Source organism: Streptomyces sp. NPDC127097, assembly GCF_042724075.1.
Lineage (GTDB): Bacteria > Actinomycetota > Actinomycetes > Streptomycetales > Streptomycetaceae > Streptomyces.
In genome coordinates, this window is sequence record NZ_JBHXFI010000003.1 from 10,957 (window position 1) to 52,638 (window position 41,682).

At 69.8% G+C, this 41,682-nt stretch carries 30 protein-coding genes and 8 pseudogenes; 23 read left to right on the top strand and 15 right to left on the bottom strand.

The window, feature by feature from the left end; genetic code table 11:
- Positions 1-122: 122 nt before the first annotated feature.
- A pseudogene (locus ACFWJW_RS03785) lies at positions 123-299 on the bottom strand (LysR family transcriptional regulator); the annotation flags it as partial.
- A gap of 67 nt (positions 300-366) precedes the next feature.
- Between ACFWJW_RS03785 and ACFWJW_RS03790 the strand changes: the two are divergent.
- Together ACFWJW_RS03790 and ACFWJW_RS03795 are read left to right on the top strand one after the other, a co-directional pair.
- Positions 367-1,263, top strand: a complete 897-nt coding sequence (locus ACFWJW_RS03790) for an NAD(P)H-binding protein (protein WP_387234436.1) — start codon at positions 367-369, stop codon at positions 1,261-1,263.
- Positions 1,260-1,951 (top strand): annotated as a pseudogene (locus tag ACFWJW_RS03795) (SDR family oxidoreductase). Before ACFWJW_RS03790 ends, ACFWJW_RS03795 begins: the two are co-directional and overlap by 4 nt.
- Positions 1,952-2,067: 116 nt before the next feature.
- Here the strand turns inward: ACFWJW_RS03795 and ACFWJW_RS03800 are convergent.
- A complete protein-coding gene (locus tag ACFWJW_RS03800; protein ID WP_387234439.1) occupies positions 2,068-4,464 on the bottom strand; it encodes an Orn/Lys/Arg decarboxylase N-terminal domain-containing protein in 2,397 nt (798 codons plus the stop codon).
- Positions 4,465-5,092: 628 nt separating this feature from the next.
- Between ACFWJW_RS03800 and ACFWJW_RS03805 the strand changes: the two are divergent.
- Positions 5,093-5,909 (top strand): annotated as a pseudogene (locus tag ACFWJW_RS03805) (IS5 family transposase).
- A gap of 64 nt (positions 5,910-5,973) precedes the next feature.
- Here ACFWJW_RS03805 and ACFWJW_RS03810 read toward each other — a convergent pair.
- The gene (locus ACFWJW_RS03810) at positions 5,974-6,318 is read right to left on the bottom strand and encodes a hypothetical protein (protein ID WP_387234442.1); all 345 of its coding nucleotides are present in this window, start codon (positions 6,316-6,318) and stop codon (positions 5,974-5,976) included.
- 821 nt (positions 6,319-7,139) lie between these two features.
- The gene (locus tag ACFWJW_RS03815; RefSeq protein ID WP_387234445.1) at positions 7,140-8,405 is read right to left on the bottom strand and encodes a trans-sulfuration enzyme family protein; all 1,266 of its coding nucleotides are present in this window, start codon (positions 8,403-8,405) and stop codon (positions 7,140-7,142) included.
- Between the two features lie 60 nt (positions 8,406-8,465).
- On the opposite strand from ACFWJW_RS03815, the gene ACFWJW_RS03820 reads away from it, so the two are divergent.
- From ACFWJW_RS03820 to ACFWJW_RS03850, 7 genes are all read left to right on the top strand, one after another.
- Positions 8,466-9,002: an Lrp/AsnC family transcriptional regulator gene (locus ACFWJW_RS03820; RefSeq protein WP_387234448.1), complete on the top strand. Its 537-nt coding sequence runs from the start codon at positions 8,466-8,468 to the stop codon at positions 9,000-9,002.
- 751 nt (positions 9,003-9,753) lie between these two features.
- Positions 9,754-10,635, top strand: a complete 882-nt coding sequence (locus tag ACFWJW_RS03825; protein WP_387234451.1) for an IclR family transcriptional regulator — start codon at positions 9,754-9,756, stop codon at positions 10,633-10,635.
- A gap of 179 nt (positions 10,636-10,814) precedes the next feature.
- A complete protein-coding gene (locus ACFWJW_RS03830) occupies positions 10,815-12,251 on the top strand; it encodes an MFS transporter (protein ID WP_387234453.1) in 1,437 nt (478 codons plus the stop codon).
- A 25-nt stretch (positions 12,252-12,276) separates the two neighbouring features.
- The gene (locus tag ACFWJW_RS03835; RefSeq protein WP_387234455.1) at positions 12,277-13,335 is read left to right on the top strand and encodes a Rieske 2Fe-2S domain-containing protein; all 1,059 of its coding nucleotides are present in this window, start codon (positions 12,277-12,279) and stop codon (positions 13,333-13,335) included.
- Positions 13,332-13,565, top strand: a complete 234-nt coding sequence (locus tag ACFWJW_RS03840; protein ID WP_387234458.1) for a hypothetical protein — start codon at positions 13,332-13,334, stop codon at positions 13,563-13,565. The genes ACFWJW_RS03835 and ACFWJW_RS03840 overlap by 4 nt, the downstream gene beginning before the upstream one ends.
- A 30-nt stretch (positions 13,566-13,595) precedes the next feature.
- Entirely contained in the window at positions 13,596-14,567 is a 972-nt protein-coding gene (locus ACFWJW_RS03845; RefSeq protein ID WP_387234461.1) for a PDR/VanB family oxidoreductase, read from the top strand.
- A gap of 139 nt (positions 14,568-14,706) precedes the next feature.
- Positions 14,707-15,159 carry a hypothetical protein gene (locus ACFWJW_RS03850; RefSeq protein WP_387234464.1) on the top strand — a complete coding sequence of 151 codons (453 nt, stop codon included), beginning with the start codon at positions 14,707-14,709 and terminating at the stop codon, positions 15,157-15,159.
- A gap of 12 nt (positions 15,160-15,171) precedes the next feature.
- Here ACFWJW_RS03850 and ACFWJW_RS03855 read toward each other — a convergent pair whose 3' ends face one another.
- Positions 15,172-16,539: an alpha/beta hydrolase family protein gene (locus tag ACFWJW_RS03855; RefSeq protein WP_387234467.1), complete on the bottom strand. Its 1,368-nt coding sequence runs from the start codon at positions 16,537-16,539 to the stop codon at positions 15,172-15,174.
- 743 nt (positions 16,540-17,282) lie between these two features.
- Between ACFWJW_RS03855 and ACFWJW_RS03860 the strand changes: the two genes are divergently transcribed.
- From ACFWJW_RS03860 to glpK, 6 genes are all read left to right on the top strand, one after another.
- The gene (locus tag ACFWJW_RS03860; protein WP_387234470.1) at positions 17,283-19,601 is read left to right on the top strand and encodes a HAMP domain-containing protein; all 2,319 of its coding nucleotides are present in this window, start codon (positions 17,283-17,285) and stop codon (positions 19,599-19,601) included.
- 19 nt (positions 19,602-19,620) lie between these two features.
- Positions 19,621-20,958, top strand: coding sequence for a poly-gamma-glutamate synthase PgsB (gene pgsB / locus ACFWJW_RS03865; protein ID WP_387234473.1), 1,338 nt, complete (start codon positions 19,621-19,623; stop codon positions 20,956-20,958).
- Positions 20,955-21,437 (top strand): poly-gamma-glutamate biosynthesis protein PgsC/CapC, encoded by a 483-nt coding sequence (locus tag ACFWJW_RS03870; protein ID WP_387234475.1) that lies wholly within the window; start codon positions 20,955-20,957, stop codon positions 21,435-21,437. Before pgsB ends, ACFWJW_RS03870 begins: the two co-directional genes overlap by 4 nt.
- Positions 21,438-21,486: 49 nt before the next feature.
- Positions 21,487-22,527, top strand: coding sequence for an NlpC/P60 family protein (locus ACFWJW_RS03875; RefSeq protein WP_387234478.1), 1,041 nt, complete (start codon positions 21,487-21,489; stop codon positions 22,525-22,527).
- Positions 22,528-22,565: 38 nt separating this feature from the next.
- Entirely contained in the window at positions 22,566-24,482 is a 1,917-nt protein-coding gene (locus ACFWJW_RS03880) for an ArnT family glycosyltransferase (RefSeq protein ID WP_387234481.1), read from the top strand.
- A 400-nt stretch (positions 24,483-24,882) separates the two neighbouring features.
- A complete protein-coding gene (gene glpK / locus ACFWJW_RS03885; protein ID WP_387234484.1) occupies positions 24,883-26,403 on the top strand; it encodes a glycerol kinase GlpK in 1,521 nt (506 codons plus the stop codon).
- A 206-nt stretch (positions 26,404-26,609) separates the two neighbouring features.
- Here glpK and ACFWJW_RS03890 read toward each other — a convergent pair.
- The 3 genes and pseudogenes from ACFWJW_RS03890 to ACFWJW_RS03900 all read right to left on the bottom strand — a co-directional run.
- Positions 26,610-27,120, bottom strand: a pseudogene (locus ACFWJW_RS03890) (IS6 family transposase); the annotation flags it as partial.
- 64 nt (positions 27,121-27,184) lie between these two features.
- Positions 27,185-27,415 (bottom strand): annotated as a pseudogene (locus ACFWJW_RS03895) (hypothetical protein); the annotation flags it as partial.
- Positions 27,416-28,316: 901 nt separating this feature from the next.
- On the bottom strand, positions 28,317-28,532 hold the full coding sequence (locus ACFWJW_RS03900) for a DUF6243 family protein (RefSeq protein WP_387234487.1): 216 nt from the start codon (positions 28,530-28,532) through the stop codon (positions 28,317-28,319).
- A 437-nt stretch (positions 28,533-28,969) separates the two neighbouring features.
- Between ACFWJW_RS03900 and ACFWJW_RS03905 the strand changes: the two are divergent.
- Positions 28,970-30,104 (top strand): annotated as a pseudogene (locus ACFWJW_RS03905) (IS30 family transposase).
- A 161-nt stretch (positions 30,105-30,265) separates the two neighbouring features.
- On the opposite strand, the gene ACFWJW_RS03910 reads toward ACFWJW_RS03905, so the two are convergent.
- Positions 30,266-30,946, bottom strand: coding sequence for a response regulator transcription factor (locus ACFWJW_RS03910; RefSeq protein WP_030989748.1), 681 nt, complete (start codon positions 30,944-30,946; stop codon positions 30,266-30,268).
- An 82-nt stretch (positions 30,947-31,028) separates the two neighbouring features.
- Positions 31,029-32,270, bottom strand: coding sequence for a sensor histidine kinase (locus tag ACFWJW_RS03915; RefSeq protein ID WP_387234491.1), 1,242 nt, complete (start codon positions 32,268-32,270; stop codon positions 31,029-31,031).
- A 141-nt stretch (positions 32,271-32,411) separates the two neighbouring features.
- Between ACFWJW_RS03915 and ACFWJW_RS03920 the strand changes: the two genes are divergently transcribed.
- The 3 genes and pseudogenes from ACFWJW_RS03920 to ACFWJW_RS03930 all read left to right on the top strand — a co-directional run.
- The gene (locus tag ACFWJW_RS03920; protein WP_387234494.1) at positions 32,412-33,611 is read left to right on the top strand and encodes a serine hydrolase domain-containing protein; all 1,200 of its coding nucleotides are present in this window, start codon (positions 32,412-32,414) and stop codon (positions 33,609-33,611) included.
- 54 nt (positions 33,612-33,665) lie between these two features.
- The gene (locus tag ACFWJW_RS03925) at positions 33,666-34,832 is read left to right on the top strand and encodes a serine hydrolase domain-containing protein (RefSeq protein ID WP_387234497.1); all 1,167 of its coding nucleotides are present in this window, start codon (positions 33,666-33,668) and stop codon (positions 34,830-34,832) included.
- A gap of 240 nt (positions 34,833-35,072) precedes the next feature.
- Positions 35,073-35,305, top strand: a pseudogene (locus tag ACFWJW_RS03930) (site-specific integrase); the annotation flags it as partial.
- Positions 35,306-35,483: 178 nt separating this feature from the next.
- On the opposite strand, the gene ACFWJW_RS03935 reads toward ACFWJW_RS03930, so the two are convergent.
- On the bottom strand, positions 35,484-36,137 hold the full coding sequence (locus ACFWJW_RS03935; RefSeq protein ID WP_387234500.1) for a hypothetical protein: 654 nt from the start codon (positions 36,135-36,137) through the stop codon (positions 35,484-35,486).
- 382 nt (positions 36,138-36,519) lie between these two features.
- Here ACFWJW_RS03935 and ACFWJW_RS03940 point away from each other — a divergent pair, with 382 nt between their 5' ends.
- Positions 36,520-36,786: a hypothetical protein gene (locus ACFWJW_RS03940; RefSeq protein ID WP_387234503.1), complete on the top strand. Its 267-nt coding sequence runs from the start codon at positions 36,520-36,522 to the stop codon at positions 36,784-36,786.
- Positions 36,787-37,093: 307 nt separating this feature from the next.
- Here ACFWJW_RS03940 and ACFWJW_RS03945 read toward each other — a convergent pair whose 3' ends face one another.
- A complete protein-coding gene (locus ACFWJW_RS03945; protein ID WP_387234505.1) occupies positions 37,094-37,474 on the bottom strand; it encodes a hypothetical protein in 381 nt (126 codons plus the stop codon).
- A 514-nt stretch (positions 37,475-37,988) separates the two neighbouring features.
- Between ACFWJW_RS03945 and ACFWJW_RS03950 the strand changes: the two genes are divergently transcribed.
- Positions 37,989-38,822 (top strand): PIG-L family deacetylase, encoded by an 834-nt coding sequence (locus ACFWJW_RS03950; RefSeq protein ID WP_387234508.1) that lies wholly within the window; start codon positions 37,989-37,991, stop codon positions 38,820-38,822.
- A gap of 148 nt (positions 38,823-38,970) precedes the next feature.
- Here the strand turns inward: ACFWJW_RS03950 and ACFWJW_RS03955 are convergent, their stop codons facing one another.
- The 3 genes and pseudogenes from ACFWJW_RS03955 to ACFWJW_RS03965 form a co-directional block, all read right to left on the bottom strand.
- Positions 38,971-39,207, bottom strand: a complete 237-nt coding sequence (locus tag ACFWJW_RS03955) for a hypothetical protein (protein ID WP_387234511.1) — start codon at positions 39,205-39,207, stop codon at positions 38,971-38,973.
- 190 nt (positions 39,208-39,397) lie between these two features.
- A pseudogene (locus ACFWJW_RS03960) lies at positions 39,398-39,691 on the bottom strand (transposase); the annotation flags it as partial.
- Between the two features lie 39 nt (positions 39,692-39,730).
- Positions 39,731-40,102, bottom strand: a complete 372-nt coding sequence (locus ACFWJW_RS03965) for a winged helix-turn-helix transcriptional regulator (protein WP_387234513.1) — start codon at positions 40,100-40,102, stop codon at positions 39,731-39,733.
- A gap of 92 nt (positions 40,103-40,194) precedes the next feature.
- Between ACFWJW_RS03965 and ACFWJW_RS03970 the strand changes: the two genes are divergently transcribed.
- Complete coding sequence (locus ACFWJW_RS03970) at positions 40,195-41,034, top strand: SDR family oxidoreductase (RefSeq protein ID WP_387234516.1); 840 nt, start codon at positions 40,195-40,197, stop codon at positions 41,032-41,034.
- The last annotated feature ends 648 nt before the right edge of the window (positions 41,035-41,682 follow it).

Here is a 41,682-nt window from a genome sequence, read left to right on the forward strand (position 1 = left end):
GCTCTTACGCCCCCCACCCGCGGTGGGCCGCCTCAATCGCCGCCCTGTCCGGGGCCCCCCCCCGGGGCCCGGCCCGGGTGTATCGGCGGCCCCCCCGGGGGGCGCTCCCCGCGGGGGGGGGACACCCCCACACTGCGGGTGGTCCGTAAGAGCAGCGTGCACCCCAACTCCTGCTCCAGGGACTTGATTTGGCGGCTGAGCACCGGCTGGGCGATGTAGAGCTGTTCCGCCGCACGGCCGAAGTGCCGGTGCTCGGCCAGTGTGGCGAAGTAGCGGAGCTTGCGAAGATCCAGATCCATGCCCTGAAGGTATCAATCGTCTCCAAGGGTATTGGACGCCGCCAACGGCCGGCCCGAGACTCGAAGCATGATCGTCATTACTGCTCCCACCGGCCAGATCGGCGGCCGGCTCCTGGAGATCCTCCTCAACGAGACCCGGGCCCGCGGCGAAGAGCTGCGCGTCATCGTGCGTGACCCGGGGCGACTCCCCGACGCGGTCCGCGCCCGGGTCGACGTCGTCACCGGTTCGCACGGCGACGCGGAGGTCGTCGACCGGGCCTTCACCGGCGCGGACGCCGTCTTCTGGCTGGTCCCCTCACACGCACAGGCACCGAGCCTGGACGCCATGTACTCCCACTTCACCCGCGCTGCCGCTAAGGCGTTCACGGCTCACGGAGTCGGACACGTCGTCGGCGTCTCGGCGCTCGGCCGGGGCACCCCCGTCGCCGGCCGCGCCGGGCACGTGACGGCGTCGCTGGCCATGGACGACCTCATCGCGGGGACGGGCGTGGCCTACCGGGCGCTCGCCAACCCGACCTTCTTCGACAACCTGCTGTGGCAGGCGGTTTCGATCCGCGACCACGGCGTGTTCACCGGCACCGCGGCCGCCGACCGCAAGGGGCCGGCGGTCGCCACCCGGGACATCGCCGCGGTCGCCGCCGACCTGCTGCTCGACCGCTCGTGGGCGGGGACGGGCGAAGTCCCGGTGCTGGGCCCCGAGGACCTTTCGCCGAACGACTTGGCGCGCATCATGTCCGACGTGCTGGGCCGCCCGATCCGCTACGAACGGCAGACGTTCGACGACCTGCGCGATGTGCTCGCGGGACGAGGCATGGGGGACGCGCTCGTCCAGGGCTACCTCGACATGATGCGGGCCAAGGACGACGGCCTCGACGACGGGGTGCGGCGCACCCCGCAGACCGCGAGCCCCACGGCGTTCCGCGAGTGGTGCGAGCAGGTCCTCACGCCGGTGGTCCAGGCATGAGCGCCCGGACCACCCTCATCGTCGGGGCGTCCCGGGCCCTGGGGCTCGGCCTGGCCACCGAGTACGCCCACCGCGGGGTGGGAACGTCATCGGGACCGCCCGGGGCGATCGGCGCACCGGCCTGCACGACCTGGCCGACGCGTCCGAGAGCCGCGTCACCGTCGAGTCGCTGGACATGACGGAGCCCGAGCAGATCGCCGCGTTACGCGGACGTCCGGCGGACCGCACTCCGGACCTGCTGTTCGTCAATGCCGCCATCACGCGGGGCAACGTTCCCCTCGGTGCGGTCCCGACGGAGATGTTCGTCGACTTCATGGGCACCAACGCCCTCAGCCCGATGCGGGTGGTCGAGCCCCTCAGCTCACTGGTGGCGCCGACCGGGACCATCGGCATCATGTCCTCGCGCCGAGGCAGCCTCAGCCTGAACACGCACGGCGATCAGGACGTCCACCTCGCCGGCAAGTCCGCCCTGAACCAGCTGATGCGCAGCTACGCCGCCCGGTACGCCGATGCCGGGCACACGCTGCTGCTCATCTGTCCCGGCCATGTACGCACCCAACTCGGCGGGCCGGAAGCACCGTTGACCATCGGCCAGTCCATCCCGGGTGTGGCGGACACGATCGACCGCCACAGCGGTGAACCAGGTCTGCGGTTCCTCAACTACCGGGACCAGACCGTTCCCTGGTAGCCCTCGTCGAAGTGCCGTCCCCGCCGGAGACGACCGCAGTCCGGTGCTCTTTGCGGTTCGACGACCGCTCCCCGCCCGCCCCGGGAGGGGAGGCAGGGGGACCCGGCGCCTTGCCGTCAGTCTGTGGGCCGTTGGGGGCCGACCGGGTGCGGCGTCGGTGTCGTGTGGTGTTCTCCGGTGGTGCGGCCGGTTTGCTGGGCGGGGATCTGGCGTACGCATTCGATGAGGTAGTCGCCGGTGTCCGCAGCGACGGTGACGCCGTGGGTCTCGCTGTGGAAGCCGGGGAAGCGCCGGTCGAAGGACTCCAGGGCGGTCAGGTACCGCAGCAGCGGGCCGTCGGGGGCGCCGGTGTTTTCGCCGGGCATGAGGACGGGGATGCCCGGCGGGGTGACGGTGACCATGGCAGCGGCCACCCGGTCGGCCGCGTCGGTCAGCCTCACCCGCTCGGTGCCGCCGCGGATGAGGCGCTGATAGCAGTGCTGGGGCGGGGTGACGGGCTCGGGCAGCTCCTGGAATGCGGTGTCGAGCAGCTCGACCAGGCGGGCACCGCGCAGGTGGTCGTGCATCTCCTGGCACAACTCGCGCAGGGTCTGGCCGGTGTAGCGGTGGGGGTGGGCGTCGACCAGCTCCGGCAGGATCCGCTCCAGGGGTGCGTCGTGATCGTAGAGCGTTTTGAAGTCCACGAGGGCGTCCATCAGGGTTCCCCACTTGCCCTTGGTGATCCCCATGGAGAAGAGGATGAGCGTGGTGTAGCTGTCGGTCTTCTCCACCACGATGCCCCGGGTGGCCAGGTAGGCGGTGAGGATGCGGGCGGGGATGCCCCAGGGGGACATCTGGCCGGTGGCGTCGATGCGGGGGCAGGTGAGGGTGACCTTGATGGGATCGAGCAGGCAGTAGCCCTTGGTCAGTCCGGTGAAGCCGTGCCAGTCGGCGTCGGGCTCCAGCTGCCAGCAGGACGGATCGGTGCGCAGCAGTTCCAGGGGGGCGTCGGCGAAGGGGAGACGCTCGCCGGTGGCCGGGTCGGTCACGGCCTCGGGTTGCCAGACGCCGAAGAACCAGTCGGGCCGGTCGTCGGCGGCGGCGATGCGCCGGGCGACGCGTACGACCGTCTGGCGAAAGCGGATCGCTTCGGTCACCGATTCGTCGATGAGGCAGCGGCCCTGGGGACCGTCCATCATCGCGGTGGCCACGTCGAGGGAGGCGATCATAGGATACAGCGGTGAGGTGGTGCCGTGCATCATGAACGCCTCGTTGAACCGGTCGTGCTCCACCGGCGCCCTGGGGGCGGATTTGATGTGCACCATGGCGCTCTGTGACAGGGCGGCCAGCAGCTTGTGGGTGGACTGGGTGGAGAAGACTGTGGGACGTTCGGGTCCGGGGAAGGTTTCGGGGCCCACCGCCATGCCGTAGCGGCCGGCGTAAAGGGGATGGAAGCGGGCGTAGGCGAACCAGGCTTCGTCGAAGTGGAGCCGAGGGGTACTGGGTGCGAGGGCCTGGGCGACCTGGACGGTGTCGTAACACAGGCCGTCGTAGGTGGAGTTCGTCAGCACCGCGTACTGGGCCGTGGGCGAGACGGCGCCCTGGGCCAGTGGGTTTCGGCCGGCCCGGGAGGCGACCGAGGGTGCCTGAATCTCGGCGGGCGGCAGGGGGCCTGCCAGACCGTAGCCGTTGCGGGTGGGGACCAGGTAGACCGGGCGGGCTCCGGAGAGGACCAGACCGTGCAGCACCGACTTGTGGCAGTTGCGGTCCACCAGTGCGATCTCGTCCTGGGTGACGCTGAAGTGACCGACCATCCGGTCGCAGGTGGAGTCGCCGTGGAGTACGAAGTAGGTACGGTCGGCGCCGAAGACGCGGGCGGCATTGCGCTCGGCGGCACCTACCGGGCCGGTGTGTTCGAAGAGGGAACCGAGTTCCCCGACGGAGATGGACAGGTCGCTGCGCAGCAGCCGTTCCCCGAAGTAGTCGTGGAAGGCCCGGCCGACGGGGGACTTGAGGAAGGCGACACCGCCGGAGTGGGCAGGGGTGTGCCAGGAGTACTCGTGCGCGTGGTCGAAGCGGCGCAGTGCCTTGAAGAACGGGGGTAGCAGGTCGTGCTGGTAGCCGCGGGCGGCGCTGGCGATGCGTCCGGCGATGAAGGGCGCGGTGTCCTCCAGCGGCCAGATGTAGCCGATCACCGTTTCGGCCACCCACAAGGGCAGGTGTTCCAGGTCTTCGCCGTTCGTGACCAGGAAGACGGGGAGATTCTGGAAGCGTCGGCCGACGTGGCGCAGTACCTCGGCACCGCCTGTTTCGCCGCCTTCTCCGGCGGCCTGGGGAAGGTCCCAGTCGAGCACGGCGGCAGCCGTGCCCGCCTCGGTTCGCAGCACTGCCTGGGCGTCGTCGGCTGTGGTGGCCCAGCGCACGTCAATGCCTCGGTTCTCCAACTCGTTGCGGATTCTGCGCAGTTGCTCGGCGGCGACGCCTTGACTCTGTGGGAACTCGTGTACCGCGAACAGAACCGTCGCGTCGGTCATAGTGGCCCCTCTGCTGTGCGCGTGTCGGCGCATGGACTGCTCGTACGCGCCATGCCTGCTGTCCGAGAGGCAACCGGAAGATCACCGGCAGCGGCCCAGTGGCTGGACCAAACCACTCCGAGGAGGGAAACGGAGACCGCCGCACCTGACCGCTACGTGAACGCGGGTGGCGGCGAACCTCGACGGGTCTGCTCCGTGCCGAGCGCTACGTGGCTGCCCCGGCCCGCGGCGGCTGCCCTGTCCCCCTATGGCACAAGTGCCCCAGCTCCCGCCCCGGCCGCGAAAGCATCCGACGCTACTCGGCTGACCTCCGCCGTCGGGTCATGACGGCCCGTCCCCATACGCCGCCCTCCCTAAGCCTCCGTCAGTTGAGGGATGTAACGACGCCGGGCCGCCCATAGGTTGACACCGCCGCAGCGGGCCACCGCCAGGGGCGGACAGCTTCCTCGCCTCCTCCTTCCGGAAAAGGTTCCGGAACACGTTCGGCAGAGGTTGCTGCGTTGCAGCGGTGAAAGGGCCGGTCATGGAACCTCCTCTCCCCCCGAAGGCAAGAACTGCCGAAGGAAAACACACCAACCATGATCTCTAAGACCGTGTCCTACGTGGTGAGGCGGTCGTTGGCTTCGGTATGGGGCGGGGTACGTGGAGTTGGATTGTTCCGGACGGACTGTGGGAGATCGCGAAGCCGCTGATCCCGCCGTCGAGAGTGCGGCCACAGGGCGGCGGAACGCAGGACACGCCCGATGAGACGCTGTTCGCGGCCATCGTCTACATCCTGGTCAGCGGCTGCGCCTGGCGCCAACTGCCGCCCTGCTTCGGCATATCGAAGTCGACCGCCCACCGCCGGTTCCTGATCTGGTCGAGAGCCGGCGTCTGGGGTCGCCTGCACGAAGCCGTGCTGCACCGCCTCGACGACACCGGTCTGATCGACGTCACCCGCGTCGTCCTCGACACCGCCCATGTCAGGGCTAAAAAGGGGGCGAACACACAGGTCCGAGCCCCGTGGACCGGGGCAAGCCGGGCTCCAAGATGCACATCCTGTCGGACGCGAACGGGCTGCCCCTTCTCGTCGGCATCTCGGCCGGCAACACCCACGACAGCGAAGGGCTGAAGCCCATGGTGGCGGGTCACCAAACGAGACACGACCCCCACCGAGGCCGGTACCTCAGACCCCAGCGCCTTCACGCCGACAAGGCGTATGACCGCGCCGATCTGCGGAAATGGCTGCGCGGCAAGCGGATCGGAGTGCGCATCGCCCGCAAGGCATCGAATCCAGCGAACGCTTAGGGCGCCGGAGGTGGGTGATCGAGCGCACGATGTCGTGGCTGTCCGGCTACCGCAGACTCATCCCCCGCTACGAGCGCCATTCCCGCAACTACCTGGCCTTTCTCGGACTCGCCGCCGCCCTTTGCTGCTACAAGCGCCTCGTCCGCCTCACCACGTAGGACACGGTCTAAGGACATGAAAGATACGCCCGAAACCCACCATGGGATGATCTTGTAGCCCGGCTCAGGCAAGGCTCTCTTGCAGCTCCCTCGCGCGCTCTGCGAGTAGGGGCAGCAAACTATCTCGCCAGTTGTCGAGATCGACCATCCCACTGGACATACCACCATGGGCGAACTGTTCGTGGTACACCGATGACCTCGCATTGGTGACTAGGTCAACCCCCACGAGCTCACCGAACGTCACCCGCAACAGGCTGACCGCCTCGTCGAACGATGCCGGAATGTCCGTCCCTGACAGGTGGTCGCGAAGAGCCCGCCAGACGTGAGGGTCGCCACGCAACCCCCACCTTTCGGGCTCGGGGTCGAAGAGTTCAGCCATCTTCACAACTGCTGCGTCATCACGCGCCACGGCGTCAGTGTTGCACACAGCAGAACAACACCACACCAGCTGAGCCGCACACGGAGCCGGGCCCTTCCGAACCGCGCCTGTCAGGGACGCGGACCGACAGGGCCCGATGACACACAATCCAGCGCCGCCCAGCCCCCGTCCACCGCGGACACTCCAACCAACACGAGCCCCGACCGAGAAGTCACCCGATAGGTGCGGCTCCCAATCACTCCGAGAATCACGGCCCTTCGTTGTGTCCATCCACTTCACGGATGGAGCAACCTGGCCCCCAAACCCGACGAGACAGTGGTCCCCGTTCACCCTGATAAAGACCCCCCGTCGCTCCCCGTCCTCCCCTACCGAAAACCCATACCCGGCCGGGACTACTGGGTTCTGGACAACGCGCTGCCCGACATCGAAGCCCTCCGGGAGCGCTGCCTCACCAAGGACAACACACTCCACACGGTGTACCCGTCCCAGCCTCAAAAACAGGTCGAGCAGGTTCACCTGAACTATAAAAGCGCAGGTCAGACACCCTTCGCTGCTGGCTCTAGAACAGCAACACATTCAACATGCGATGACATCGAAAACGCGTCACCGCGGGCGGGCTCGACGAAACATGCAGGTCAGGCGTGGCACTTCGGTTCCGGAAGGGAACTGTAGGGCGCGTGGAGCGTCACCGTGGAGAAGCGGCGACGTCCAGGACGTACTGCAAGCAGATACGCCTGCCGTCGCACTCGCCGGGCCCAGAGTCGCCGAAGAAGAACCAGCTCACGAAGCTCTGCTGGAGTACTTGGCCCGACCGCACAGGACGACCACTGGCCCGGTCGTCGTCTGCGGTTCTACCTGTTCGCGACCGCCGCTTCCCGGAGGACCCTGCCCGGTCCCGGCGCCGTCCCCAACGCCCGGTCGAGGTCGGCCCATAGGTCCTCGACGTCCTCCAACCCCACCGAGAGCCGCAGCAGCCGGTCGCTGACTCCCGCGCCGCGGCGGTCGTCGGCGTCCACGATGCGGTGGCTGATGGACGCGGGGTGCTGGATGAGGGTGTCGACGCTGCCGAGGCTCACGGCCGGGGTGATCAGGCGGACGCCCGCGATCACGTCGTGGGGGTCGCCGGCTACCTCGAAGGCGACCATGGCGCCTCCGATGCGCGGGTAGTGGACGCGGGTGACTCGGGGGTCGGCGGCGAGCCGGCCGGCCAGCTCCGCCGCGTTCGAGGACGCGGCTCGGACCCGTACGGGCAGCGTCGACAGACCACGAAGCAGCAGATAGCCCGCGAGCGGATGCAGCACTCCGCCCGTGGCGAACCGCACCTGGCGTAGCCGCCCGGCGAACTCCTCGTCGCAGGCCACCACGCCGCCCATGACGTCTCCGTGGCCGCCCAGGTATTTGGTGGCGCTGTGCAGGACGAGACGGGCTCCCTGCTCGACGGGGCGTTGCAGCACGGGGGTGGCGAAGGTGTTGTCGGCGAGCAGCGGGACGGAACCGCAGGCGTGCGCGACGGCTCTCAGATCGAGTTCGGCGAGGGTCGGGTTGGCCGGGCTTTCGACCATCACCAGGCCGGTGTCGGGGCGCAGCGCGTCCGCGATGCCCGCCGGGTCGACCCAGGTCACCTCGGAGCCCAGCAGCCCTGCGGTGAGCAGGTGATCGCTGCATCCGTACAGCGGCCGTACGGCGACGACATGGCGCAGGCCCATCGCGCTGCGTACGAGCAGCACGGCGCTCAGCGCGGCCATCCCGGTGGCGAACGCAACCGCGCTCTCGGTGCCCTCAAGACGCGCGAGGGCGGTCTCGAAGCGGGCGACGGTCGGGTTGCCGAGGCGGCCGTAGACGGGCGGGCCCTCCGGTTCGGCACCGTCGTCCGCGAAGGCGTCTATCCGAGCGGCCTCGCCCCGGCTGTCGTACGAGGGGTAGGTCGTGGACAGGTCGATCGGCGGGGCGTGCACCCCCTGCCGCGCGAGGTCGTCCCGCCCGGCGTGCACCGCCTCGGTGGCGAGCGCCCGGGGTGCGGGCACGCCCGGGACACGACGACCGGTGCCGTCGGGAGATTGGCCGGTTCCCTGCGGGTCGGCCGGTACGTCATATGCGTCAAAGCTGCCGGAGTCCATGCCCAGGAGTCTGAACACCGAGCGGGGTCGGATGGTCGGACCCCGTGTTACGTTCGGCACATGGCCGATTCTGTCGTACTTGATCCGGTGGATCTCCATCTACTACGGCTGCTGCAGAACGACGCACGGATGACGTACCGCGATCTCGCCGCGCAGGTCGGTGTCGCGCCTTCGACCTGCCTGGACCGGGTGACCAGGCTGCGCCGCTCGGGAGTGATTCTCGGCCATCAGCTGCGGCTGGACCCGGCGAAGCTGGGCCGGGGCCTGGAGGCACTGCTGTCCGTGCAGGTCAGGCCGCATCGGCGGGAGTTGGTGGGGCCGTTCGTGGAGCGGATCCGGGCACTGCCGGAGTCCCTTACGGTCTTCCATCTGACCGGGCCCGACGACTATCTCGTCCATGTCGCGGTCGCGGACATGGGGGATCTTCAGCGGCTGGTCCTCGACGGGTTCACCTCACGGCCCGAAGTGGCGCGCGTCGAGACCCGATTGATCTTCCAGCAGTGGGACTGCGGCCCGCTGCTGCCACCCCTGCCCGACGGCGCTCCCGCCCCCACGACCACCGTCGGCCATCAGGCCCCCGGGAACCCCGGGGCCTGATACGTATACCGGTCCAAGCCGGAGCCACCGCAGGTGACCGCCTTCTCCATCGCCCGCGCCCCCGCCCTGGCGCCAGTGAGGTCTGCCTGCCCGGAGTCGCCTTCAGCCCGCCGGCTTGAGCGGCAGCGTCGCGCTGATCCGGAATCCGCCCCCGCCGCGGGTCCTCGACCAGCAGATCCAGCTCATCGCTACCGTAGGTGAGGCGCACGAGCGCGCTCACGTCCGAGCCGCCGTGCTTACGGGTGGGCGCCGTGGTCGGCGGGTGTTCATGGCGGCGACGACAGGGACGAACTCGATCGCCACGCTGTACGAGCTGCGGCGTGGCCTCGCCATGCGGAAGGAGGAACACCACCTCGAGCCCGACGCCTTCGCCCTCTCCCGGGAGCGCTCCGGTCACGTCGTGGGCGTCCACCAGTGCGTCGGCCGGCACATCGCCCGTCTGGAGGGCCAAAGCGCCCCTGACCGTACTCGCCCGCCGCGTCGATCACCTCGAACTCGCCGGACCTGCCCGACGCCGCCTCAACAACACGCCGGGGTACCTGGGAGTCACTGCCGCTGCGCGTGCGCATCGACTGAGACGCCGGCCGCCCGGCGATGCCCGATCACTCGACGTGGCTGCGGTCTTCTTGCAGACTGACCGCCACCGCCTGCGAGAAGTCCGCCCGGCGCGCCGCCGGCCTGCCGCGTTCGGCCGCGTGACGGGCGGCCATCGATGATCGGAGGCAGCCAGGGCACCTTGGAGGAGTCGCTCATGCGCAAGCAGCAGCAAACCGAGAAGGGCCGGATGCGGACGAAAGCCGTGGGAGCCGGACCGGACCACCAAGGGGCCCTGCTCCCCGACACCCCCGCGCAGGCCGGTCCGGTGCCCCCGCGCCGCAGCTCCGAAGGGGGCACCGGGCCGGTGCTGGGCCGCGCCCTGCAGATCCTTGGCGCATTCAGCGCGAGCTGCCCGGAGATGACGTTGAGCGCGCTGTCCCGGCGGTCCGGGCTGCCGGTGTCGACTGTGCACCGGATGCTCGGCGAGCTCATCGCCTGGGGCGCCCTGGAGCGCGGCGACGACGGCTGCTACCGGGTCGGGCTGCGGCTGTGGGAGGTCGGCTCCCTCGCGCCGCGCGGTCAGGGCCTACGCGAACGAGCCCTGCCGTTCCTCGAGGACCTCTCCCAGATCACCCGCGAGAACGTCCAACTCGCCGTGCAGGAAGGCACCGAGGTGGTCTACGTCGAGCGCATCGCGGGGTCCGGCGCGGTACCCGTACTCAGCCGCGTCGGCGGACGCTTCGCTCTCACGGCCACCGGCGTCGGGCTGGTCTTGCTCGCGTACGCGCCCGTCGAGGTGCAGGAGAAGGTGCTCGCCGGCCCGTTCGAGCGCTTCACCGAGCGGACGCTCACCGATCCGCGTGAGGTACGGTCCGTACTCGCCGAAGTCCGGGCGGGCGGCTACGCGGTCAGCGACCGCCAGGTCACCATGGACGCCCTGTCGGTCGCCGCCCCGGTGTACGCCAGCTGTGGCGAGGTGGCCGCCGCGGTCTCCTTGGTCGTGCGGCACGGCAGTGCCTCCCCGCACGCGCTGGCCCGGTTGGTTCGGACCAGCGCCCGTGCGATCTCCCGCGCCATGGCCGCCCCGCGCGGCTGAGCTGCGCGCGGGCGCACCTCGGACGGCGTCCGCCGCACAGCACGGCCGACGCCGCGCAGATGTTTCCCGGCATCCGGAAAGGCCGCTGGCCGCCGGCGCGGGCCGACCCCACGATGGTCAGCACCGGTCGACGCCCGGGCCTCTGGCTCACCGGAGCGCACCTGTCTGGTGCGCGCAGGGTGTCGACGACCACCACGCAGTCGACAACGGAGCGCTGCCATGGTTCTGCCACCCTCTTCACCCCGTCCCGGGACCGTCCGGTGACCGGCCCCTCTCTGCGCGCCGCCCTCGACGAGGGGCCGATGAGCCGCTTCCAATGGGGCGCGATCGCGGTGTGCGTACTGCTCAACATGCTCGACGGCTTCGACGTACTCGTCATGGCCTTCACAGGAAAAGCCGTGTCGGCGGAGTGGGAACTCAGCTCTTCCGAGCTCGGGCTGCTGCTCAGCGCAGGCCTCGTCGGCATGGCCCTGGGTGCCCTGTGCGTCGCCCCGTGGGCCGACCGGATCGGCCGCCGGCCGGTCACCCTCGGCTGCCTGGCGGTGGCCGCCATCGGGATGCAGCTCTCCTCGGTCAGCCAGTCACCCCTCCAGCTCGGAGCGCTCCGCGTGCTCACCGGAGTCGGCATCGGGGGCGTCCTGGCGGGCAGCAACGTCATCGCCGGCGAATACGCCTCCCGCCGCTGGCGCGGGCTCGCCGTCAGCCTCAACTCCACCGGCTACGCGGTCGGCGCCACCGTGGGCGGGCTGCTCGCGGTCGGCATGATCGGGCAGTTCGGCTGGCGCTCGGTCTTCCTGAGCGGCGGCCTGGCCACCACTGTCGCCGTCTCGCTGGCGTACTTCTGCCTGCCCGAGTCCGTGGACTTCCTGGCCTCGCGCAGGCCGAAGGGCGCCCTGGAGAGGATGAACGCCCTGGCCCGGCGGATGGGACAGCCGGCGCTGGACCGCCTGCCCGCACCCACTGCCACGCCCTCGGGGGTCGGGGCCGGGTTCCGCGAGTTGCTCTCGCCGGCGCTGCGCCGCCCGACGCTGCTGCTGTGGTCCGCCTTCTTCCTCGTCATGGCCGGCTTCTACTTCGTGACGAGCTGGACACCGACCCTTCTGTTCGAGGCCGGCTTGTCCAGCACCCAGGGCCTCACCGGGGGAACCCTGCTCAACGCCGGCGGCACCTTCGGTGCGGCCGCGCTCGGAGCGCTCGCCGCCCGCTTCGCGCTCCGCTCCGTGCTCCTCGCCTACCTGATCGTCACGGCCGGGCTGCTGGCGGCCTTCATCGCCGCGACCTCCTCGCTCTCGGCGGCCTTCGTCCTCGGCGCGGTGATCGGCCTGTTCGTCAACGGCTGCGTGGCCGGGCTGTACGCGCTCACCCCCCTCGTCTACGGCGCGGGAATCCGGACGACTGGAGTCGGCAGCGCCCTCGCGATCGGCCGCGTCGGCGCGATCCTCGCCCCGGCCATCGCCGGCAGCCTGCTCGACGGCGGCTGGACGCCGCAGCACCTCTACCTCGCCGTCAGCGTGGTCTTCGTCGCCACCGCTGCCCTCCTCGCCCTGCTGCGCCCCGCCACCGCCGGACAGCCCGCGCCCGCCCCTGCGGCCCCGGCCGCAGGCAGTGCGCACTGAAACCAGCACCCCCAAGGAAGATCCCATGACTGCTTTTGTCCGCAACCAGTGGTACGTCGCCGCCTACGGCCGTGAGGTCGGGCGCGAGCTGCTCGGCCGCACCGTGCTGGGCGAACCAATCCTGCTGTATCGCACCCGGGACGGCCGAGCCGTGGCGATGTCCGACCGCTGCGTGCACCGCCGCTACCCGCTGTCGCAGGCGCCGAGCCGCCTGGACGGTGACCGTGTGGTGTGCGGCTACCACGGTTTCACCTACGGCACCGACGGCGGCTGCGTGTCCGTGCCCGGCCAGCAGCGCATCCCACGCACCGCGCGGTTGGACACCTATCCCGTCGTCGAGCGGGACTCCTTCGTGTGGGTCTGGATCGGTGACCGTGAGCCGTACGACACACTGCCGCCGCGGGCCCCATGGCTGGACTCGCCCGACTACACCGTCGTGTCCGGTATGGAACCGATCGACGGCGACTACGGCCTGCTCGTCGACAACCTCATGGACCTCTCCCACGAGACATACCTGCACGGCGGCTACATCGGAACCCCCGAGGTCGCCGAAACCCCCATCACGACCGAGGTCGATGACGCGGCCGGGATCGTCTACGTCAGCCGGCACATGGACGACGCCGATTGCCCGCCCTTCTACGCCAAGTCCACCGGTATCGAGGGCCGCATCACCCGCTGGCAGGACATCGAGTACCACGCCCCGGGGCTGTATCTGCTCCACTCGCGTGTCGCCCCCGTCGGCGCGCCCGCCCCGGATGCCGACGGCAGAGACCCGCACGCCTTCCACGTGGAGGTCGTCTACGGCATCACCCCGTCCACGGAGAAGACCACCTACGACTTCTGGGCCGTGGCCCGGGACTTCGCGCTGGACGACCGGGACGTCACCGGCTTCCTGCGGCAGAACAACCACACGGTGGTCATGCAGGACGTCGTCGCCCTCAACGTGCTGCAGAAGTCCCTGGACACCGAGAGCCCCGGCTACCAGGAGCTGAGCATCAACATCGACACCGGCGGCCTCGCCGCCCGCCGCATTCTCGCGCGCCTGGCGCAGGCCGGTACCGAGCAGTCCGTGGCAGTCCGATGAACCCGCTCCACCCGGCGGTGCTCACGGGCGACGGCGTCTACCGCATCCACTGGGTGCTCGGCACCGACCGACTGCTGGCCGTCTGCCACTGCGGTGCCGAGCGGGAGTTCGAGAATCCGGTGCCGCTGTGGGACTGGCTGCTGGGCCACCCCGACGACCACCGCCCCGGCCCGGCCTCTCGGCCCGCTCCCGCCCCAGCTCCGCACCCCCTGTCCGAGGCCCTCGTCTGAGGGCACTCCCGGCCCGGAAAGAGAACCACCATGACCACCACGACGCCTCCGCGCACCGAGGTCGAACTCGATCTGACACTGGCGCGCAAGGAGACCCTCGCCGACGGCGTCGTCCGGCTCACCCTGGCCCACCCCGCGGGCGGCCGGCTGCCCGCATGGAGCCCCGGCGCACACATCGACCTGGCAGTCGGTGCCGGCCTCGTCCGGCAGTACTCCCTGTGCGGCGACCCCGATGACACCTCCGTCCTCCAGGTGGCCGTGCTGCGCGAGGCGACCGGCCGCGGCGGCTCCCGCCACGTGCACGACTCGCTGACCGAGGGCGACACGATCCGGATCCGCGGCCCCCGCAACCACTTCCCTCTGGTCGACTCGCCCCGCTACCTGTTCATCGCAGGCGGCATCGGCATCACCCCGATCCTGCCGATGATCGCCGCCGTATCGCAACGGGGTGCCGACTGGCGGCTGGTGTACGGCGGGCGCAGCCACGCCACAATGGCCTTCGCCGGACAGCTCACCCGGGCCCACCCCGACCGGGTGGACCTGCGCCCCCAGGACGAGTGCGGCCTGATCGACCTCGACGCGCTGCTCGGGTCTCCGCAACAGGACACGACGATGTACTGCTGCGGCCCCGAGCCCCTGCTCAACGCGGTGGAGCAACGGTGTGTCCGCTGGCCGGAGGGTGCGCTGCACCTTGAGCGCTTCGTACCCAAGGTCCGGGAAGACGCCGCCCCGTCAACCTCGTTCGAGGTGGAACTGGCCCAGTCCGGCCTGACGCTGACCGTGCCGGCGGACCGTTCCGTCCTGGATGTCGTCGAGGAAGCCGGTGTCGCCGTCCTCTCCTCCTGCCAGGAGGGCACCTGCGGCACCTGCGAGACCACGGTCCTGGCAGGGACCGTGGACCACCGGGACTCCCTGCTCTCCCCTCAGGAGCAGGCCCGCCACGACACCATGATGATCTGCGTCTCGCGTGCCGCCTGCCCGCGCCTGGTCCTCGACCTGTGACCCGACCCGCGCTCCTGCGGCAAAAGGACACCAGTCACCCCGCTCCCTCAATGCGCCCGGCGCGCTGATCGCCGTCTGCGAGCGCCGATCCGCCGGCCGAACACCGCTCCCCCGCCACCACCGCAACCGGAGCCCGCCCATGACCGCCAACCGTCGCACCTTCCTCGGCACCGCACTGGCCGCGGGCGCGCTGAGCGCCCTTCCCGGCACGGCAGCGGCAGCCACCGGCCCCACCGGCCCGGTCCCGTCCACCGGCACCCATGTGATCACCCTCGGCACGCAGGCAGGCCCCACCATCCGCGGCCCCCGCAACGGCATCGCCACCGCGCTCGTCGTCGACGGCAGCCTTTACCTGTTCGACTGCGGGCTCGGCCTGACCCGCCAGATGAACAGCGCGGGTGTCGACGTCAGCGGGCTGCGCGCGGTCTTACGGATGTCATGCCACGCCCTCGTGCACATTGCTCGGTTGCCCTCGAAGCTCGTCCGTTGCCGCCTGGGCCACGGGTACCCGTCGAGCGTCCGCAGCAGGTCAGCGGGCGGTGCGGGTGTACGGCCGGGACATACTGCCGCGCCGGGCACTGGCCGACGGTGACGTCCGGTCGGTTCAGCGAATGAAGTCGACCTCTGGGTAGTGGCGCGAGGGGCCGTCGAGCAGGTGGCTGTTCCGATGGCGCAGGTGCTTGTCGAAGAAGGCGGCGACGTAGGTGCGTTGGACCTCGATGGAGCGGTTGGGGTCGATCGTGCCGAGTGCCTGCTGCATTACTTCCGGGGTTATCCCGAATGCGCCCGGCGCCTGGGGGAACAGGACCTGGTTGTCCACGAAGGAGTTGTGCCCGGAGCCGTGCAGCTTCAGGTCGAGCCGTTCTCCGTGCAGGTTGTCCCAGAGCCGCTCCCAGCTCCGGTCAGTGTCACGGTTGTGGTGCTCGGAACTGAACAGCATGTAGGGGCGGTCGAGCCGCTTGTGTTCCGACGAGCCGAAGAGCTGGCCGTCCAGGTTCACGCCGGCGTCGATCCTGGAGTCCTGCTGCATGGCAGCGGCCACCGATCCTCCGCCGAGGGAAGCGCCGAACATCCCGACGTGTTTCGTGCTCGCGGCCTGGGTCAGCCCGCGGGGGAGCGGCTTGTGTTCCACATCCGGGTTGTGGCCGCGGGCGATCTCGGCCAGCTGGTCGATGACGAAGTGGGTGTCCGCCGCCCGGACGTCGATCAAGTCGCGCGATTTGGTGCCTGGCGGCAGCATGCTCCCCTCATGTCGCCCGCCGGGGAACACCACGTCGCCGGTGTCGTGGGTGTGGTCGATGGTGACGACCAAGTAGCCGCGGCTGGCCAGGTCCTGAACCAGTGCCGTGCCCGTCGCACGGTTCCCACGGCCGCCGGGCGAGTACAGCAGCACCGGCAGCTTGCCGGCTTTGTGGTCAACCGGGGCGCCGGTATGCCCGGCAGTGGTGGGCAGGGTCACCCCACCGGGCAGCACCTGCTGGCTGTTGGGGAGAAGTGCGGCGGGATAACGGGAGGTGTGTGTGGCCGGGTACCACAGCGAGACCATCAACTCACGCTGCTGTCCGGGCACCCACGGATCCATGCGTTTTGCATCGCGCAGGTGGAGGTCGACGGTTCCGACGCCATAGCGCCCGGTCGGGGCGGGGAGAGTCAGCTGCCCCGGGGCCGGTACGTCCAAGGCTGCGGCCTGCCCCGGAGGTTGCGCCGCGTCCAAGGCCGCCGCCCGGTCCGGGGCCGGCGCCGCGTCCAAGGCCGCCGCCCGGTCCGGGGCCGGCGCCGCGTCCAAGGCCGCCACCTGGCCCTGGGGTTGCGCCGGGTCATCCAAGGCAGCTGGCGCAGTCATGGGTGTACCAGCGCTCTTCCCGGCGGCGACGGCCGGCGCGACTCCGGCGCCCAGGATGACGGCCAGCGCCCCAGTGGTGCCGGCGACCCGGGCTCGTAACGGGCTGTGACGCCTTCGTGCGTGTTTCATGGGCAGTCCTTCTCCATGAGGGCGAACACCGCGTGGCCGGCGGTCGGTTGGCGCTCATCGTAATAGGCGATTTGCCATTGCCAAGCCAAGATCCCTTGCTTATGCGGAGAGTTCTTATTACCGCACAGTTGGTGATGTGACGCCGTCGGCACTTTCTGAAGTTGCGCGGCGTCGGTCTCACGCCCTGCGCCATCGTCGGCCGTACGGCCGGCCTTTCCCGGGGATCCGTCTGCACGTGGACCGACCTTCGACACGCGGAATGCGTCGCGGAGTTGAGCATGCCGAGTGCCAATGCGGGGGACGTACGGGAGACCTGCCCTGGCGTGCGGATGCCAGTGGTCAGCGCCCTGCGTTCAGCGTCCTCGTGACCAGTCGCAGCGGCACGGAATGCGGCGTGGGAGCGGGCATCAGGAATCGGCGATTAGCTCTGGAGGGCCGCCTCGACGGGGCGAGCGTGCCGGTATTCGGGCTCGCCGAGTTTCGACAAGGGCGTTGGAGAATTCGCTGCCACCGGGATGAGGCGGAGGTACAGAAGTGGCCAATTCCTCGGTCGATTTGAGTGCAGAGGTTCCGTATGGTCCGTTTGCAGGGAAGCACTGCGAACGAACTTGTGATTATCGTGTGAACGCAGCTCGATACAGGTCGAGTTGCCACCCGTTCATCCCCCCACGTGCCGAGAGGAGGCTGCCCTGCACCCGGTTGCTCACGCGCCGCGCCGACACCGTGCGCGACGCCGCGCCGACATGCCTCTGCTCGGAGGTGTCCGCCCGCCGATCGCCGCACTGCTCTGCGCGCTGCTGGCAGTTGCCGTCTTTCCCGCACTCGGCGTCGGCACCGTTCATGAGCAGGAGGTACCCCAGGCGGTACGCGACGCGGAACGCCGGATCGCCGAGGATGCCGCGGACTCGTTCAAAACGTCCGTCGACGTCAGGGCCAGGGCAGTGCGTCATTCCGCCGCGTCGGTCAGGGCGCCCGCGAGCGGTACTCCGAAGGCGGCGCTGCGGTCCCTCCTTCCGGCCGGTCCCCCGGTCCGGGGCGGTGTGCTGCTCGCCCCGCACACCGGCAAGCCGCTCGCGGCCGGCGGTGAAACGGTGCCGCTGACCGGGGTGGACGCAGTGGCCCTGGCGCGGTCCCCTGCCGACAACCTCCCGCCCCGGCTGGTCACTTCGGGCCGCGCCGGACCGCGACTGTTGTTCTTCGCCCGGGTGGCTGTCCCTGCTCCGGGCCGGAACCAGGACGGCAAGCCGGTCCCAGCACGGGACCTCGCGGGGGAACAGGGCGATGGTGCACGCGAATTCCTGCTGGTCGTCTCGGAAAAGGTCCCGGCCCTCGCGGTCCACGGAGACGGGCGCACCGCTCAACTGGTGGGCCGGAACGGAAAGGTGCTTGCCACCACCGCCGCCACTGGTAAGCCCCTGACACTCGACGCCAAGGACCGCACCCTGCCCTCCACTGCCGCGGACGCCGGTCTGCACACCGGTGACGCCTCCGGCAGCATGCTCGGCCACGGTCACGACGGGCTGCGCAGGGTGGCGGGTTGGTCATCGGTCGCCGCGGTGGACGGCAAGGACGACACCTTCGGGCCGGGACTGACGATTCTCACGCTCAGGGATGTGACTCCGGCGAAGGGCGGAGCCGACCACACAGGGTTCGCCATCGTGGCCGCGGGCACGTTGGTGGTGATCGCCGTGCTGGTCACTCTGGTGCTGTGGGTCACCGTGCAGCGTCCGCTGCTGCGGCTGCACCTGTCCGCTGCCCGGCTGGCCAAGGGCGCCGGAGAAATGCCCGGAGTGCACGCGGAGTTGGCGCGGCCGGTGGCAGCCGGCGCGTTCGGCGAGCCCGGCAGGGTCGGCCGGGCGCTGGAGTCGATACGTCGCCAACTGCTCGGCCAGACGGGACCGGAGCCTGTGCGGCCGGTGCGGCGCCGCCCCGGAGCCCGGGCTATGGTCCTCATCTGCACACTCGTGATCGCCGCGTGGGGAGTGCCGCTGCTGTTCCTGCTCAATCGCGTACCGGCCGCCCAGGCCGTACCGGCAGCCGCCGTCGCCGACCAGCAGGCACGCACCGAAGCCACCGCTGACCGGGTGCGGCAGTCCCTCGGCCGGAGCCACGCCGACCTCGCGGCGACGGCATCAGCCCTCGCCGGTGCGCCGCGGGAGCGGGCGGCGCAGGTTCTGCGACGTGAACACGCCGACCATCCCACGTACCGATCGCTGTACATGCTGGACCACACCGGTGCCATCGTGCTGCGAGCGGGCAAGGAGCCGCTGCGCACCCTCGTACCTCCCCCCGGCGACGGAATCACCCAGGTCAATACGTCAGGCAAAATCCCCGCGATCGCCGCCTACGTCCCGATCCCGACGGCCAAGAACGCCAAGAACGCCGACAGAGGCGGCGACACCGGCCCGGCCGTAGTCGTCGCAGAGATCGGCGTTGACGCGCTGAACGACCTGATTGCCCGGCCGGGGCTCGGCAGAGTGTGGCTGACCGACGAGCACCACAGAGTGCTCGCGGCAAGCGTCGGCTTTCAAGCCTTCCAATCGCTTCCCAGCCGCGCCCTCACCCGTCTGGTGGCCAAGACCGACGCGGCACCCGGCGGCGCGGGCAGCCCGGCATCGGCCGTCCTCCACGCGGGGACCGCGCCGGGCGCGGGCTCGTCGGTCGCGGCCGCCGCGCCACTGGCACAGACGGGGCCGGCCGCCGGCCTCGGCTGGCGGGTGGTCTCCGCCGAACCCGCCGCAGCGCTCAAACTGGCGGCATATCAGGTCCAGTCACGCACCATGCTGGCCGGGCTGCTCGCCCTGGCCGCGGGGGGCGCCTGCCTGAGCTGGCTGCACATCGTGGTGGTCAGACCGCTGCGCACCCTCACCAGATGCGCGGAGCGGCTGGCCGACGGTGACCGCCGCACCGTGCTGTACCCGGTCCACCACGACGAGTGCGGTTCGGTCACTCGCAGTCTGGAACTGCTCCGGCAGGCGCTGGTGGAGCGGGACCGCGGTGGCGGACGAGCTTACGTTGCCTCTGTACCTGCCCCATCGTTCCAGCGCGGCAGCGCACCGTAGCAGTGAAGGATCAACCGACGTGCTTTTCCTCTATGTTGTCCTGCTGCTGAGCTGTGCGGTGCTGCTGATCGCCGGCGTGCTGGAGCAGCGGCGCCACTACGCCGCGCTGACACAGATCCCCACTCGGGTGCTGGTCAACGGCATTCGCGGCAAGAGCTCGATCACCCGGCTGTGCGCGGGGGCGCTGCGCGGCGGCGGCCTGGTCACCGTGGCCAAGACCACCGGCACCGCTGCCCGGTTCATCCACCCGGATGCCACAGAGGAGCCGGTGTACCGGAAGTTCGGCATCGCGAACGTCGTCGAGCAGATCGGCATCGTCCGTCGCGCGGCGGCCTACCGGCCGGACGCTCTGGTGATCGAGTGCATGGCGGTGATGCCCGCACTTCAAGAGGTCAACCAGGAGAAGCTGATCCGCTCCACCATCGGCGTGCTGTGCAACGTCCGCGAGGACCACCTCGCCGAAATGGGCCCGACGCTGGACGATGTGGCCCGCTCGCTGTCCCGGTCGATGCCGGTCGGCGGGGTCTGTGTCACCGCCGAGCAGGAGCGGCTGCACCTCCTCAAGGAGGAGGCGGACAAGCGGAGGTGCCGCCTGATCGCGGTCGACCCGGCGTCGGTCTCCGACGAGGAGCTGCGCGAGTTCAGCTGGTTCACCTTCAAGGAGAACGTCGCCATCGCGCTGGCAGTGGCCGAACTGCTCGGCGTGGAGCGGGCCACCGCCCTGCGCGGGATGTGGGACGCGCCACCGGACCCCGGCGTGCTCTCCGTCGAGCGCTACCGCACACCGGACGGCAAACGACTGCGCTTCGCCAATGTCTTCGCCGCAAACGACCCCGATTCGACGTTGATGAACGTCCGTCAGCTGGAGGAGCTCGGTGCGATCCGCCGCCCGCTGAACGTGGTCATCAACTGCCGCCCGGACCGGGTCGAACGCAATGGGCAGATGGGAGCGATCGTCCCCGACCTGGCCCCGGACACGGTCTTTCTCATCGGTCATCCGACCAAGAGCGCCCGCGACGGCATCCCGTCGGGCTGGTCGTCGGCCCGGGTGGTGGACCTGGGCGGCGACCGGCGCGACGCGCAGGAGCTGACCCGCGCCGTTCTCGCCGAACTGCCGCCGGATTCCTCGCTGGTGGCCGTCGGCAATATCCACGGCCAGGGCGAGCTGTTCCTGGAGCACCTCAGCAGGCTGCCCTCTGACGACGCCGACGAGCCGCTTCCGGTCGCGCACCCGCCCGAGCCGGAGCCGTACAGCTGGGTGGCGTCGCTGAACGACCCGACGTCCGGGCCGCGTCTCCCTGGCCCCACCGCTGCCCATGCCGACGCGCTGCACCAGCCGACAAGGAACCCGCTGTGATCCCCGTCAACGTCACCCCGCAGACCATCGCGCTGGGGATAGCCCTCGGGCTGGTCTTCTCGCTGGTCTGCTATCTGACCACCAACCTCTCTCCCGGCGGCATGATCACCCCCGGCTGGCTCGCGCTGACCCTAGTCACCGATGTGGTCCGGGCCGCGATGGTGATCGGCGTCACGGCGCTCACCTTCGTCGCGACCAAGGTCCTTCAACGTCATGCAATCCTTTACGGGAAGCGGCTCTTCGCCGCCGTGGTGCTGTCCGCAGTGCTGCTCCAGACCACGCTGCTGCTCGCGCTCCAGCACGAGTTCCCGCTCCTTTACACCGCCCAGACGCTGGGCTTCATCGTGCCCGGCCTCATCGCCTATCAATTGGTCCGCCAACCACTGGCCGCCACCGTGATCTCCACCACCGCGGTGACCCTCGGCACGTATGTGGTGCTCGTTGCCGGGCTGCTGCTGGGGGCCCTGCCCATCGGCTGAACGAGCCGCACGCGTCCGCCGTACCCATCCGCACGCAGAGGAGGTCACCATGGGCACCGACCCCACCCCACCCGGCAGCCCCAGTCGCCGTCAGATCCTGGCCTGCGCCGCCGGTCTGGCCTCCGCCGGTGCGGTCACCGGATACGCATGGCACCGCTTTCGGAACGGCGTACCGGGCGGTGGCTTCTCGGTCCCGGCCGGCGGCTACCGCTTCGAGCGCCGCGCCGCGCCTGCCCGTACGGTGGTTCGCGCCGCCGACGACCGCGTGCTGGCCACCTTCACCGACGGTGCCCGCACCGCGCTGCTGACCGGCCCGACCCGTACCTGGAGCGAGCCGCGCACCACCGGCGCGGTGGTGCGCAGCGACGCCTGGGTACGGCTGATGGGGGGTGCATGGAGTCAGGGCAAGGAGCGAACCCGCTGGTTCCGGGAGTGGTTCCCCAAGGCCCTGGCCGACCGCAGTCCGGACGTCCTCGCCGTGGCCTTCCAGTACGGCGACGGGGCGCACGATCTGCGCACCGCGTCGGGTCTGCGCTACGCCGGCAAGGCTCACTTCGGGCCGCTCGTTCCCGGACAGTCGCCGACATCATTCGACTACCGCGATGAGAAGTCCGACTTCTACGACTACCTCGGCACCCCCTGGACCTTCCCGGACGGCATCCGCAAGCACCCGGAGAAGAAGCGCTACGGGGACGTGGACTGCTCCGGCTTCATGCGCCTGGTCTGGGGCTACCGCATGGGCTACCCCATGCACGCCACCAACAGCCCGGGGGCCGGCCTGCCCCGCCGCGCCTACGCCATCGCCTCCCGGGCCCCCGGCGTGCTGCTGATCCCGAACACCGGCCGGCCACCTGCCGACATCAGCCTGCTGCTCCCCGGCGACCTCGTCTTCTTCGCCATCGACATCGGCAGACCGCGCGACATCGACCACGTCGGCATGTACCTGGGTCCGGACACGGACGGGCGCCCGCGCTTCTACTCCAGCCGCTCGCGGGCCAACGGGCCCACCATGGGCGACCTGGCCGGCCGCGCGACGCTCGACGGCCACGGCTTCTACGCCCAAGGGTTCCGCACGGCCCGCCGCCTGTGAAGCCGACGCACCCAGCCCGCCCCAGGAGAGACCACGCCATGGCCACCACCCCCCTCACCCGGGAAGCCACCGACCGGCACCACCCCTCGCAGGGCATCAGACGCGCCCACGCCAAGCGCCGTCAGCGGACCGCCGTCAGCCGGGAGTCCTACGCCCTGCTGCTGATCCTGGCAGCTGCCGCGGTGCTCTACACCTGGGCCATCGACCGTGCCGCGGTGCACCCGTACTACTCCGCGGCCGTGCGGTCGATGGCGGCGAACTGGCACGCTTTCGTCTTCGGCGGGCTCGACCCGAGCGGCTCAGTCACTCTGGACAAGATCCCCGGTGCGCTGTGGCCGCAGGCCCTTTCCGTCAGGCTCCTCGGACCGTACAACTGGGCGGCGGTACTGCCGCAGGTGCTGGAGGGCGTACTCGCCGTCTGGGTGTTGCACCGGATCGTCCGTGCCTGGGCCGGCCCCTTGGCAGGGCTGCTCGCCGCGCTGGTGCTCACCCTCACTCCGGTCACCGTCGCGCTCAACCGGCACAACATCCCCGACACCCTGCTCGTCCTACTGCTGGTCCTCGCGGCAGGATCGCTTCAGAAGGCCGTCCGCACCGGGAGGCTGCTGCCGCTCCTCATCTGCGGGACCTGGGTGGGCCTGGCCTTCCAGGCCAAGATGCTCCAAGCGTGGCTCGTCCTGCCGGTCTTCGCCGCGGTGTACCAACTGGCAGCACCTGGTTCCCGATGGGACCGGGCCCGGCGGCTGCTGCTCGCCGGGATCACCGCACTCGTCGTCTCCTGCTCCTGGCTGCTGCTGGTATGGGTCACCCCCGCCGCGAACCGTCCCTACATCGACGGGACCAGCAACAACAACCCCTTCACCCTGGTCTTCGGCTACAACGGGCTGAGCCGCTTCGGCGACGACCCGCATGCGCTGGGCGCCGTCGCCGGCACCGCCGCCAGCCGCACCACCGGTAACACGGGTTGGGCCATGGTGGTCAACCACAGCGTGGGCCCGCAGATCGCCTGGCTCCTGCCGCTCGCCGTACTGGTCTTGGCGCTGGGCGTGTGGTGGCGCGTCGGACAGCCGCGCACCGACGGGCCGCGGACAGGGTTCCTGCTCTGGGGCGGCTGGCTGGCGGTGCACCTCGTGGTCTTCAGCAACTCCAACGGCAACCACGGCTACTACATGACCGTACTGGCTCCGGCCCTCGCCGCGCTGACCGGTGGCGGAAGCGCCCTCCTCTGGGCCGAGTACCGCGCCGGTGGCCGACGTCGCGCGGCGCTGCCCGTCGCCGTCGGGCTCACCGCACTGTGGGCCGCGGCAATTCACGGCCCGCACAGCGAATTCGCGCCCTGGCTGCTGCCGGTGGTGCTGATGCTCGGCCTGTGCGGGACCGTCGGCCTGTGGACCAGCGGGCCACACACCACACGACGGGCGATGCACAGCATCCTGGCAGCGTCCGTGACGGCCGTACTGCTCGCCCCGGCCGTCTGGGCCACCTCCTGCCTGAACCCGCGCTACCCCGGCTCACCGATAGAGCCACTGGCCGGACCGGTCGGCCCCGGCTACCAAGAGGCGCACCACCACCGGGCCAAGGTCCGGCGAAACCCCTTGAACGAACCGTCCGGGCGGGACAGCGCACTGCTGAACTACCTCTCCGCGCACCGTTCCGGGGAGAAGTACCTGCTTGCCACCCAAGCCGCCTACGGCGCCTCGCCCCTGCTGCGCGCCACCCCCCAACCTCTACTGGTCATGGGCGGCTTCACCGGACTGACCCCCTATCCGACCGCACCACGGCTCAGGGACCTGGTCTCCGCCCACCAGCTGCGCTACGCCCTCCTCACCACGCGCCGCCCGTCCACACCGGCGTCGGTCTGGGTGAAGAAGCACTGCACCCCCGTCGCCTCGAGCGCCTACGGTCAGACCTCGGACGGAAGCTTCACCCTCTACGACTGCGCTGGAGGCAAATGACCTCCTGACACGGCGAGTTGCGCGAGCCACACACTCAGGGATCGCGACGGCTCCCGTATTCAGGCGTGCACCGCCAGGGCGCGGCTGCCATACGGGGCTGCACCCTCGCCGCGCCGCGCGATCTCGGCCACGACAGGCTCTGGATCACTGCTCAAAGATCTTCGGAACTTTAAGTTACCGAGCGGCAACCCCTTGACGTCAATCCCAGGGCGGACAAAACTGCCGTCCTACGGTCGACATTGTCGAACAGTGGATGACATCGGGGCAGAGTCGCTCCCATGGTCTCCGCTGGAGTGCGTCGACGAGCTGAATCGGCGCCGCCCCGAACCAGCTGGCTTCCACGTCGATCGAGCCCAGCCGCCCCACCCCGCACCGTATTGAGCCGCTCCAGGAGCACACCGTGACCCACGCGCGAACCGCCGGCCCGTTCATCGCCGCGATCGACCAGGGCACCACGTCAAGCCGATGCATCATCTTCGACCGGGACAGCCGTATCGTCTCCATCGACCAGAAGGAGCACGAGCAGATCTTCCCCAGGCCGGGCTGGGTGGAGCACGACGCCAGCGAGATCTGGACCAACGTCGAGGAGGTCGTCGCCGGCGCCCTCGACAAAGCCGGGATCACCCGCGGCCTCAGGGCGATCGGCGTCACCAACCAGCGCGAGACCACCGTCCTCTGGGACAAGAAGACCGGCGAGCCGGTGCACAACGCCATCGTCTGGCAGGACACCCGCACCGACGCGCTGTGCAAGGAGCTCGGCGGCAACGTCGGCCAGGACCGGTTCCGCCACGCGACCGGCCTGCCGCTGACCTCCTACTTCTCCGGCCCCAAGATCCGCTGGCTGCTGGACAACGTCGCCGGCCTGCGCGAGCGCGCCGAGCGCGGCGAGATCCTCTTCGGGACCATGGACTCCTGGGTCATCTGGAACCTCACCGGCGGCCCTTCCTGCGGCGTCCACGTCACCGACGTCACCAACGCCTCGCGCACCATGCTCATGAACCTGCACACCCTGGAGTGGGACGAGCGCCTCCTCGCCGCCATGGATATCCCAGCTGCCATCCTGCCGCGGATCCGCTCCTCCGCCGAGGTGTACGGCATGGCCGGCGGAGCCCTCTACGGCGTGCCGGTCGCCTCCGCGCTCGGCGACCAGCAGGCGGCGCTGTTCGGCCAGACCTGCTTCTCCGAAAGCGAGGCCAAGGCCACGTACGGCACCGGCACCTTCCTGCTGATGAACACCGGCCGCCGGCCCGTCCACTCCCACAGCGGGCTGCTGACCACAGTCGGCCACCGGATCGGCCGGCGGGCGCCGGTCTACGCGCTGGAGGGCTCCATCGCCGTCACCGGCTCGCTGGTCCAGTGGATGCGCGACCAGCTGGGCCTGATCGGCACCGCCGCGGAGATCGAGACCCTGGCGAGCTCGGTGGGGGACAACGGCGGCTGCTACATCGTCCCTGCCTTCTCCGGCCTGTTCGCCCCGTACTGGCGCTCCGACGCCCGCGGCGTGATCACGGGCCTGACCCGCTACGTCACCAAGCAGCACCTCGCCCGCGCCGTGCTCGAGGCCACCGCTTGGCAGACCCTCGAGATCGTCAATGCGATGCACAAGGACTCCGGCGTTGCCCTGACCTCACTGAACGTCGACGGCGGCATGACCTCCAACAACCTGCTGATGCAGACCATGTCGGACGTCCTGGACACCCCTGTGGTGCGCCCGATGGTCGCCGAGACGACCTGCCTCGGCGCTGCCTACGCGGCCGGACTGGCCGTCGGCTTCTGGCCGGACACCGACGCACTGCGCGCCAACTGGCGCCGCGCCGCCGAGTGGACGCCCCGGATGGACGCGGCCGAACGCGACCACGCATACGAACTCTGGCTCAAGGCGGTCGAGCGGACCACGGGCTGGATCGAAGAGGAGCACTGAGAACGTCGTCCTCAAGCGCCGTGCTCCGTGGAGATCCATCTTCAACGTCACGATCACACGGCGCCGTTGCCGGAGTGTCACCGGCCGACGGCAGTCCGTGCCGGGAGAATCGGAAGCAGCCGCCGGAGGGACGTCGTCAAGTTACTGGCGTGGAAGACAAGTTGGGACTTGCTAATGGTGTGCGGGTGCCGTGCGGGGCCCTGCGGTCAGCCGGTGGCTGGCATGCCGGTGATGGTCTTCCAGGTGCGGAAACGGTCGGTCATCTCGGTGCGATAGTCACTGGCTGTGAGGAGATGTCGTCGGGGCCGGAAGAGAGTCGAGATCCTGGAGAACGCGGCGAGGAATCTCTGTGCCGCGCCGGCGGAGCGGAAGTTCTTCATGGGGCGTTCGCGCTGCCTCGTGGGCTGGTGGCTGTTCTCGGCTCGGTTGTTCAGGTACTTCGAGCTGCGGTGCTCCACCGAGGGCAGCACCTCGCGGTGCGCGGCGCCGTAGCTGCGCAGCTTGTCGGTGACGATCACCCGGGGCACGTACGCGTACTGTTTGAGGAGCTTGCGGAAGAACCGCTTCGCGGCAGCGGCGTCGCGCTTGTCGGTCACCAGGATGTCGAGGAACATTCCCGTCCTGGCCCACGGCCCGCCACAGGTACCGCATCCGTCCGTTGACCTTGATGAACACCTCGTCCAGATGCCACCTGTCCCCGGGCCTTGGCTGCCGCCGGAGCTGGCCGAGCACCCGGACTACCCGCGCATCCTCGCTGTCTTCAACGAGGCACCAGGCACTGCGCGGCCTGGGGCGGCCAGGCGGAGCCATTGGCCAGGGCTGCCGGTCGGGCCGCGAAGGTGCCGGCGAGTTGCTCGGCATGTTCGACGCCGGTGGTGGCGCGGGCTTCGGTCCACCAGTAGGGAACCGGCGGTGGGGTAGCTCCGAGCAGTCGCTCGGCCTCGCCTTCGACCTGGACGAGCAGCGGTGCCTCGACGGAAACGAGCGGTCGCCCCTCACCGTCGCAGGACTGCCGCTTGAACAGCCCGCGGCAGAGAGGATCGGCTGCGGCCCGAACAGGGAAGGGCCGGGTATCACCGACGGCTCGCCCTTTGAGGTCACCGGACGAGAGCCAGCTGCCACCGGTCAGCTTGCAGCCCTTGCCCTGCCGCGGCTTCTTCACCGCCTCGGCCAGGGGGACTTCCTTGCGAGTGTCACAACCGTCGTGGTCGGCGTCTGTCCACAGCCGGAACTTGTCGCGCTCATATCCGGCCCGGGCCTCGCGGGACACCTTCAACCGACCTATCACATCCGGCAGGCTCAGCGTCCCGTTCTTGCTGTCGGGAGGTGATGCGCTCGCTGACGGCGGCTTCGCATCCTCGTGGGGGGCTCCGGGAGCGCACCTGGCTGCCAGTTGGGCTTTCACGGTAGAACGCACCACTGACAATTCCCGCTGACCTGCGCATTCATGCCAGGCCAGACGACGTCGGCTTGGAGTACCGGAGCGTCAGGAAGGCACTGATTCCAGAACGAGTTACCGACCGAGGTGATGGAGCCGGGGCCCAACTGGCCGACGGTGTTCGCGCCGTACGATGCGATGGCCCTCACCAGTGGCGCCCAGCCGGGAGGCGTACGGGTGCCATTGGGGAGCAATCTGGGTTTGCTCGTTCATCCCTGCTTGACTCCAGTTCTGCAGAGTCTGCAACCTGCTCCGCAGGTGCCCAGGACTCCGGCATCGTCGTCCATGGCGGGGCGGAGACGGCATGTTCATGCGGATACGCCTCCCCGGCCGCCTCGATCAATTCCTCATGGGTGTCACTCACGTCACTCGTCATCCCGCCGCCCACCAGAGCCCCGGTACGGCAGCAGGGCCCGTCCCGCGCGTCGCGGTCCGGACCCTGCCCCGTGCGGTGCCGCCCTGCGGCGGCGGTGCGTCAGCTCTGTGCGGTGTCGTCGCCCGCCTGCCCGGCGCCCTCAGCTGCGCCTGCCTTCTCGCGCATCTTGCGCACCAGCTCCGCCTTCTGGGCGGCTGCACCCTGGCGGTCGAGGTTGCGGTGCGGACCGTTGTTCTGCCGTTCGGCGCGGGACAGCCTCTTGCGCTGGCCGCCGCCCATGCCCACGGGGTTGTTGATGTTCTTGCTCACGGTCACGGGTTCTCCCGGTAATGGTGTGAAGTGATCTACGGATTCATCGGTGGGGGACGGGCGGCGACGTCGAAGGACGTCAGCAGGGGCCCGTCACGCTCTCACTCGTAAATCGGCGTCTGGAAGAACATGACAAGGACATTACCCGGTTCCGTCGGCCCCGCACACAACCTTTTCGCCGGCCCAGCGTCGGCCGGCCTTCGGCGAGCGCCCGGGGCCAGCCGTTTCCTTCCGGGAATCTCAGCACCGCCCCGCCGTCACGGGACAACCTTTAGCCCGCCACGCCAGAAGCCCCGCCAGAGCATCTTCAGTTCTAGGGGGCGTCGCAACACCCCAGCTCAAGGGGTGCGATGGACTTCGAGATCCGTAAGATCCGCAAGGCTCAGGGGCCTGTGGAGCTCCAAGCCGAGCGGGAGGAATACTTCCGGCTCGTGCAGATGGGGCTGACAAACAAAGAGGCAAGCCGACGCGTTGGCGTCCATGACCGGACCGGCCGCGAATGGCGAAACGGCCGTACCGACCCAAAGCGACGGCGGGCTCCTGCTCTCGCAGGGCAGGAGCCCGTGCCCTCGCCGACGAGGTACCTGCGCGACGACGAACGCATCCACATAGCCGACCGGCTGCGGGAGAAGGCGTCCGTCCGTGCCATCGCCGCCGAGCTGGGCCGTAGCCCGTCCACGATCAGCCGGGAGATACGCCGCAATGGCATGCCTCTGCGCGGGGGGCCACGCCCGATGGGTCTACCGCCCCCACGCCGCTCAGCGCCGGGCCGACCGGCGCCGGCCCCGGCCCAAGCCCGGCAAGATCGGCCAGAACAACGAGCTGCGGGACTTCATCCAGGCCCACCTGGCGATGCGGTGGAGCCCGGAACAGATCTGTCACGCTCTTCGCAGACGGTTCCCCGACCGGCCGGAGATGCACGTTATCCACGAGACGATCTACCAAGCCCTCTACGCGCAAGGCCGCCGGGGAACTGCGCCGGGAGCTGGCCAGAGCCCTACGCACCGGTCGGGCCCGGCGCAAGCCGCACCGCCAGGCCGCATCCCGCCAGCCACGCTTCTCCCACCCCATGGTCATGATCAGCGAACGGCCCGCCGAAGCGGACGACCGGGCTGTCCCCCGCCACTGGGAAGGCGACCTGATCATCGGCAAGGACAGCGCCTCCGCCATCGGCACCCTGGTCGAGCGGGCCACCAGCTACATCATGCTCGTCCACCTGCCCCAGGCCGCGGCGCCGAAGACGTCAGCACCGCCTTGCAGACGACCGTCCAGGCCCTGCCGCGGCACCTGACCAAGTCACTGACCTGGGCCCAGGGCTCCGAGATGGCCGCCCACCACGCCTTCACCGTCCCCACCGACGTCCCGGTCTACTTCTGCGACCCGGCCAGCCCCTGACAACGCGGCTCGAACGAGAACACCAACGGCCTGCTGCGGCAGTACTTTCCCAAGGGCACCGACCTCTCCGCGCACGGCCCCGAGCAACTGGCCACAGTCGCCGCCAAACTCAACAGCCGCCCACGCAAAACACTCGACTGGGAAACCCCAGCCGAGCGCCTGCATAAACTGCTCGCGGCCTGATCAACCAACCACGTGTTGCAACGACCCCTGAAATCCGCCCATTCCGGCGGTGCCTTCGTTCAGCCCGGTGAGGCCGGGCGGAGGATACGAGTAGCTGTGGAGTTACGTCGCGGCCGGTACTGAGCAGCCTGCGGGCGACCGCGCAGAGGGGCGGAAGCCGGTCAGCCGGCGAAGCCCGGGACCACCAGGCCGGACTCGTACGCGATCACCACCGCATGGGTCCGGTTCTGCGCGCCGAGCTTGGTCAGCACGTTTCCGACGTGGGTCTTGACCGTCTCCAGGCTCACCGTGAGGGACTCCGCGATTTCCGGATTGGAGAGCCCGGTGGCCATCAGGCGCAGCACCTCCTCCTCCCGGCCGGTCAGGGCGGCGTGCGGCAGCGCCTCGGCAGAGCCCAGCGGGCGGGCGGCGACCATGCGGCCCAGTGCGGCCGGGAAGAGGACCGCTTCGCCCGCCGCCACCACCCGGACCGCCTCAGCGATCTGACGGACCGGGAGGCGCTTGAGGACGAAGCCGCTGGCGCCCGCGCTGAGGGCGGCGGTGACGTAGCCGTCGTTCTCGAAGGTGGTGATCACCACGACCTTCGGCGGGTCGGCCGCTTCGGCCAGCAGTTGGCGGGTGGCCTCGATCCCGTTGCGACGCGGCATCCGTACGTCCATCAGGACCACGTCCGGCCGCAGGCTCTGCGCCCGTTCGACCGCCTCGACGCCGTCGGCGGCCTCGCCGACCACCGTGATGCCCGGCTGTGCGGCGAGCAGCATGCGCAGGCCGCTGCGGGTCACCTCCTCGTCGTCCGCGATCAGGAGGGTGACGGCGGGGCTGGTGACGGGGGGAAGGGGCATGACTTCGCCCGCGTCGGATCCACTCACGCCGACACCCGTACCGGCAGCCGGAGGGCCATACCTTCGCCCGCGTCGGATCCACTCACGGCGACACCCGCGCCGGCAGCCGGACGGCCAGCCGCCAGTGCTGCGTCCCGTCCGGGCCGGCCTGGAACTCGCCGTGCAGCAGCCGGACGCGCTCGGCCAGTCCGGGCAGACCGTGGCCGGAGGTCGGGAAGGCACCCGGGCCCGGGCCCGTCCGCACCCCGGTCCGGTTGACCACCGTGAGATCCAGTCCGCCCGGCCCGGCCGCCACCCGGGCCACGATCGGGCCGCCCGCCCCGTGGCGCAGCGCGTTCGTCAGCCCCTCCTGGAGGATCCGGTACGCCGCCCGGGAGAGCGTCCCCTGCACCTGCGCCAGGTCGCCCGACAGCTCCGGTTCCACCACCGCCCCCGCGTGCCGCAGGCGGTCCAGCAGCTCGGGGAGGTCGGCCAGGGTCCGGGTCGGCGCCGTCCCCGACTGTTCCTCGCGCAGCACTCCGAGCACGTAGTCCAGGTCCTCCAGCGCGGCCCGCGTCGACTCCTCGATGCTGCGCATGGCGGCCCGCGCCGTCGCCGGGTCGGCGGAGAGCGCCTCGCCCGCCACCGCCGCCTGGATGGTGGCCGCCGTCAGCGTGTGCCCGATCGAGTCGTGCAACTCGTGGGCAATCCGGTTGCGTTCGGCCAGCAGCTGTTCCCGCTCGGCGGCCAGCGCGAGCCGTTCGGCCGCCGACGGCCCCAGCAGCCGTGGCGCCGCCCACCGCAGGGCCTTCGTCACCAGTACGCAGATGGCTACCGCCAGCAGGATGCACACGGCCGCCACCACCCAGCTCCACCCGCCCGACACCCGGACCGACGTGCCGAACAGACTCGCCCGCGCCTCGGCGCCGAGCCAGTTCCCCGGCAGGGAGAGGCCCATGATGAACAGCACCCCGCTCGCCAGCGCCCCCGTCCAACCGACGGCCACGTGCAGCACAAGCCAGAGCGGAGTCCGCCAGCGGTCGAGGCCGAGTGAACCGGAGGGCCGGCGACCGGCCACCGGATTCGGCAGCGGCACCCGCAGCAACCGGCGGGCCGACACGACCAGCGCCCGTCGTACGGGGCGCGCCAGGCCGACCACGCCGACCAGGACCGCCCAGACCAGCAGGACCAGGACGATCTGCACGCTCTCGGAAGCAGATCGCCACGACAGCGCCGGCAACAGGGCGAAAGGCAGCAGCGGAAGGCTCGCCAGCGCGCCGCAATAGGCGAACAGCACACCCGCATACGTGGAGCCGCGCAGCAGCGGCCGAATTCCCCTGATCATGGGCGCCAGTATCGCCGGGCAGCCCCCCCGGCAGCCTCCCCCGATCGGGGGAGCAATTTCTCCCGCCTTCCCGCGATGCGGTCAGCGGGCCCTGGAAACCAGGATCGTACCTCGACCAAACGATTCCCCAGGAGTTGACTTATGCGTGCTCAGACCCGGCAGGGCCTTCGTTCCACGACCCGGCAGCAGGGCGGCAGACGGCGACGAGCCGTGTCGGCCGCGGTCGCGGCGGCCATCGGCGCCATGACACTGGGCGCCCTCGCCCCACCCGCCGCCTCCGCCCCGGATTCTGCCGCCTCCGCTGCTGCCGCCGCCAGGCCGGACGCCGTCCAGCAGGCCCTGAACACGCTGGTGCGCGACGACGGGATGCCCGCCGCGCTGGCGAGCGTCAAGGACCGTGACGGCCGCACCCGGACCTACACCGCAGGAGTTGGCGACCTGACCACCGGCTCGAAGGTGCCCAGGGACGGCCAGGTACGGATCGGCAGCAACACCAAGGCGTTCACGGCGGTCGTGGTCCTGCAGCTGGTCGGCGAAGGGAAGATCGGCCTCGACGCCACCGTCGACACCTACCTGCCCGGCCTCGTCCGCGGAAAGGGGATCGACGGGCGCCGCATCACCGTCCGTCAGCTCCTCCAGCACACCAGCGGACTCCCCGAGTACGGCATCCACGTCGACGACGACGAGATCAGGAACCGGTACTTCGAGCCCCGCGAGCTGCTCGACATCGCCCTCCGGTACAAGGCCGACGCGGCTCCGGGGACGACGTGGGGGTACAGCAACACCAACTACGTCCTGGCCGGTCTGATCGTCCAGAAGGTCACCGGCCGCCCCCTCGCCGAGGAGATGGACCGGCGCATCATCAAGCCCATCGGGCTGCGCCACACCTACTTCCCCACCCCCGGCGAGATGACCATCCGAGAGCCGCACCCCCACGGTTACCACCGCAACCCGGCGAACACACCGCTGCGCGACTTCACGGAGATGGACCCCTCCGCAGGCTGGGCCGCAGGCCAGCTCATCTCCACCAACTCCGACCTCAACCGCTTCTTCACCGCGCTCCTCGCCGGCCGCCTCCTCCCGGCGGCCCAGCTCGCCGAGATGCGCACGACCGTCCCCGCCGGGACCTCCGGCCTCCGCTACGGGCTGGGGCTCACGAGCAGGCCGCTGTCGTGCGGCGGCGTCTACTGGGGCCACGGCGGCGACATCGCGGGGTACGAGACCCGGGGCGGTGTCACCGACGACGGCCGCGCCGCCAACGTCGCGGTCACCAGCGTCCCGACGGACAAGGCAGCCACGCAGCACGTGAAGGACGCCGTGGACAGGGCCCTGTGCGGCTGAATCACGCACCCGGCAACCCGAACAACGGTCCAACGATTCCTCAGGAGTTGACTCATGCGTGGACAGACACGGCAAGGGCTTCGCTCGCCGGGCCGGCAGCAGGGCCCGCGGCGACGGGCCCTGCCCGCCGCGGTCGCGGTGGCCATCGGCGTCATGACACCGGGCGCCCTCGCCCCGCCCGCCGCCTCCGCCACCAGGCCGGACGCCGTCCAGCAGAGCCTGAACGCGCTGGTGCGCGACGACGGGATGCCCGCCGCGCTGGCGAGCGTCAAGGACCGTGACGGCCACACCCGGACCTACACCGCAGGGCTCGGCGACCTGGCCACCGGCGCACCGGTACCCGTCGACGGGCAGGTGCGGATCGGCAGCAACACCAAGACCTTCGTCGCGGTCGTGGTCCTCCAGCTCCTCGCGGAGCGGAGGGTGGACCTGGACGCCTCCGTCGACACCTACCTGCCCGGCCTCGTCCGCGGAAAGGGGATCGACGGGCGCCGCATCACCGTCCGCCAGCTCCTCCAGCACACCAGCGGACTCCCCAACTACAGCAACCACCTCGGGGACGACGTCCGGTACCACACCCCCCGCGAACTGCTCGCCACAGCCCTCCAGCAGCCGGCCGACTTCGCCCCCGGGACGAGTTGGAAGTACAGCAACACCAACTACGTGCTCGCCGGCCTGATCGTCCAGAAGGTCACCGGCCGCCCCCTCGCCGAGGCGATCGACCGGCGCGTCGTCCGACGCGCCGGGCTGCGCCACACCTACTTCCCCGCCCCCGGTGACGCGAGCATTCGGGAGCCCCACCCCCACGGCTACTACCGGGAATCGGCGGACGTGCCGCTGCGCGACATCACGGAGATCGACCCCTCCTGGGGCTGGGCGGCAGGCCAGATGGTCTCCACCGGCTCCGACCTCAACCGCTTCTTCAGCGCACTCCTGGCCGGCCGCCTCCTGCCCTCGGGCCAGCTCGCCCAGATGCGCTCCACCGTCCCCGCCGAAGCGACCTTCGGCCCCGGCGCCCGCTACGGACTTGGACTCGTCAGCAGGCCGCTGCGGTGCGGCGGCCTCTCCTGGGGCCACGGCGGCAGCTTCCCGGGGTACGAGACCCGGGGCGGCGCCACCGACGACGGCCGCGCCACCAACGTCGCGGTCACCATGCAGCTCACCGACGAGGCGGGCCGGAGGAATCTCGAACGCGCCGTGGACACCGCCCTGTGCCGCTGAACCCCGCCGAGGGCGTTCCGTGAAGCAAAACGACCGATGGGCCCGACGTGGGGTCGGGCCCATCGGTCTCATGTGTGCACACAGCCGCCACATCGTCACCGCCCACGACGCCGGCCCGGCCGATCTGGAGGGCCGCTTGGTCGCCCACCTCGTGAGGGAACTCCTTGATCGCTGGAGCCTGGATCACCTGATCAGCGATGGCCTACCGGACCTCGGTCGTCGCCCGCCACCTGGACGGCCCGACTGCACGACGTCCTGCACAAGGCCGGAACGGTGCTCATGGTGCTGGGCGTCCCGGACCGGGTGATCGACCAGATCATGGGTTGGGAACCGGGCGGGGCCGCACGGATGCGGCGCGGTATCTCCATCTCCCCGACCACCTGTTGAAGGAAGTGGCCCGGAAGATCGGCGCGGCGATCTGGGGAGCCCCGGAAACAGCTCTTGTGGACAAGGGCCAGGACAACAAGGGCTGAGACAACGTCGAAGGGCCCCACCGCAAGCGGTGGGGCCCTTCGACGTATTGCCCGGTGAGAGCAATGGCGGAGGATACGAGATTCGAACTCGTGGGGGGGGTGCCCCCAACACGCTTTCCAAGCCAGCTACCCGGCCTACGTGGTGGCGGCCACACCCGAGCTGGGCGGCGATGGCACGTCAGCCCTTGATGGAGAAGAAGATCGTGTCCTGGGTGTACCAGTCGAGGTTCTTCGTGGCGAACTCCCACTCGGTGTGCTCGAATTCCAGCTTTTCGATGAGGTGTTGGGTGTCGTAGGTGAACCCGTCGTCCATCCGGCCCAGGACCGTGCGGTAGGCGTCTGCGGCGGGCTTGGCCTTGGCCAGCGGCCACATGCCGATGTGCGGGCCGTCCACGGGATACGGGATGTAGAAGGGGATCTCGTCGGGCGGCCCGGCGAATAGGTAGGCATGGGGCAGGAGGTCGGCGCTCACCCCCAGGCGGCGAAGTTCGTCGTCCAGCAGGCTGAAGAAGGTGCCGGGCTTGGAGTAGACGCCCAGGTCGGATGGGTCAGAGCCGTTGCGGTCGATGATGAGCTGGAGGGCGCTGTAGTAGGCGGCAGCCGCGTATTCAGCGTCTGAGCTGGCGTGGCCGGCTATGAGGTGGTCGAGCGCTTCCGGGATGGACAGGCCCCAGTCGAGGCCCTCATGGTCGAGGTCACGTTGACGGGCCTGCGCGAGCTCGCGTATGACGCCGAGGTTGCGCTGCTGGTCAGATGTCAGGCTCCCGGCGGCCCCGAGAAATGCCACGACATCCGCTTTGTCTGCGGTGTTGAACGAGATGATTCGGCTCATGATCGCCATGCTGCCAGTCACCACTGACAGCGGATCATCCGGAAGGTTCTCGCGGGCCTTGATGAAAATTGCGAACCCCCAAGGTCAGAGCCACCACCGCACCGCCCCGCCCATCTCCCCGGACTGGTGGGGCGTCAGCATGGGGTCAGCTCAAGACCGCTCACGGCCGCCGCTCCCCGAGGCGTCCCGCGGGTGGCTGGCTCACTCCGTGTATCCGGCGGAGTGTGGACGGATTGCGCAGAGGTGTGGAGCCACTGCTAACGACCTTCGTCAAGGGCCCCGGCAGGCTGGTCGGTGACGGATCCTCGGACATACAGGCGAGGCACATGCCACAACCCTCATTGCCCGGGGTCGGATGCACTCCAAGGAAGGTGATCATTTCGTGAAGCGCGCGATCGCGGTTGCCGTTGCGGGGCTCTCCCTGGCCGCCGGTTCTCTGGCGCTGGCCTCCCCCGCCGAGGCCAGCGCCTCACAATGCCAGACGTACCTCAAGCAGAAGGGCTATGTCGTCGGCCCGAAGGTCAAGGCCCATTGCAAGACGGGCGCGTACGGCGGTTCCCTGAATAGACTCGCCTGCACCGTACGGCTCATCGGCATAGATGTGAAGGAAAGGCACGCCTCCACAGCCTGTCGGTTAGCTGACGACTGAGCTTGGGGGTCAGCCGAAGGCGACACGCTGACAGCTACTTCCAGAAACGGACGGCCCCGATTCCGCCACGTCGGTCGGGGCCGTCACAGTGAGCGTGCCGGTGACCGGGAGCACCACCTCCGTCGCCCAGGAGCCGATCTGCCAGAGTCCCTGCGGGCGTTCCTGAGTGGCCACAGGGGGCAGTGGCGGTGTCGTTGTCCGCCGGGGCGCTGGAGGGGGCGGTGGTGGCGGTCTGGGGGTGTTTGCGGGGTACGGGCTGGGCGGTTCGGGTGGGGGCTGGAGGAACGCGGCGAGGTGTCGGTGAGCTTCACCGCGTGCTTGGCACCCGAGCGCGCGGCGCCGCAGGCGGTGCCGCCCATCTCCCGCACTTTTCCAGCACCGCGGCCGCGGCCTCCAGCCCGGGCCCGGTCAGGTTCCACAGCTTCTCGGAGACCAGGTTGCCGTTCGCGTTGGTGCGGCCGGCCGAGCCGAGCGACTCCACCAGGCCGTCACGGCCGAGGTCGAGGCAGCCGTTGCGGACGGTCTGCGCACTGGCCGTACCCGGACACATCAGCTCCGGGATCTGCTCGGCGGTCGCCGCCTTCACCACACCCAGCGCCGCGAGAACATCTGCCGCGTCCTGGCCGTCGACCCGTACTGCCGGCGCCTCGTCCCACCCACTCCCACCCCTCTCCCCCGCACCAGTCACACGCCGGTGCGTCCCTCGGCCATGCGGCCACGAGCCCCGGCCCGGAACCCGGACGCCCCACCCTCAACTCACCAACACCCACCACTGACAAGAAAGAGGGGAAGGAGGGTTGTCGGAGTGCCGTGCAGCCCTTGACCACGGCCTCTGAACTGTGGCTTTAGCCTCTTGCGCCGGAGGGGACGGCATAGGGGGGTTGGTAGGGGAAACCGCAGGAAGCACAGCAAGAGGCACGCCCGGCAGGCAAGCCTTGGCGCCCTTCAACACCAGGGGCTTACCACCGGGTTGAATGCGGACGGGTGCTCAGAGCGGTACGCGGCGGCCGCTTCCTGTGCCCCAGGCCCGCGGCTCTGCACCTCTGGGAATGGCCGTCCTGCCGGCACTGTTGCATCGACCAAGGGACCGGCGTCGCACGGTGGGCACATGGCCATCCGCCCCGGAAGGATCCGGGCCCCCGGGATCGCGGCACGCCCGCCGCGCACTCAGACCAGGATGTATTCCGCAGGAGGACTTGTTCATGACTGACCGGCCCTTGACGCTCATGGCAGTGCACGCCCACCCCGACGACGAGGCCACCGGAACCGGAGGGGTCCTCGCGCGGTACGCGGCGGAGGGTATCCGCACGGTTCTCGTGACGTGTACCGACGGCGGTTGCGGTGACGGACCAGGGGGTGCCAAGCCGGGCGAGGCCGGGCACGATCCGGCGGCCGTCGCCTTGATGCGCCGTCAAGAACTCCAGGCGAGCTGTGAAGCCCTGAAGATCAGCGATCTGGAAATGCTGGACTATGCCGACTCCGGGATGATGGGCTGGCCGAGCAACGACGCCCCTGGATCCTTCTGGCAGACCCCCGTGGAGGAAGGCGCCGCCCGACTCGCGGAGCTCATGCGGCACTACCGACCCGACGTGGTCGTCACCTATGACGAGAACGGCTTCTACGGCCACCCCGACCACATCCAGGCCCACCGCATCACGATGGCGGCGCTGGAGATGACCGAGCTGACACCGAAGGTGTACTGGACAACGATGCCCCGCTCGATGATGCAGCGGTTCGGGGAGATAATGCGCGAGTTCCACGAGGACATGCCGGAGCCGGATCCTGCCGAGGCCGCCGCGATGGCCGAGATCGGCCTCCCCGACGATGAGATCACCACGTGGGTGGACACCACCGCGTTCAGCGGCCAGAAGTTCGACGCACTGGCCGCACACGCCAGTCAGGGCGAGAACATCTTCTTTCTCAAGATGGGCAAGGAGAGGTTCGGCGAGTTGATGGGCATGGAGACCTTCGTACGTGTCCAGGACGCCACCGGCGGGGCCGTACCCGAGAACGATCTCTTCGCCGGACTGCGCTGATCCGACCGTCCCATCGGGGCCTGGGAAAGGTCATCAGCCGCACAGCACGATCGAGCACGTCGAGGAGGTCGGCGTCGGGCGGGCGGGGGAAGGGGACGTCGCGCGCGTAGAGCTGGGCGACGGGGAGGAGGGGGATCGGGGCGTCGGATCACGGGCGGCCCGCTCTGATCTGCTCCAAGGTCGCCAGCTCCTCAGGGGGCCACTGGGGTGCCTCGGGGTTGAGGTGCAGCCGCTGGGCCGATGCGGCGCAGACGCGGCGTTTGAGCCGGATGTCGTCCGGTGAATGGACCACCGGCGCCGCGCGACTGTTGTGCGGCTCGTCGCAGTGGGGCCACGGCTCGTCGGCGGGCCACAGGAGCGGCCCGCCGACGGAGCTGTCGTGCACGGTCGGAGGCTCGGGGCGCGGATGCAACCGGGTCGCCGTGCGTGCCAGCTGGGCCAGTTGAGGGAAGAGCGCGGTGAGGTCGAAAGGCCGCGGTGGGGGTAAGGATGGTCTTCATAGCGGGGATGCTGCCGGCAACATCTGACAACGGGCGTACCGATCCACGTCAGATACCCCACACAGCTTCCCTACGTCAGCAAGAGGACCAGAGGAAGACGCCAGCGATATGGAGTCCGGCCAGGTTGATGGTCGCGGTCTTCTCGTAGCGCGTGGCGATGCCGCGCCACTGCTTCAGGCGGTTGATGCACCGTTCGACGGTGTTGCGCTGTTTGTAGGTCTCGCGGTCGAACGCCGGCGGTCTCCCGCCCCGGCTGCCCCGCCGCAGCCGATGGCCACGTTGGTCTGCCGGCACGGGGATCACCGTACGGATGCCGCGCTTGCTCAGGTGGTCGCGGATCGCGCGGGAGGAGTACGCCTGGTCGGCCAGGTTGCCGCACCTCTCCGGCAGGTGGACCCCACTACCGCACTATCCCAGGCTGCGCGGTGGTAGCCGCTGTGTGATCCGATGGAACAAATCCGTCAGTGGCTCGCCGACCTCCTGACCGAACTCAGTGAGCCCGTAGGTGACTTGGGGCGGCGTCGTCGGCTCGACCTCCCGCCGGACCAGGCCGTCCTTGACGAGCGCGCGCAGGGTCTGAGTCAGCATTTTCTCACTGATGCCCTGGATGCTGTTGCGCAGCTCGTAGAACCGAAGGTCGTTACTCCGCAAGGAGATCAGCACCCAGATACCCCACCGGCTGGTCACGTGGTCGACCACGTCCCGCGCGGGGCAGTCGGTGTGAAACACCTCATACCGCTGGCCCACCTCGACCTGCGTCAGCTGCGCACCTTCCTTCATGTCTGGAGCTTACCTCTAGGTATGTTCTTACGAAAAGTAAGCCCTCCTCCTAACGTCAAATGCCGCAGCGCACAACGGACTAGGAGCTGAACATGATCGTGGTGACCGGGGCTACCGGGAACGTGGGCCGGCCTTTGACGCGGGCCCTGACCGAGGCGGGCGAGCAGGTGACAGCGGTGTCGCGGCACGCGGCGCCGGTGCCGGACGGCGTCCGGCACGCGGCCGCCGACTTGGCCGAGCCGGCGGGCCTCACGCCCGCGTTGGACGGGGCCAAGGCGCTGTTCCTCCTGCTGTCCGGCGACCTGCACGCCCCCGGAGCCAGGCCGGCCGACATCATCGGCCTGGCCAAGGCCAGTGGGGTCCGCCGGATCGTCCTGCTGTCCTCGCAGGGGGTGGCGACCAGGCCGCTCGGCCCGTCGCGGGTCGCGATGCGCGCGCTGGAGGACGTGTTGCGGGAGTCCGGCCTGGAGTGGGCCGTCCTGCGGCCGGGCGGCTTCGCCTCCAATGCCTTGGCCTGGGCGGAGTCCGTCCGCACGCGAAGGGCGGTCGCGGCACCCTTCGGCGACGTCGGGGTGCCGGTCATCGACCCGGCGGACATCGCCGAGGTCGCGGCGGCCTGCCTGGTGGACGACCGGCACACCGGCGGGGTGTACGAGCTGACCGGGCCCGAAGTGATCACGCCGCGTCAGCAGGCACAGGCCATCGCCGCCGCGCTCGACTCGCCGGTGCGGTTCCACGAACTCACCCGCGACGAGGCCAAGGCCGCGATGACCCAGTTGGTGCCTGCGGAACTCGCCGACGACACCCTGGACATCATCGCCGCCCCGAACCCGGCCGAACTACGAATCAGCCCGGACGTGGAACGAGTCCTCGGCCGCGCCCCCCGCCCGTTCAACGACTGGGTCGCCCGCAACATCGCCGCTTTCCGCTGAGGCACACCTCAACCGAAGTGCCCGGGCAGCCTCGTGCGGCTACGGCTACGGCTACGGCTACGGCTACGGCTACGGCTACGGCTACGGCTACCGTCGCACGGGGCGCCCACCTCTCTGTGCCGCCGTCGTCGGCACGCGAGGGCCGGGCCGCGCAGGCCCTCAGGCCAGGCCCTACAGAACAGACTGCTGCGGGGCCGGCCACGCAGTGCCGCACACCGCCGTCGACCACACCGGGACCACGTCTACAGCTCGCACGGCTGCGCCTGCCAACCACGGCTGTTGTACGCCAACTTCGGTCCCCCGGGCACCGTGGCCGAGCCGCTCCTGCTGAGCGCAGCCGGGACGGCGATCCATCACCTGCGGTGGGCTCACGAACCGCATCCGGACTCGACTGACTGTGCCCACAGCATTCATTCCGGAGTACTGGCGAGCACGACATGAACGACGCCGGAGGCCAAGTCGAAGTCGGCACGTACAAAGCCCTGTGCTTGGCCTAGAGGTCAAACACAGGGCTAGTGACCTGTGTCGTTTTCTGCGAGGCACTCGCAGGGGGCGGGACCAAAACAAACCGCAAAAAGACCGGGTCGGAAAGTACCCGCGAAGGATAAACCAAAAAAAACCACCGTAGTCGGTAGGTAAGGGGGGGGC

Bases quoted from the DNA above. Each gene is read 5' to 3' on its own strand.
- ACFWJW_RS03915 (WP_387234491.1), bottom strand. From the start codon at position 32,270: ATGATCAGGGGAATTCGGCCGCTGCTGCGCGGCTCCACGTATGCGGGT.
- ACFWJW_RS03965 (WP_387234513.1), bottom strand. From the start codon at position 40,102: ATGAAGGAAGGTGCGCAGCTGACGCAGGTCGAGGTGGGCCAGCGGTAT.
- ACFWJW_RS03840 (WP_387234458.1), top strand. From the start codon at position 13,332: ATGAACCCGCTCCACCCGGCGGTGCTCACGGGCGACGGCGTCTACCGC.
- ACFWJW_RS03935 (WP_387234500.1), bottom strand. From the start codon at position 36,137: ATGAGCCGAATCATCTCGTTCAACACCGCAGACAAAGCGGATGTCGTG.
- ACFWJW_RS03860 (WP_387234470.1), top strand. From the start codon at position 17,283: ATGCCTCTGCTCGGAGGTGTCCGCCCGCCGATCGCCGCACTGCTCTGC.
- ACFWJW_RS03925 (WP_387234497.1), top strand. From the start codon at position 33,666: ATGCGTGGACAGACACGGCAAGGGCTTCGCTCGCCGGGCCGGCAGCAG.
- ACFWJW_RS03815 (WP_387234445.1), bottom strand. From the start codon at position 8,405: ATGGACTCCGGCAGCTTTGACGCATATGACGTACCGGCCGACCCGCAG.
- ACFWJW_RS03820 (WP_387234448.1), top strand. From the start codon at position 8,466: ATGGCCGATTCTGTCGTACTTGATCCGGTGGATCTCCATCTACTACGG.
- ACFWJW_RS03850 (WP_387234464.1), top strand. From the start codon at position 14,707: ATGACCGCCAACCGTCGCACCTTCCTCGGCACCGCACTGGCCGCGGGC.
- ACFWJW_RS03790 (WP_387234436.1), top strand. From the start codon at position 367: ATGATCGTCATTACTGCTCCCACCGGCCAGATCGGCGGCCGGCTCCTG.
- ACFWJW_RS03920 (WP_387234494.1), top strand. From the start codon at position 32,412: ATGCGTGCTCAGACCCGGCAGGGCCTTCGTTCCACGACCCGGCAGCAG.
- ACFWJW_RS03875 (WP_387234478.1), top strand. From the start codon at position 21,487: ATGGGCACCGACCCCACCCCACCCGGCAGCCCCAGTCGCCGTCAGATC.
- ACFWJW_RS03910 (WP_030989748.1), bottom strand. From the start codon at position 30,946: ATGCCCCTTCCCCCCGTCACCAGCCCCGCCGTCACCCTCCTGATCGCG.
- ACFWJW_RS03825 (WP_387234451.1), top strand. From the start codon at position 9,754: ATGCGCAAGCAGCAGCAAACCGAGAAGGGCCGGATGCGGACGAAAGCC.
- ACFWJW_RS03800 (WP_387234439.1), bottom strand. From the start codon at position 4,464: ATGACCGACGCGACGGTTCTGTTCGCGGTACACGAGTTCCCACAGAGT.
- ACFWJW_RS03880 (WP_387234481.1), top strand. From the start codon at position 22,566: ATGGCCACCACCCCCCTCACCCGGGAAGCCACCGACCGGCACCACCCC.
- ACFWJW_RS03855 (WP_387234467.1), bottom strand. From the start codon at position 16,539: ATGAAACACGCACGAAGGCGTCACAGCCCGTTACGAGCCCGGGTCGCC.
- ACFWJW_RS03950 (WP_387234508.1), top strand. From the start codon at position 37,989: ATGACTGACCGGCCCTTGACGCTCATGGCAGTGCACGCCCACCCCGAC.
- ACFWJW_RS03970 (WP_387234516.1), top strand. From the start codon at position 40,195: ATGATCGTGGTGACCGGGGCTACCGGGAACGTGGGCCGGCCTTTGACG.
- ACFWJW_RS03835 (WP_387234455.1), top strand. From the start codon at position 12,277: ATGACTGCTTTTGTCCGCAACCAGTGGTACGTCGCCGCCTACGGCCGT.
- ACFWJW_RS03845 (WP_387234461.1), top strand. From the start codon at position 13,596: ATGACCACCACGACGCCTCCGCGCACCGAGGTCGAACTCGATCTGACA.